This window comes from Erwinia papayae (assembly GCF_058241465.1).
Genome location: NZ_JBZCHT010000009.1, coordinates 1892237 through 1949327, shown reverse-complemented (window position 1 = coordinate 1949327; position 57091 = coordinate 1892237). Strand labels below are relative to the sequence as shown.

General features: G+C 52.6%; 56 protein-coding genes and 1 pseudogene (2 of these 57 cut by a window edge). 32 read left to right on the top strand and 25 right to left on the bottom strand.

Annotated elements, in window-relative coordinates; translation table 11 throughout:
- Nucleotides 1-120, top strand: partial view of a hypothetical protein gene (locus tag AC3RPL_RS14055; RefSeq protein ID WP_490740460.1) — the final stretch only. It extends 300 nt beyond the left edge of the window; only the last 120 of its 420 coding nucleotides appear in the window; its start codon lies beyond the left edge, outside the window; it ends in the stop codon at nt 118-120.
- 35 nt (nt 121-155) lie between these two features.
- Here the strand turns inward: AC3RPL_RS14055 and speG are convergent, their stop codons facing one another.
- From speG to AC3RPL_RS14040, 3 genes are all read right to left on the bottom strand, one after another.
- Nucleotides 156-722 (bottom strand): spermidine N1-acetyltransferase, encoded by a 567-nt coding sequence (gene speG, locus AC3RPL_RS14050; RefSeq protein ID WP_490740459.1) that lies wholly within the window; start codon nt 720-722, stop codon nt 156-158.
- A 147-nt stretch (nt 723-869) separates the two neighbouring features.
- On the bottom strand, nt 870-1736 hold the full coding sequence (locus tag AC3RPL_RS14045; protein ID WP_490740458.1) for a nucleoside-specific channel-forming protein Tsx: 867 nt from the start codon (nt 1734-1736) through the stop codon (nt 870-872).
- A gap of 642 nt (nt 1737-2378) precedes the next feature.
- Nucleotides 2379-2657, bottom strand: a complete 279-nt coding sequence (locus AC3RPL_RS14040; protein WP_490740457.1) for a hypothetical protein — start codon at nt 2655-2657, stop codon at nt 2379-2381.
- Nucleotides 2658-3131: 474 nt separating this feature from the next.
- Between AC3RPL_RS14040 and AC3RPL_RS14035 the strand changes: the two genes are divergently transcribed.
- Entirely contained in the window at nt 3132-3497 is a 366-nt protein-coding gene (locus AC3RPL_RS14035) for a hypothetical protein (RefSeq protein WP_490740456.1), read from the top strand.
- A 115-nt stretch (nt 3498-3612) separates the two neighbouring features.
- On the opposite strand, the gene AC3RPL_RS14030 is transcribed toward AC3RPL_RS14035, so the two are convergent.
- Entirely contained in the window at nt 3613-3711 is a 99-nt protein-coding gene (locus AC3RPL_RS14030) for a YoaK family small membrane protein (RefSeq protein WP_152542878.1), read from the bottom strand.
- 273 nt (nt 3712-3984) lie between these two features.
- Between AC3RPL_RS14030 and AC3RPL_RS14025 the strand changes: the two genes are divergently transcribed.
- The gene (locus tag AC3RPL_RS14025; protein ID WP_490740455.1) at nt 3985-4323 is read left to right on the top strand and encodes a hypothetical protein; all 339 of its coding nucleotides are present in this window, start codon (nt 3985-3987) and stop codon (nt 4321-4323) included.
- A gap of 45 nt (nt 4324-4368) precedes the next feature.
- Here AC3RPL_RS14025 and AC3RPL_RS14020 read toward each other — a convergent pair whose 3' ends face one another.
- Nucleotides 4369-5082, bottom strand: a complete 714-nt coding sequence (locus tag AC3RPL_RS14020; protein ID WP_490740454.1) for a DUF554 domain-containing protein — start codon at nt 5080-5082, stop codon at nt 4369-4371.
- Nucleotides 5083-5337: 255 nt separating this feature from the next.
- On the opposite strand from AC3RPL_RS14020, the gene AC3RPL_RS14015 reads away from it, so the two are divergent.
- Entirely contained in the window at nt 5338-6297 is a 960-nt protein-coding gene (locus AC3RPL_RS14015) for a chemotaxis protein (RefSeq protein WP_490740453.1), read from the top strand.
- A 288-nt stretch (nt 6298-6585) separates the two neighbouring features.
- On the opposite strand, the gene AC3RPL_RS14010 is transcribed toward AC3RPL_RS14015, so the two are convergent.
- Nucleotides 6586-6747, bottom strand: a complete 162-nt coding sequence (locus AC3RPL_RS14010) for a hypothetical protein (protein ID WP_490740452.1) — start codon at nt 6745-6747, stop codon at nt 6586-6588.
- 197 nt (nt 6748-6944) lie between these two features.
- On the opposite strand from AC3RPL_RS14010, the gene AC3RPL_RS14005 reads away from it, so the two are divergent.
- Nucleotides 6945-7439 (top strand): DUF1198 family protein, encoded by a 495-nt coding sequence (locus AC3RPL_RS14005; RefSeq protein ID WP_490740451.1) that lies wholly within the window; start codon nt 6945-6947, stop codon nt 7437-7439.
- Nucleotides 7440-7629: 190 nt separating this feature from the next.
- On the top strand, nt 7630-8076 hold the full coding sequence (locus AC3RPL_RS14000) for an RcnB family protein (protein ID WP_261642749.1): 447 nt from the start codon (nt 7630-7632) through the stop codon (nt 8074-8076).
- Between the two features lie 296 nt (nt 8077-8372).
- Here the strand turns inward: AC3RPL_RS14000 and AC3RPL_RS13995 are convergent, their stop codons facing one another.
- From AC3RPL_RS13995 to AC3RPL_RS13985, 3 genes are all read right to left on the bottom strand, one after another.
- On the bottom strand, nt 8373-8780 hold the full coding sequence (locus AC3RPL_RS13995) for an RcnB family protein (protein ID WP_490740450.1): 408 nt from the start codon (nt 8778-8780) through the stop codon (nt 8373-8375).
- Nucleotides 8781-8969: 189 nt separating this feature from the next.
- Complete coding sequence (locus AC3RPL_RS13990; RefSeq protein ID WP_490740449.1) at nt 8970-10109, bottom strand: iron-containing alcohol dehydrogenase; 1140 nt, start codon at nt 10107-10109, stop codon at nt 8970-8972.
- A gap of 12 nt (nt 10110-10121) precedes the next feature.
- Nucleotides 10122-10493: a hypothetical protein gene (locus AC3RPL_RS13985; RefSeq protein WP_490740448.1), complete on the bottom strand. Its 372-nt coding sequence runs from the start codon at nt 10491-10493 to the stop codon at nt 10122-10124.
- A gap of 760 nt (nt 10494-11253) precedes the next feature.
- Here AC3RPL_RS13985 and pqqU point away from each other — a divergent pair.
- The 17 genes from pqqU (at nt 11254) to fetB (ending at nt 30704) form a co-directional block, all read left to right on the top strand.
- On the top strand, nt 11254-13284 hold the full coding sequence (gene pqqU / locus AC3RPL_RS13980; protein WP_490740447.1) for a TonB-dependent receptor PqqU: 2031 nt from the start codon (nt 11254-11256) through the stop codon (nt 13282-13284).
- Between the two features lie 143 nt (nt 13285-13427).
- Nucleotides 13428-15821 carry a glucose/quinate/shikimate family membrane-bound PQQ-dependent dehydrogenase gene (locus AC3RPL_RS13975; protein ID WP_490740446.1) on the top strand — a complete coding sequence of 798 codons (2394 nt, stop codon included), beginning with the start codon at nt 13428-13430 and terminating at the stop codon, nt 15819-15821.
- Nucleotides 15822-16564: 743 nt separating this feature from the next.
- Nucleotides 16565-17716: a UDP-4-amino-4-deoxy-L-arabinose aminotransferase gene (arnB, locus tag AC3RPL_RS13970; RefSeq protein ID WP_490740445.1), complete on the top strand. Its 1152-nt coding sequence runs from the start codon at nt 16565-16567 to the stop codon at nt 17714-17716.
- Entirely contained in the window at nt 17706-18686 is a 981-nt protein-coding gene (arnC, locus tag AC3RPL_RS13965; RefSeq protein ID WP_490740444.1) for an undecaprenyl-phosphate 4-deoxy-4-formamido-L-arabinose transferase, read from the top strand. The genes arnB and arnC overlap by 11 nt, the downstream gene beginning before the upstream one ends.
- Nucleotides 18686-20668 carry a bifunctional UDP-4-amino-4-deoxy-L-arabinose formyltransferase/UDP-glucuronic acid oxidase ArnA gene (gene arnA, locus AC3RPL_RS13960; protein WP_490740443.1) on the top strand — a complete coding sequence of 661 codons (1983 nt, stop codon included), beginning with the start codon at nt 18686-18688 and terminating at the stop codon, nt 20666-20668. Before arnC ends, arnA begins: the two co-directional genes overlap by 1 nt.
- Nucleotides 20665-21549, top strand: coding sequence for a 4-deoxy-4-formamido-L-arabinose-phosphoundecaprenol deformylase (gene arnD / locus AC3RPL_RS13955; protein WP_034941789.1), 885 nt, complete (start codon nt 20665-20667; stop codon nt 21547-21549). The genes arnA and arnD overlap by 4 nt, the downstream gene beginning before the upstream one ends.
- 15 nt (nt 21550-21564) lie before the next feature.
- Nucleotides 21565-23226 (top strand): lipid IV(A) 4-amino-4-deoxy-L-arabinosyltransferase, encoded by a 1662-nt coding sequence (arnT, locus tag AC3RPL_RS13950; protein ID WP_490740442.1) that lies wholly within the window; start codon nt 21565-21567, stop codon nt 23224-23226.
- Nucleotides 23223-23555 (top strand): 4-amino-4-deoxy-L-arabinose-phosphoundecaprenol flippase subunit ArnE, encoded by a 333-nt coding sequence (gene arnE / locus AC3RPL_RS13945; protein WP_490740441.1) that lies wholly within the window; start codon nt 23223-23225, stop codon nt 23553-23555. The genes arnT and arnE overlap by 4 nt, the downstream gene beginning before the upstream one ends.
- Entirely contained in the window at nt 23555-23941 is a 387-nt protein-coding gene (gene arnF, locus AC3RPL_RS13940) for a 4-amino-4-deoxy-L-arabinose-phosphoundecaprenol flippase subunit ArnF (RefSeq protein WP_490740440.1), read from the top strand. Before arnE ends, arnF begins: the two co-directional genes overlap by 1 nt.
- A 571-nt stretch (nt 23942-24512) precedes the next feature.
- Nucleotides 24513-25280 (top strand): COG4705 family protein, encoded by a 768-nt coding sequence (locus AC3RPL_RS13935; RefSeq protein ID WP_490740439.1) that lies wholly within the window; start codon nt 24513-24515, stop codon nt 25278-25280.
- A gap of 17 nt (nt 25281-25297) precedes the next feature.
- On the top strand, nt 25298-25966 hold the full coding sequence (locus tag AC3RPL_RS13930) for a response regulator (RefSeq protein ID WP_490740438.1): 669 nt from the start codon (nt 25298-25300) through the stop codon (nt 25964-25966).
- On the top strand, nt 25942-26520 hold the full coding sequence (locus AC3RPL_RS13925; protein ID WP_490740437.1) for a hypothetical protein: 579 nt from the start codon (nt 25942-25944) through the stop codon (nt 26518-26520). Before AC3RPL_RS13930 ends, AC3RPL_RS13925 begins: the two co-directional genes overlap by 25 nt.
- A gap of 45 nt (nt 26521-26565) precedes the next feature.
- On the top strand, nt 26566-27300 hold the full coding sequence (locus AC3RPL_RS13920; protein WP_490740436.1) for a sensor histidine kinase: 735 nt from the start codon (nt 26566-26568) through the stop codon (nt 27298-27300).
- A gap of 9 nt (nt 27301-27309) precedes the next feature.
- Entirely contained in the window at nt 27310-27918 is a 609-nt protein-coding gene (locus AC3RPL_RS13915; RefSeq protein ID WP_490740435.1) for an undecaprenyl-diphosphatase, read from the top strand.
- 158 nt (nt 27919-28076) lie between these two features.
- Nucleotides 28077-29189, top strand: coding sequence for an ABC transporter substrate-binding protein (locus AC3RPL_RS13910; protein WP_490740434.1), 1113 nt, complete (start codon nt 28077-28079; stop codon nt 29187-29189).
- 92 nt (nt 29190-29281) lie between these two features.
- Nucleotides 29282-29950 carry an iron efflux ABC transporter ATP-binding subunit FetA gene (gene fetA / locus AC3RPL_RS13905; protein WP_490740433.1) on the top strand — a complete coding sequence of 223 codons (669 nt, stop codon included), beginning with the start codon at nt 29282-29284 and terminating at the stop codon, nt 29948-29950.
- Entirely contained in the window at nt 29937-30704 is a 768-nt protein-coding gene (gene fetB / locus AC3RPL_RS13900; RefSeq protein ID WP_490740432.1) for an iron efflux ABC transporter permease subunit FetB, read from the top strand. The genes fetA and fetB overlap by 14 nt, the downstream gene beginning before the upstream one ends.
- Before the next feature lie 55 nt (nt 30705-30759).
- Here fetB and AC3RPL_RS13895 read toward each other — a convergent pair whose 3' ends face one another.
- From AC3RPL_RS13895 to AC3RPL_RS13855, 9 genes are all read right to left on the bottom strand, one after another.
- Complete coding sequence (locus AC3RPL_RS13895; protein WP_367166604.1) at nt 30760-31029, bottom strand: hypothetical protein; 270 nt, start codon at nt 31027-31029, stop codon at nt 30760-30762.
- A 118-nt stretch (nt 31030-31147) separates the two neighbouring features.
- Nucleotides 31148-32566, bottom strand: coding sequence for a heavy metal sensor histidine kinase (locus tag AC3RPL_RS13890; RefSeq protein WP_490740431.1), 1419 nt, complete (start codon nt 32564-32566; stop codon nt 31148-31150).
- Nucleotides 32550-33251, bottom strand: coding sequence for a heavy metal response regulator transcription factor (locus tag AC3RPL_RS13885; RefSeq protein WP_490740430.1), 702 nt, complete (start codon nt 33249-33251; stop codon nt 32550-32552). Before AC3RPL_RS13885 ends, AC3RPL_RS13890 begins: the two co-directional genes overlap by 17 nt.
- Nucleotides 33248-36328 carry an efflux RND transporter permease subunit gene (locus AC3RPL_RS13880; RefSeq protein ID WP_490740429.1) on the bottom strand — a complete coding sequence of 1027 codons (3081 nt, stop codon included), beginning with the start codon at nt 36326-36328 and terminating at the stop codon, nt 33248-33250. The genes AC3RPL_RS13885 and AC3RPL_RS13880 overlap by 4 nt, the downstream gene beginning before the upstream one ends.
- A complete protein-coding gene (locus AC3RPL_RS13875; protein ID WP_490740428.1) occupies nt 36325-37458 on the bottom strand; it encodes an efflux RND transporter periplasmic adaptor subunit in 1134 nt (377 codons plus the stop codon). Before AC3RPL_RS13875 ends, AC3RPL_RS13880 begins: the two co-directional genes overlap by 4 nt.
- Nucleotides 37459-37659: 201 nt before the next feature.
- Nucleotides 37660-37914: a hypothetical protein gene (locus AC3RPL_RS13870; RefSeq protein ID WP_034941752.1), complete on the bottom strand. Its 255-nt coding sequence runs from the start codon at nt 37912-37914 to the stop codon at nt 37660-37662.
- A gap of 120 nt (nt 37915-38034) precedes the next feature.
- Nucleotides 38035-38193: a DUF2474 domain-containing protein gene (locus tag AC3RPL_RS13865; RefSeq protein WP_071995071.1), complete on the bottom strand. Its 159-nt coding sequence runs from the start codon at nt 38191-38193 to the stop codon at nt 38035-38037.
- A gap of 64 nt (nt 38194-38257) precedes the next feature.
- The gene (gene cydB, locus AC3RPL_RS13860) at nt 38258-39265 is read right to left on the bottom strand and encodes a cytochrome d ubiquinol oxidase subunit II (protein WP_261642726.1); all 1008 of its coding nucleotides are present in this window, start codon (nt 39263-39265) and stop codon (nt 38258-38260) included.
- A 1-nt stretch (nt 39266) separates the two neighbouring features.
- On the bottom strand, nt 39267-40688 hold the full coding sequence (locus tag AC3RPL_RS13855) for a cytochrome ubiquinol oxidase subunit I (protein WP_490740427.1): 1422 nt from the start codon (nt 40686-40688) through the stop codon (nt 39267-39269).
- A 762-nt stretch (nt 40689-41450) separates the two neighbouring features.
- Between AC3RPL_RS13855 and AC3RPL_RS13850 the strand changes: the two genes are divergently transcribed.
- The 9 genes and pseudogenes from AC3RPL_RS13850 to tatE all read left to right on the top strand — a co-directional run bounded on the left by AC3RPL_RS13850 (nt 41451) and on the right by tatE (nt 49378).
- Nucleotides 41451-42374: a DUF7164 domain-containing protein gene (locus tag AC3RPL_RS13850; protein ID WP_490740426.1), complete on the top strand. Its 924-nt coding sequence runs from the start codon at nt 41451-41453 to the stop codon at nt 42372-42374.
- Nucleotides 42375-42595: 221 nt separating this feature from the next.
- The gene (gene gntT, locus AC3RPL_RS13845; protein WP_490740425.1) at nt 42596-43912 is read left to right on the top strand and encodes a gluconate transporter; all 1317 of its coding nucleotides are present in this window, start codon (nt 42596-42598) and stop codon (nt 43910-43912) included.
- 338 nt (nt 43913-44250) lie between these two features.
- Nucleotides 44251-45225 (top strand): hypothetical protein, encoded by a 975-nt coding sequence (locus AC3RPL_RS13840; RefSeq protein WP_490740424.1) that lies wholly within the window; start codon nt 44251-44253, stop codon nt 45223-45225.
- Nucleotides 45226-45475: 250 nt separating this feature from the next.
- Nucleotides 45476-45559 carry a small membrane protein YohP gene (locus AC3RPL_RS13835; RefSeq protein ID WP_490740705.1) on the top strand — a complete coding sequence of 28 codons (84 nt, stop codon included), beginning with the start codon at nt 45476-45478 and terminating at the stop codon, nt 45557-45559.
- 811 nt (nt 45560-46370) lie between these two features.
- Nucleotides 46371-46919 carry a lipid IV(A) palmitoyltransferase PagP gene (pagP, locus tag AC3RPL_RS13830; RefSeq protein WP_490740704.1) on the top strand — a complete coding sequence of 183 codons (549 nt, stop codon included), beginning with the start codon at nt 46371-46373 and terminating at the stop codon, nt 46917-46919.
- A 150-nt stretch (nt 46920-47069) separates the two neighbouring features.
- Nucleotides 47070-47279: a transcription antiterminator/RNA stability regulator CspE gene (gene cspE / locus AC3RPL_RS13825; protein WP_004156612.1), complete on the top strand. Its 210-nt coding sequence runs from the start codon at nt 47070-47072 to the stop codon at nt 47277-47279.
- A gap of 388 nt (nt 47280-47667) precedes the next feature.
- A pseudogene (locus AC3RPL_RS13820) lies at nt 47668-48091 on the top strand (GNAT family N-acetyltransferase).
- Nucleotides 48092-48204: 113 nt separating this feature from the next.
- Nucleotides 48205-48996, top strand: coding sequence for a deaminated glutathione amidase (locus AC3RPL_RS13815; protein WP_490740422.1), 792 nt, complete (start codon nt 48205-48207; stop codon nt 48994-48996).
- A 175-nt stretch (nt 48997-49171) separates the two neighbouring features.
- Nucleotides 49172-49378, top strand: coding sequence for a twin-arginine translocase subunit TatE (tatE, locus tag AC3RPL_RS13810; protein WP_034941733.1), 207 nt, complete (start codon nt 49172-49174; stop codon nt 49376-49378).
- A gap of 90 nt (nt 49379-49468) precedes the next feature.
- On the opposite strand, the gene lipA is transcribed toward tatE, so the two are convergent.
- The 7 genes from lipA to mrdA form a co-directional block, all read right to left on the bottom strand.
- Nucleotides 49469-50434, bottom strand: a complete 966-nt coding sequence (gene lipA, locus AC3RPL_RS13805; protein ID WP_034941731.1) for a lipoyl synthase — start codon at nt 50432-50434, stop codon at nt 49469-49471.
- Nucleotides 50435-50627: 193 nt separating this feature from the next.
- On the bottom strand, nt 50628-51281 hold the full coding sequence (gene lipB / locus AC3RPL_RS13800) for a lipoyl(octanoyl) transferase LipB (RefSeq protein ID WP_490740421.1): 654 nt from the start codon (nt 51279-51281) through the stop codon (nt 50628-50630).
- Between the two features lie 81 nt (nt 51282-51362).
- Nucleotides 51363-51626 carry a DUF493 family protein YbeD gene (ybeD, locus tag AC3RPL_RS13795; protein WP_490740420.1) on the bottom strand — a complete coding sequence of 88 codons (264 nt, stop codon included), beginning with the start codon at nt 51624-51626 and terminating at the stop codon, nt 51363-51365.
- A 109-nt stretch (nt 51627-51735) separates the two neighbouring features.
- Entirely contained in the window at nt 51736-52947 is a 1212-nt protein-coding gene (dacA, locus tag AC3RPL_RS13790; protein ID WP_034941724.1) for a D-alanyl-D-alanine carboxypeptidase DacA, read from the bottom strand.
- Nucleotides 52948-53068: 121 nt separating this feature from the next.
- Nucleotides 53069-54208 (bottom strand): endolytic peptidoglycan transglycosylase RlpA, encoded by a 1140-nt coding sequence (gene rlpA, locus AC3RPL_RS13785; protein WP_490740419.1) that lies wholly within the window; start codon nt 54206-54208, stop codon nt 53069-53071.
- An 11-nt stretch (nt 54209-54219) separates the two neighbouring features.
- Nucleotides 54220-55332, bottom strand: coding sequence for a peptidoglycan glycosyltransferase MrdB (mrdB, locus tag AC3RPL_RS13780; protein WP_034941720.1), 1113 nt, complete (start codon nt 55330-55332; stop codon nt 54220-54222).
- Nucleotides 55333-55334: 2 nt separating this feature from the next.
- Nucleotides 55335-57091 carry the 3' portion of a peptidoglycan DD-transpeptidase MrdA gene (gene mrdA / locus AC3RPL_RS13775; RefSeq protein ID WP_034941717.1) on the bottom strand. 148 nt of this gene lie beyond the right edge of the window, so the window shows 1757 of its 1905 coding nt (coding positions 149-1905); its start codon lies beyond the right edge, outside the window; it ends in the stop codon at nt 55335-55337.

Sequence of the window (57091 nt, the reverse complement as noted above, 5' to 3'; positions counted from 1 at the left end):
AATATTCCCCTCGGTGGTTTTCCGGGGTGGTTGATTGTTGATCCTTTCAATGGCGGGATGTACAACATTGAACCACCTAAAGTGCAAACCGTGATGAATCCGGTGGGCGCACGCAGCTGAATAATGGGGCATTCGTCCTGTATGCCCCTCAGCGTTTATTGTGCCGCCGGTCGCACCATCGCCTGAGGTGGCTTGTACAGCGCCAGATACTGCTGTTGGAAAATACACATGCGGATAGTGTTGCGATATTCGCCGTTAATAAAAAATTCGTGGATTAACTCGCCTTCAACCTCAAATCCCAGTTTGGAATAGATATGGATGGCCTTGTGATTCTCTTTATCCACGCTCAGATAGAGCTTGTAAAGATTCAGAACTGAGAAGCCGTAATCCATCGCCAGCCGTACCGCTTTACCCGCCAGTCCTTTGCCCTGGTGGCTGGGCGCGATGATGATCATAAACTCTGCGCGGCGGTGAATGTGATTGATCTCAACCAGTTCAACCAGGCCGGCCTTTTCACCTTCATACTCCACCACGAAACGGCGTTCGGTCTGGTCGTGGATATGCTTGTCATAAAGATCGGTCAGTTCTACAAAAGCTTCATAAGGTTCTTCAAACCAGTAACGCATCACGCTGGCATTGTTATCAAGCTGATGAACGAATCGCAAATCCTCCCGCTCCAGTGGACGAAGTTTTACCCCCTGGTCGGTATGAATGGCATACATAAATTTTCCTTGTTGCTGACGCATTATTGCGGGGAAAAGTATAAATCTGGCGGGGTGAAATGGCACGGGTGGAGAGCTGAGTGAGATCAAACATTTACACCGCCAGCCGGATAAAGTGGCTGGCGGTTGAGGATTGATTAAGTCAGATCAGAAGTTGTAGCCAACCACCAGGTAGTAACCCCAGCCGGTTGATTTCACCTCAAACGGACCATTGCCAAAGTTCAGTTCCTGACCATCAGCCCACTGGCCGCCATTGTGGAACCAGCGTGCGACAAAAGAGTAATGCCAGTGATCGTAGCCCAGGGAAAGAATATGGCTGGAGGCCACAGAATTACTGGTACGGGAAGCATCAGACTTATCACGTAAATCCGAACCCCAGTCAAAGTTGGTAAAGCCTATATAGGTGAGTTTACCGCCCCACAAACTGGTCAGAGGGACGAAATATTTCACCTTGAAGCGGTAACCATCCCAACTGTTTTCGTTTGCCGCGCCGTAATTTTCCCACTGATATTTGGCATAAACATTTAGTGACAGGCCGACGTCAGAGTGAGTATCGATATCGGTTCCCAGCCCCATATACCAGGTATTCTGGCGGTTGGCACTGTTACGTCCCATATCAAAAATATAGTTATTGGCAAAGTACCACTCTTTAAACGGACCGAAACTCAGGTCGGTATCAGTCAGCTTGTCGATGGAAAAACGCGGTTCAATTTCCATAAACAGCGGTGAGCCTTTATCCCATATTCCCCGGTCATTACCGTTTCCTGCCCCGAAAAATTTAGGCACATCCACGTAGCCATAAAAATCTAACCAGTCTTTTCTGGCAAAGGCTTCGTATTCCAGATAAACATCATTATTCAGCTGAGGCCCGAAACGGGTGTGATAACTTCCGACCACGTTGGCGCTCTGATGCCACCAGTCAGAAACGTATTCAGCGTTGTCAGTTGCAGCAAGCGAAGAGGCACTGTAAGAGAGCGCAGCCAGTGCGCCAGCCATCACAATTTTATATTTCATTATATTACCAATGCTTATGACCCCCTCTTCTGCACAGGCAGAATCGTGGGCACAGATAAATTGTTATCAGGAGAGAAGTGGATTGCTGTTTTAACAACAGAAAACACCCGCGCCGGATGCCATGTTGATCTTGTATCATCCGTGGTTAAGGAAATCGAGATTGCTCACAATTGTCAAAGCTTGTTTCATTTTCATTCAATGAAAATGTGATTTTTATCACAAAAAAGAATTAGGCTGAAAAATCTGATGTCATTAGCTCGCCTGGAAGTATTGAGCGGTGACGTTAAAGCCCGGTGTGGCTGGCAGGTCATACAAACCCTGATAACGGCACGAAGTACAGCTGCAGGCAGGAATTCAGTAATAAGAATAAATGATGTTGAAACGCCACACCGCGCAGGCCCGGATAGCTGAGCTCGCTCCTTATACGCTGCCGGAAAAAAGGCTCTTTTCTGACCGACGGGCAAAAGGGAATGGCTGTGAGCCAGTGGGAAGGAGAAGTGATAAGTCAGGAAGAGAAAAGATATCAGGGGTTTAAACTCAGCACGATATAACCTGAGTCAGTCCGGGTCAGAATAAAATCCATCTGACCCGGATTAGGTGACAGAATATAAGATAATATCTTATTGCTGCTCAGAAAATATCTTATGCTTCAGTAACAGTTTCTTCTGAAGAGCTTGAATCAGTAATGGTGGAGGATAACAGATTAGTAATAAAAGTTAATTTGGTATACAAACCTGTCAGGCTCATGACTTTACGGAACAGTCCGGAAATTTCTCTGCTGTCTGTTGCGCTGGTAAGAGACTCAACAGTACTTGCCAGAGTCGTTGAAATGGTTTCCATAACCGTATTCAGACTGCTGACCACCTCACTGGTTCCGGCACCGCTAACCAGACTTACTTCAATGCAATTTAATTCTCTCATTACAATTCTCCTTAAAAGTAGATAAATATCCTGATTACAGCGCGGTCAATGTTAATCGATGTTAATGAGTTCCAACAGATAAGATTGTATAAGATTATTGTTAATTTTTTATAATGATTCATTTGATTGATATAAGTCATGGTGTTTTTATTTATTACTGGCAATAACTGGTGCTCTTCTTTATTTAAACTATCTTGTTGTTTGGGAATTATTTCTTACGGAGAGTGGAGTTGGCAGGTTTATTATTTTTGAAATAAAATCACCTGATGTTAAATACCTTTAATTGGCACCGTTTGTTGAATAATATTTACATATTGATGTGTTGCTCACGCCTGCGGATTTTCTGAACAAAATTAAAGGGTGTGCCAAACATCATCCTGTTGAGCGAGGTGATTTAATCCTCATCTGAAACACAAAACGGTACATTTTTATTTTATCGGCAGTAAGAAAAAATAGTGCCTTAAGGAGAAAATAATGTTCAGAAAGGTGTTCTTAATTACTACGTTACTGGTGCTGACAGGCTGTGTTGATCTCGGCAAGGTTGGTAGTAATCCAGGGATGGAAGAAGTCGATTTCTCAGCCAGTCTGTTACGGGTTTCTGATTGCCTGAGCGTCTCGGCCTTTCAACATCAATTAATGCTGAGAGAGGATGATCCTCTGCCTGGCGGTATCAGACGCTTTAATCTTTATAATCAACAGTCAACGGTGGTGGCATGGATAGATATGATCGCGTCTGGCGATCAAACCAGCGTCACTTATTACTTTGGTAAGAACGACCAGCCGTCTCAGGCGGCCTTATCAGCAATGATGAATCGTTGCCAGCAGTACTTCAGTTCGTGAACGATTAACGGCAGAATGACGCGGATTTACCCCTTCCTCCTGCGAATCGCTGAAGCTGGATGTGCTTCAACAGTTGCAGGAGGACGCCCGGAGGTAGGGTTTTTGTTTTGCGGGCTCAGGCGCCTGGCATCCAGGCTCCGCTGGCGATAAACCAGATTAATAAGGTGATCCCCGCAATACCGACGGCTGCCGGAAACAAATAACCAATTTTCAAATTTATCTCCTCTAATCAAATCACTAAAAGTTGCTACCAGGGGTAGCGACCATCGGTCATCAAATAGAAAACGACAACCAAAGCCAGAATAACCAGCATTATCGGAATGAACAGATGTTTCAATTTATCCCCCGCCTGTGAAAAGGTCCTTTACTGTCTGCTGAACAGTAAACGATACATCTTACCTTGTGGCTTACAATTTAATTAGTGGAAGTTTATCCAGTATTGCCTAAACTGGCGGTGAAAAAGTCACCTTACTAAGGGCTCCGGACTATGTTTCGATTTGCAGTAGCCTGCTGTCTGCTCTCTTTTACTTCTTATGCCACAGCCATCGTAGAGTGTGGACCTTTTACCATTGATACGCCGCAGCCTGGCGTATTTCTGGTTAATCATGCAAAAGCCACCAGGGTGAAAACAACCTGGACCGGCAAAACGGGCGACACTGACAATGTCAGATATCACTGGATTGTTAAAAATACCCGGGCGCCGGGCAAGCTGGCGATGGAGAACCGTTATCAGCAGGGTGTCGCTACGCTGCATGTTGAAGTGGTGCCGACACCCAGCCAGCCAGTTCGTATTTCTGGCGACTACGATTGCAAAACGATGAATTAATGGCAGTAAAATGGCCCCCCTGGAATTAAGGTGGCCATCTTTTCCTTACTGAATGAATACGCGCCAGAGCCACGAGAGTGGCATAACCAGCACTAACCCCGGCAATAAATTACCTACCGGCAGAGATTTGATGCCACTGATACGAAATCCTGCTGCCAGCATAATAAATCCACCGGCTGCGGTGAAATCAGCCAGCATGGCCGGCGTGGTATGCGGCAGAATAAACACGGCCGCTGAAGCGATTAAAAACTGAATTATCCACTGAGGAATAAAGATTAATGCCACCGAGTATCCCAGTACGGTGGCAAAAATGGCGGCGGTAAAAAGATCCATGATCGCTTTGACATACAGGATTTCAGAATCGTGGCTCATCCCTTCGGTCATGGCACCAATAATGCCTGTACCGCTGGCGCAGAACAGGACCAGAATGGCGACGAATTTTTCGCTAAAGACGCTTTGCTCCATACCCGTATCCGGTGCCAGCTTAGCAGCGATTCCCCTGGCGAGATTGCCCATTCTGGCAATATATTGTTCGAGATAGATCAGTTCGCCGATGGCAGCTCCCAGAATCATCGACAGGATAACCACCGGCATACTGTCGATTTTAACTAACAGCACGATGCCAAGCGCCATAGAGGCAAGGCCAAAAGTCAAAGGCAGTGCTTCACGCAGTCTTTCCGGCATTTTTGTACCAAGAAAGCCACCTGCCAGCCCGCCTGCAATGATGGTAATACTGTTGACTATGGGTCCCGTAAACATCTCATTCTCCTGATGTAATAACCTGATGAATCCGCTTCGCTTTACGCCGTCGATACTGATGTCGCCGCTTAAGCGCCAGTACCATTGACGTTGTATACAATTAATACGCTACTGCACTGTACTTTTTTTTACTGCTGCCGATAAACAGATTGTGTGACTCGATGTGCCACGTCTGCCCGACAGAAAAAGCTCTGTCCCTGCCTGCGTGCACCATTGCGGCTGGCGCATAACCAGAAAAATAACCCAGAGGTAGAGATGGATAATTTTCAAAAAGAGATTGATGAGAGAGCGAATCTCGCCTTATCCAACAAGTTTGAACTTCTGCTGTTTCGTTTAGGCTCGGACAGTAACGAATCGAAACCCGAACTGTTTGGCATCAACGTATTCAAACTGCGTGAAATAGTGCCCATGCCAAACATTACCAAAGCTGCCGGGATGAAGTCGCCGCTGCTTGGTATGGCTAATATCCGGGGACAGTTTATCCCGGTTATTGATCTGCCTGCTGTTGCAGGCTGTACGCCGGAAACCGGTCTGAACCTGCTACTGGTGACAGAGTACGCCCGCAGTACCCAGGCGTTTGCTGTCGAATCGGTTGACGACATTGTGCGCCTTGACTGGAGTCAGATTCATACCGCCGAGTCGGGAGTCAGCAGCCGCAACATTACCAGTATTGCCTGCCTTGACAGCAAAACTAACAGTATGGCGCTGGTGCTTGACGTTGAGCAGATCCTCAACGACGTCATCCCTTCCGTCCGTGAGGTAAAAGAGGGCGATATCAAACTCGATTCCTTCAATATCAAACCCGGCGCAGTTGCCATCGTGGCGGAAGACTCGAAAGTGGCCCGTCAGATGCTGGAGCAGGGATTGAAGGCGATGGGTATTCCTGCACTGATGCACGTCACCGGTCTGGAAGCCTGGGAAAAGATCAAACAAATGGATCAACAGGCGATTGCCGATGGCCAGTCGATTCATGACAAGATAGCAATGGTGCTGACCGATCTGGAAATGCCGGAGATGGATGGTTTTACCCTGACGCGCAATATTAAAACCGATCAGCGCCTGCGTGATATTCCGGTCGTTATCCATTCATCCCTGTCCGGAAGCGCCAATGAGGACCACGTTCGTAAGGTGGGAGCCAACGGTTATGTGGCCAAGTTCGAAATCAATGAACTTTCCTCGGTGATCCACAAGGTGCTGGAGAATGTGCCACGCTGACTGAAACAGTGCGGTTGGTTCAGATTCAACTGCACGGCTTCAGCCGCAATCTGGTAGCAACAATAAGCGGAGTCATCAGCAAACATTCTCCGCTTATTTTGTCAGGCTGGTCTTTTGCCCGTAGTGCGCAATGAAGGCTCAGCATTCAGGCGTTTTCTTTACGGATTACCCTTCCCGCACCGAATACGCGGCAGCTTATTATCGTTCTGTTTTACATTACTGAATAATTAACCAGAGAGCGCAGGACTATCTTAATGGCAGCGCCTGCCGGGCCTGGCATTGAAAACGCTATCCTCCGATGCTCAGCCCAACCAGCCCGTTGACGACAGCGGTCAGCATAAAGCTCAGACCGAGTGAAAGAAAAACACCATTTCTTCGCTTTGCCGCCAGAACCAGCAATACCAGCGAGACAATGAAAAACGGAATAGCAGTAATAATATAAATTGACATGTACACTCCTTGTTTTGCTCATGTGCGCGGCAGTATATCGGCTAAACAGGAAGTTGAGCCGATCTTATCCTGTCATCAGCGTTCGCTGCATGGTGCTACCGGGCGTATCAGGTTGTCTGCACAGATAACGGCTGCTACTCTGTCAACCTTTGTGATTATCTTAATACCGCCGGACGGTATTTTTTAATGGATGTTGAATGATCTGGCTGATGTTGCTGACCCTGGTTGTGGTGTTCATTGTGGGTTTTCGTGTCCTCAACTCGCAGGTGCGTCGCGCTTCCAGAGCATTAACCAGACGTCTGAATATTGATCCGGTCTGGGTCGAATCGCTGATAGCGTTGATGGGGCATCCGGCTGGCGACGAGTTTGTTGCTTACCTTGCCCGAGATAACGAGGCCCATTTAAGTAACGCGGCAACAGTATTAATGATTTATCAGCTGTTTCTGGTTGATGAGTCCGAAGAGAGCCTGACGTTCTGGCGCGGGATATTACGCAAAGCCCGTTTGCCGACCGAAATATCCAGTGAACATCTGCGGCTGGCGCTGGTCTTTTTACGGGAACTGGAGCCGGATGCTCAGGAGATGCACGCTTTTCGTCTGCGCTACAACAGCCGTTTTGCCAACGTTGCGGATACAGGGGCTGGTGAAGCCAGCAACGTTTATTCCATTCATTCCCACACCCGTCTCCACTGACCCGCCGGCTACTCTGTTAGCTGGCCTGAAATCCTTAATTTGCACACAATGTAATGATTTCGATAAACTCTGGTAAAGTACGGTAATACCGGAAGTTTTAGGATATTTAGAGATATTTTAATCTCGCCGGGTAGTCGATAGTGTCTCTCAACGGCGTAACAGAAGCCGTTAGCAAAACGAGGATATAACCATGAAAAAAACGACCCTGGCACTTTTGATGACTGTTTTTACAGCAAGCACGTTGTTCTCTGGTGTTACTCAGGCTGATGGCCCTCCGGGACAGCCGTGGCAGCAACAGGGGGGTCACGACAGACATGGTGATAACGGTCCTGGCCGTGGCCCGGATCGGGGACATGACGACCGGGGTGATTATCACCGCCATGACAGCCGTGGCCCGGATCGTCGTCACTTTGAAGAACGCGATCGTTTTGCCTGGCAGGGCCATGATTTCCGTCGTGGTCGTCCTCTGCCACCGGAATTCAGAGGAGATGGCTACCGCATCAATGACTGGCGCGAACGTGGTCTGCGTCAACCGCCTCGCGGTGAGCACTGGGCCTACATTGATGGCAACTATGTACTTATCGCGGCAGCTACCGGCGTGATAACTGCCATCCTGTTAAACAGCGTCTACAACTAATTCCCACTGTCGGCCTCTGCGGGGGCCGGCTCTTTGTCATCCCCGTCAGACCTCATCTTTCCTTACCTTTTCCGCCGTTCTCATTATTCATCCAGTTGACCACCCGTTTCGAACCGGCTTTGCTGCCTGAATGCCCGACAGACAACCATACTGTTGAATATTTGTGCAGGTACAGGTTCCGGCGTGCGTTTCCGAACAGATAGCCAATTCTGTGGTGGATAAGCGCTGTCGGTTACCGGGGGAATGATACAGGCGGTAAAACGCTGGCCCGCAATGAGCCAGCGTTTAATGCGGGATTACTGGTGGGCAATAACTGAGGTGATGACGCCGGTTGCGACAGCAATCAGCACATAGTTACCGTCAACGTTCTGCCAGCGATGCCCCGGAGGCGGCGCTTTCAGCCCGTGTTTTTGCCAGTCGTTTACCCGGTAACCGTCGCCGCGATATCTGGCTTCCAGAGCATGGCCTTTGCGGAATTGTGGCTGGGGTTGACGATGCTGGGCCTGACGGCGATCGCCTTCATGTTGCGGTTGACCGTTGTGTTGCGGCTGGTCATTGTGCCGATCGTTTTGCTGTTGCCCCTGTGGTGGGCGTTTAATCTGTTGCTGCTGGTCCTGACCGGGCTGTGGGCCTTCAGCAAAAGTGCTGAAGCTGGTTGATGCTAACAGCAGCGCACTGAGCGCAATAATGCCAGATTTTTTCATCTGATTTTTCCTGAAATGAACTCATTGTATTGATTGACGTTGTCAATTCTGGAGGCTGTAAACAGAAGGACAAGTCGACTAAGGCTGATAATGCTGTTTTTAACGAAAAATTTACACTTTCATTGCAAAAGCAGACCGCCGCCTCCACGGTTACTGCCAGATGTGAGGGCGGCGACAGGGGGGCTGCCATCAGCGCACGGAAAAAGCCTGCTCCAGCATGATGCGTTGCTGCTCTCTGCTGTAAGTGACCAGCGAGTTTTTACTGTTTGAGCGCGCCAGGATCCAGTCAACTTCCGCTGCGTCAAGTGTCGGTGCATCCAGCCAGAACGGTGTGACCGCCGTATCCTTCAGCCATTCTGCTAGCATTCTGGCCGGGGGAAGGGTAAAGCCGGGAAACAGTGCCGCAGCCAGATCGGCCATCAGCGCCTGTTGCTGCTGATTCTCTGTTTGATTGAGCAATTGCAGAAACGGCAGCAGCAGGCGGCCACAGACTTCACCGTGATGATAATCTTTAATGGCGCCCAGCTCGCCCGCGATACCATGAATAACGCCCAGCCCTGCCATACTCAGGCTTTGCCCTCCCAGCCAGGATGCCAGCAGCATCTGTTCTCGGGCTTCATCACCCTGCGCATCCTGCCTGTCCAGATACGGCCAGCCACGAAAAAAGGCGCGCATGCCGTTTAATGCCGTCTGGCGGCTCAGCAAATTGCCTTTGCAGGATAGCCAGGCTTCAAAAAGATGGGTAAAGGCGTCAACAGCACAACAGACCAGCACCTGCAAAGGCGCTCCGCGAAGCAAATCAGCATCAAGAATGGCAATCTGTGGCACAAAATTGGGGTGGCGCAGCGAGGCTTTGACTTTATGCCCGGTTTTGTCAGTCACCACGGCGTTTTGCGTCACTTCGCTGCCGGTCCCGGCAGTGGTAGGGATGGCAATCAGTGGCAATGTTTCACCACTCACCGGCGTATCCCCTACTTTTTCCAGATAGCGCAGGGTGCCAGGCGGATGCTGACTCATAGCGGCAAAAGCTTTGGCCGCATCGAGCACGCTGCCACCGCCAACAGCGACCACCCGACTGACCTTGCCTCGCCAGCGTGTCACCCAGGCATCAATTTCTGCAGGGGAGGCTTCGTGGCTGACGATTTCATGACCAACGAATTGCGCTTCAAGTCCGGACTTTTCCGCCTGCCATGCCGGGCCTTGCAGGAAGGAACGACCGCAGAACAGCAGCGTGGGCATGGGGGTATCAGCCAGCAGCGGCTGCAACTGCTTCAGGCTTCCCTGGCCAAAAAAGGTTTGTCGGTTAGCAATCATCTGGCTGGCAATCATATTTAATCCTTATTACAACGTGCGCGACGGACAACTGAAAGTGATCATCATATCTTGGGGTGCATTGATTATACTGAAGCGGGTATCAGAAAGGCGCTGCACCAGCCAGCCCTCTCTGGTCACTGCGGAAGGAATATATTTCTGACGGTCAAAGGATTGCAGCGGACCGCTTTCCAGATGCAAATCGTCGGTTTCCACACTGAATGAGCTGAACAGGTCGACGATTTTTCCGCTTACGGTGCCTTTATTCTGGCCGGAGAGCGTCTGAACCTTGCCCTCGCAGACCATACTCTTTTTCCCGGACGAACAGCCTGCCAGGATCAGCAGGGTGACAAGAGAGAGCACCACAGAGAGTACGGATTTTTTGCCATGCTGCCAGCGCATATAACGTCCTTATCATGATGGAAGTTCAGGGGAGCTGTTCCGTCCGACCCCGGCTTATCAGCAGGAAACAGTGCGGCCTCCGAGATCTGCTGATGTTAACAATGACCGATGGAACAGGGTCTAAGTATAGCCGGATCTTAACAAGTGCCGATTCCTCTCTTAGCTAACCCGCCTGGTCTGCCCGGGTAATCAGATGTCGGGCAAGATGACCGGTTCTCTTTACGGCTGCGGATGTAAACTCACTGTTTTACCGCCGTGCGACCTGGGAAACGGCTGTTAACCGCACATAAATCAGGGCGATATAAGTAATGTAGTGAGAATATGATCAATTCGTGTCTTTCTGGTGAATCAATTCAGCAAATTCCGTAACAACAGTTCGCACAGGAATAATTGGGTGCTACAATCGCCGCCGTTTTTGCTACTTTCCGCTGTTCGATTTATCAAATGCAGTCGATTTTTCGCTGAAAATCACCTTATGCACATTTTTATTATGGTTAAGCGGCAAATCTGGCAACAGTTTATATACTTTGTTCTGCATTGATGCATTCGCGCTTCCCGGCGCGGCGTCCAGGCTGGACAGGTGTTCTTCCGGACGTCAGGTTGAGAAGCTTTCTGGCGGTTAAACTTTATCAATCGAACCGATCCCGTGGACAACAAAACCTCTTTCTTACTGTTAACACCGCTGTTTCTCTTGCAGCCCTCAACGGCCTTTGCCCGTTCAGCCACTGTTGATACTTCTACGCCGCAGGAGGGCTCGCTGATGGTCATCAGAGAGCGTAACGGCTTGTCGGAGCTGGACACGCCTGCCGCTGTCAGCGTGGTCAATGGACAGGCTCTGCGCAGCAGCACACCACAGATTAATTTGTCTGAGTCACTGGCCAGTGTGCCAGGCTTGCAGATTCAGAATCGCCAGAATTATGCGCAGGATCTGCAACTGTCGGTGCGCGGTTTTGGCAGTCGCGCCATGTATGGTGTTCGCGGCGTTCGTGTTTATGTTGATGGTATTCCGGCCACCATGCCAGATGGTCAGGGACAAACCTCAAACATTGATATCAACTCCATAGATCGGGTTGAAGTACTGCGCGGACCTTATTCGGCGCTGTACGGCAACGCTTCCGGTGGTGTAGTTAACATTGAAAGCGAAACCGGCAGCCAGCCTGCCACCCTGACCGCAGGCACCTATTACGGCAGCTATGGCAGCTGGCGTAACAGTGTAAAAGCCAGCGGTGCGACCGGCGACGGCAGCCATGCGGGTGATGTCAGCTACAACATTTCCGCTTCGCGCTTCACAACCCGTGGCTTTCGCGACCAGAGCGGTACGCAGAAAAACCTGGGCAACGGTAATTTCAGGGTGCGTATTGATGACGTCAGCACCCTGACGCTGATGTTTAACTCTGTTTCCGTCGATGCTAACGATCCGGGTGGACTGACCCGCGCCGAATGGCAGGCAAATCCACGTCAGTCGCCGCGAGGTTCGCTGTATAACACCCGCAAAAGTCTCGACCAGACGCAGGTTGGTCTGCGCTATCAGCGTGACCTCAGCGAGCAGGATCAGCTGACCCTGACCAGCTGGCATGGCGAGCGTCATACCACGCAGTACCAGTCCATCCCGCTCAGCACCCAGCGCAATCCGGCTTATCCGGGTGGGGTGATTGTGCTGGAGCGTAAATATTCCGGCGTGGATACGCGCTGGAAACATGATGACCAGCTTGGCTCCGTGCCATTCAGCCTGACCGCTGGCGTGGATTATGAAACCATGACCGAACGCCGCCAGGGTTTTCAGAACTTTGTGACGGTTAACGGCAGTACCGTGCTGGGTGAGAAGGGCGATTTACGGCGCAACGAAAAGAATCTGATGTGGAACCTCGACCCTTATCTGCAAACCAGCTGGAAGCTGACGCCAAAATGGACGCTTGACGCCGGGATGCGGTACAGCACCGTCAGTTTTAATTCGACAGATTATTATGTCACCACGGGCAACGGCGATGACAGCGGTAGCCGCCGCTACCATCAGCTGCTGCCGATGGGATCGCTGAACTACGCGCTGACCGATGCGTCAAATCTCTATTTTTCCGCCGGACACGGTTTTGAAACCCCCACCATTAATGAACTCTCATACCGCTCCATCAGCGGCACCGCAACCGGCCTCAATCTGGGGCTGAAACCGGCGACCAGCGACACTGTTGAACTGGGCAGCAAGACCCGTGTCGGCTACGGGCTGTTTACTGCGGCGCTGTTCCAGACCAGTACGGATAACGAGCTGGTGGTGGCGGAGAGCAGTAATGGCCGTTCAGTGTACAAAAATGCCGGAAAAACCCGCCGCCGTGGGCTGGAACTGTCGTTGGATCAACAGGTTGCTGAAAACTGGCAGATGAAAATGGCCTGGACGCTGCTGGATGCAACCTACCGCAATCAAACCTGTAACGATGATGGCAGCTGTACGCCAGCGGGAAACCGGCTGCCCGGCGTGGCACGCAATATGGGCTATGCCTCGTTGGGCTGGGCTTTGCCCGTTGGCTGGCATGCCGGGGCAGAAATGCGTTACATGAGCAGCATTGCCGCTGATGACGCCAACGACGCGAAAGCACCGTCTTATACCGTCACCAGTCTGAATGGCGGCTATCTTTTTAACTGGAACAAGTGGTCGCTCGATACCTTCGCACGCGTGGACAACCTGTTCGATAAAGAATACGTCGGTTCAGTGATCGTCAACGAAGGGAATGGTCGTTATTACGAGCCGGCACCGGGACGCAATTACGGTGTCGGGGCGACGCTGACTTACACTTTCTGAGTCAGCTGAGCGAAGAACGCCCTGATCGGCGGAGTCGGTCAGGCACAAAATACCGGGATGGATAATCAGTATGAAACCGGTTTTTATTACGATTCAACCTCAGCGCTGAATCGCAGACGTTAATTTTGGGGAAGGTTCAAACTATGCAAAGTAAAGCACCGGTATCACGAATTCTCGTGATCCTGACGGCTGTGTTTGCCGCACTCAGTGGGCTATATCTGCTCGCTGGCGGTGTCTGGCTGGCAAAGCTGGGCGGCTCGTTTTATTACATCATCGCAGGTGTGGCTGAACTGATTGTTGCCTGGCTGCTGTTTCGTCGTCGCTCCTCTGCGCTGCTGCTTTATGCGCTGTTTCTGCTGGCGACGCTGGTCTGGTCACTGTGGGAAGTGGGGCCTGATTTCTGGGCGCTGACGCCACGACTGGACGTTACATTCTTCCTCGGCCTGTGGCTGGTGCTGCCATTTGTCTACCGTGGCCTGTCTCAGGGAGCCTTCGCCCGTGGCGCGCTGAGCCTGGTGCTGGTGGTGACGGTGATTGCGCTGGCTTACTCGGTGTTCAACGATCCGCAGGAAATCAATGGTTCACTCAGCGCGCCGCAGGCAGCTGAGATCGGCAAATCTGCTGATGGCGTGGCGGCCGGGGACTGGCCTGCCTATGGTCGTACTCAGGGGGGGACGCGCTATTCGCCGCTGAGCCAGATTAACGACAAAAACGTCGGTCAGTTGCAGGAAGCCTGGACTTTCCGTACTGGCGACATGAAGCGCCCCAGCGATCCGGGTGAGATGACGGATGAGGTGACGCCGATTAAAATTGGTGATTCTCTTTATCTTTGTACGCCACACCAGATCCTGTTTGCGCTCGATGCTGCTACCGGCAAAGAGAAGTGGAAATTTGATCCTCAGCTGAAAACCGATCCTTCCTTCCAGCATGTTACCTGTCGTGGCGTCTCTTATCATGCCAGCCCTGACGCGGTAGCAACCTCTGCTGGTGGCAAGCCCGCACTCTGTTCACGCCGCGTATTCCTGCCGGTTAACGACGGCAACCTCTACGCGCTGGATGCAGAAACCGGCGCACTCTGCCCGGAGTTTGGTGACAACGGCAAACTGAACCTGCAACAGAACATGCCGAATACGCGTGCCGGTGCTTATGAGCCAACCTCGCCACCGATCGTCACCGATAAGACCATCGTTATCGCGGGTGCGGTCACCGATAACTACTCAACCAAAGAACCCTCCGGGGTGATTCGCGGTTTCGATGTTAACAGCGGTAAGCTGCTGTGGGCATTTGATACCGGGGCTAAAGATCCGAACATCCTGCCGCAGGGTGAGCAGCAGTATACCGCCAACTCCCCGAATTCATGGGCACCGGCGGCTTATGATGCCCGGCTGGATCTGGTATACCTGCCGATTGGGGTAGCGACACCGGATATCTGGGGTGGCAACCGCACGCCAGAAATGGAGCGTTTTGCCAGTGGCCTGCTGGCGCTGAATGCCACCACCGGTAAACTGGCGTGGTTCTACCAGACGGTTCACCACGATCTGTGGGATATGGATGTACCGGCGCAGCCGACGCTGGCTGATATCACGGACCAGAATGGCAATATCGTACCGGTGGTCTATGTCCCGGCGAAAACCGGCAACATTTTTGTGCTGGACAGACGCACGGGTAAAACAGTCGTGCCTGCTCCGGAAACGCCAGTGCCTCAGGGCGCGGCAAAGGGCGATCGTCTCTCTGCAACCCAGCCTTACTCGGAACTGACCTACCGTCCGAAGAAAAACCTCAGCGGCGCGGACATGTGGGGTGCCACGGTTTACGATCAGCTGGTCTGCCGGGTGATGTTCCACCGTCTGCGCTATGAGGGCCCGTTCACACCACCTTCAGAGCAGGGCACCCTGGTGTTCCCGGGAAATCTGGGCATGTTCGAGTGGGGCGGCATCTCTGTGGATACAGATCGTCAGATCGCGGTGACCAATCCTATGGCGCTGCCGTTCGTTTCACGTCTGATCCCACGCGGTCCGAACAATCCGATGTGGCCGGATAAAAATGATAAAGGCGGCAGCGGCACGGAAACGGGTGTTCAGCCACAATATGGTGTGCCTTACGGCGTGACGCTCAACCCGTTCCTCTCTCCGCTGGGTTTACCCTGTAAGCAGCCATCATGGGGCTACATTTCCGCAGTTGATCTGAAAACCAACGATATTGTGTGGAAAAAACGCATCGGTACGGTACGTGACAGCTCACCGCTGCCACTGCCGTTTAAAATGGGGATGCCGATGCTGGGCGGACCGATCTCTACCGCGGGTAATGTGATGTTTATCGCAGCCACGGCAGATAACTACCTGCGTGCGTTCAACGTCACCGACGGCAAAGCCCTGTGGGAAGCCCGCCTGCCTGCGGGCGGTCAGTCAACGCCAATGACCTATGAAGTGAACGGCAAACAGTATGTGCTGATTGCTGCCGGTGGTCATGGCTCATTCGGCACCAAACTGGGCGATTACATTATTGCTTATGCCCTGCCTGACAATGCCGGGAAATAATCAACACCCACGGCACTGAGATGTGCCGATAAAGACAAAAGGGCAACCCTGATTCGGTTGCCCTTTTTTTGTGGAAAAAAACCGCTCAGATTTAATTTGCCGTAACTGAAACCGGCAGCGGTGTCAGCCGGTGTCGCGAGGCTAAACAGGGTAATGGGCGCTGTCGAACGATCCGATTATCGCTGAGTGGGAAACTCCCTCATTCGGTAACTGTTAAAAAGTGAGTTTTTATTTACATTGTGACAAACATTTTTTTGACCGGTTTTCGTTATGTTGCCAGGCCTGAGTGAGGGCGGCTTTTTGCACCACGGAGCCGGGTTTTGCAGGGCAGTAACACTATTTGACAGCCACATGGAGATAAACAAAAAATAGTTTTTTTAAATCCTTGTTGATCAACAAATTAAATCTGCGTGGCCATTTTATGTTGCCATCTGAACGCTTTATGAACGGCACCGCTTAAATTCCGCTGATTTACTTTTATCTGCCTTCTCTTAATTTTCAATTAAGAAATATGCTCTATCGTTCATGAAATGTTGAATCAGCGCAGTTGACAACATGCCACAATGATTCGCGCCTGGCTGAAGCCAGAGATAACAAAAAAGCGGGGCGATAATAACATGAGGTTGTCGTCACGTTGTTAAAGTGATGCTGGTGCTATTTCAAGGGGTTATCTAAATAACCAGATGTGCAAATCGCACATTCTGTTAAAGTTAACTCAGGTGACTGTTTAAGGAAGTTTGATAATGTCCGAATTTCTCCCCTTTTCCCGCCCGGCAATGGGCGAAGCCGAACTGGCTGCGGTCAGTGAAGTACTTCGTTCCGGCTGGATTACCACTGGCCCGAAAAACCAACAGTTGGAAAAAGCATTTTGTGAACTCACTGGCAACCAACATGCGATAGCGGTCAGTTCGGCTACGGCCGGGATGCATGTTACTTTGATGGCGCTGGGCATTGGTGCCGGAGATGAAGTCATCTCTCCCTCACTGACCTGGGTTTCCACGCTGAATATGATTGCATTGCTGGGCGCTGAGCCGGTAATGATCGATGTTGACCCTGATACCTTGATGGTCACTCCGGCGCTAATTGAAGCGGCGATTACTCCCCGGACCAAAGCGATTATTCCCGTGCATTATGCCGGAGCCCCGGCGGATATCGACGCTATTCATGAGCTGGGCAGGCGCTATGGCATCCCGGTCATTGATGACGCGGCCCATGCGGCGGGTACGTATTATCAGGGGCATCATGTCGGCGCGACGGGTACGGCCATCTTCTCCTTCCATGCCATTAAAAATATGACCTGTGCTGAAGGTGGCCTGGTGGTGACCGATGATGAAACACTGGCAAATCGTATTCGTAGCCTGAAGTTTCATGGACTGGGCGTTGACGCCTTTGACCGCCAGACGCACGGACGTGCGCCGCAGGCTGAAGTTATTACCCCGGGTTACAAATACAATCTGGCGGATATCAACGCGGCTATTGCCCTGGTGCAGCTGGATAAATTGTCAGAAATGAATGGCCGCCGCGAAGCGATTGCTCAGCGTTACCTGCGCGAGCTGGCGGACACACCTTTTCTGCCGCTGGCTCAGCCATGCTGGCCGCATCAACATGCCTGGCATCTGTTTATCATCCGCGTTGACCCGCAACGCTGCGGGCTGAGCCGTGATGAACTGATGCAGGAGCTGAAAGCGCGCAATATCGGCACCGGACTGCACTTCCGCGCGGCCCACACCCAGAAATATTATCGCGAGCGTTTTCCTGCGCTGTCGCTACCGGCTACCGAGTGGAACTCGGCGCGTATTTGTTCCATCCCACTATTTCCTACAATGACCGATGAAGATGTCAGTCGCGTAATTGCTGCGCTGCATGATATCGCCGAGAAATTTCATGACTGCTGAACAGCCGATTAACAAAGTCTCCGTGGTAATCCCCGTTTACAACGAACAGGAAAGCCTGCCCGAATTGCTCCGTCGTACTGATGCTGCCTGCGCGCAGCTGCCGATGGATTACGAAATTCTGCTGGTTGATGACGGCAGCAGTGACAACTCTGCGGCGATGTTGACCACCGCCGCAGAAGAAGAGGGCAGCCATATCGTTGCCGTACTGCTCAACCGTAACTATGGTCAGCATTCGGCCATTATGGCGGGCTTCAGCCATGTCAGTGGGGATTTGATCATCACGCTGGACGCCGATTTACAAAATCCTCCGGAAGAGATCCCGCGTCTGGTTGCTACCGCGCAGGAAGGCTATGACGTGGTGGGCACCGTGCGTCAGAACCGGCAGGACAGCTGGTTCCGCAAGAAGGCTTCACGGCTGATCAACCACCTGATCCAGCGCACCACCGGCAAAGCAATGGGTGACTATGGCTGCATGTTACGTGCCTACCGTCGCCACATTATTGATGCCATGTTGCACTGCCACGAACGCAGCACCTTTATTCCCATTCTGGCTAATACCTTTGCCCGCCGGGCGATTGAGATCCCGGTACTGCATGCGGAGCGCGAGTTTGGCGACTCAAAATACAGCCTGATGCGGCTGATAAATCTGATGTATGACCTGGTAACCTGTCTGACCACCACGCCGTTGCGGATGCTCAGCGTGGTGGGCAGCATGATCGCGCTGACCGGGTTTGCGTTTTCTTTGTTGTTGATCGGTTTACGCCTCTTCCTGGGTCCGCAGTGGGCTGCTGATGGCGTATTCATGCTGTTTGCCGTGCTGTTTATCTTTATCGGCGCGCAATTTGTCGGTATGGGACTACTGGGCGAGTACATCGGCCGTATTTACAACGATGTTCGCGCCCGTCCCCGTTACTTTATTCAGCGTGTGATCAATTCTTCCCATCCCGTCTCCACTGAGGACGATAAATAATGAAAGCAGTTGTCTTTGCCTATCACGATATGGGCTGCATTGGTATCAATGCACTGGTTAAGGCTGGCTATCAGATTGAGGCTATCTTCACCCACGCAGATTCTGCTGCGGAAAATCCTTTTTTTGCCTCTGTTGCTCGCACCGCTGCTGAGCTGGGCATCCCGGTTTTTGCGCCGGAAGACGTCAATCATCCATTGTGGATCGATCGCATCAAGGCGATGGCCCCTGAAGCGATCTTCTCCTTTTATTATCGTAACCTGTTGTGTGAAGAGATCCTCAGCTGCGCCTCTTCCGGGGCCTATAACCTGCATGGTTCACTGCTGCCAAAATACCGTGGTCGTGCTCCACTGAACTGGGTGTTGGTCAATGGTGAAAGCGAAACCGGTGTCACCCTTCATCGGATGACCGCGCGCGCTGACGCTGGCGACATCATGGCGCAGGAGCGCGTGTCGATCACCGCCGAAGATAACGCCCTGACGCTGCACCGCAAACTGAACGCCACCGCCGAACAACTGCTGGCTGACAGCCTGCCTGCCCTGAAGGCAGGCCAGCTGAGCGGTAAAGCGCAGGACCACAGTCAGGCGACGGTAGTTGGTCGTCGCAAACCGGAAGATGGCCGTATCGACTGGTCACAGCCTGCTGAGGTGGTCAACAATCTGGTCCGCGCGGTGACTGAGCCGTGGCCGGGCGCTTTCGGCTATGTTGGCTCTGCAAAATTCCTCGTCTGGAAAGGTAAGGTTCGTCACGATCAGCCTGCCGCGAAAGCCGGGACGGTGCTGTCGGTCAGCCCGCTGATCGTCGCCTGTGGTCAGGGCGCGCTGGAGGTGGTGACCGGACAGAGCGAAAACGGCGTCTACATGCAGGGATCGCAACTGGCCCAAACGCTGGGTCTGGTCAGCGGTGCTCTGCTGAGAAATCAGCCGGTGACCGCCGTCAAACGTCGCACCCGCGTACTGATCCTCGGCGTTAATGGTTTTATCGGTAATCATCTGACCGAGCGCCTGCTTAAAGATGACAACTTCGATATTTATGGCCTGGACATCGGTTCTGACGCCATCAGCCGTTTTGTCGGTCATCCCCGTTTCCAGTTCGTGGAAGGCGATATCAGCATTCACTCCGAATGGATTGAGTATCACATTAAAAAATGCGATGTGATCCTGCCGCTGGTGGCGATTGCCACACCAATCGAATATACCCGCAACCCGCTGCGCGTATTTGAACTCGATTTTGAAGAGAATCTGAAGATTATCCGCGACTGCGTGAAATACAAAAAACGCATCATTTTCCCTTCCACCTCTGAAGTGTACGGCATGTGTACCGATCCGAACTTCGATGAGGACAGCTCCAACCTGGTGGTGGGGCCGATCAACAAGCAACGCTGGATCTACTCCGTCTCCAAGCAATTGCTCGACAGGGTTATCTGGGCCTACGGTGACAAAGAGGGGCTGCGCTTCACCCTGTTCCGTCCGTTCAACTGGATGGGACCGCGTCTGGATAACCTCAATGCCGCACGCATTGGCAGTTCACGCGCTATCACCGAACTGATCCTCAACCTGGTCGAAGGCTCACCGATCAAGCTGATCGACGGCGGCAAACAGAAACGTTGCTTTACCGACATCAGCGACGGTGTGGAAGCACTGTTCCGCATTATTGAAAATAAAAACAATAACTGCGACGGACAGATCATCAATATTGGCAACCCGGACAACGAAGCCAGTATTAAAGAGCTGGCTGAACAGCTGCTGGCAAGCTTTGAACGTCACCCGCTGCGCAACCAGTTTCCACCGTTTGCCGGTTTCCGTGATGTCGAGAGCAGCAGCTATTACGGCAAAGGTTATCAGGACGTGGAGCACCGCAAACCGGCTATCCGCAATGCCCGCCGTCTGCTGAACTGGACGCCGGAGGTGACGATGGATAAAACCATCGACGCCACGCTGGACTTCTTCCTGCGTACCGTTGACGGGGTGGAAGAGAGCAAATGAGAAAAGTTGGCCTCCGTATAGATGTTGATACGTGGCGGGGCACCCGTGATGGGGTGCCAAAGCTGCTGGAAATCCTCAGTTTACATCGCACTCAGGCCACTTTTTTCTTCAGCGTCGGGCCGGATAACATGGGACGCCATTTATGGCGTCTGCTGAAGCCGAAATTCCTGTGGAAAATGTTGCGTTCCAATGCCGCCTCGCTGTACGGCTGGGATATCCTGCTGGCCGGTACTGCCTGGCCGGGGCGCAACATTGGCAAAGGGCTGGCAGAAATCATTAATGCCACGGTGGATCATCATGAAGTGGGCCTGCATGCCTGGGATCATTTTGCCTGGCAAACCTGGGCGGGCGTCTGGCCGCCTGAGCAGCTGACGCGCCAGATCCGACTGGGTCGCGATGCGCTGAGTGTCATCTCTGAACAGCCGGTTACCTGTTCTGCCGTCGCTGGCTGGCGGGCCGATCAGCGCACCGTTGATGCCAAAGAAGGTTTTCATTTCCACTACAACAGCGACTGCCGTGGCACGACGCCGTTTCTGCCGTTATTAAGTGATGGCAGCACCGGCACGGTGCAAATTCCGGTGACCCTGCCGACCTGGGATGAAGTGGTCGGATCGACGGTCAGTAAAGAGGATTTTAACGCCTTTATCATCGACCAGATCCAGCAGGATCGCGGTACGCCGGTTTACACCATTCATGCGGAAGTGGAAGGGATTGTGATGAGCGATCTGTTCAGCGATCTGCTGACGCTGGCGGCGCAGGCGGATATACAGTTCTGCCCGCTGAGCGAGCTGTTGCCTGAAGACCTGTCCAGCCTGCCGACAGGAAAAATAGTCCGGGGTAGTCTCCCTGGCCGTGAGGGATGGCTCGGATGCCAGCAATAAGTTGAGTAATTTTGTATGAAAATAATGAGAAATGGCTTTCTCCTTTTGCTGTTGTTTTCTCTTTACTATCTGATCCCATTAGAATTTCGCCATCTGTGGCAACCCGATGAAACCCGCTATGCGGAGATCAGTCGTGAGATGCTGGTCAGTGGAAACTGGGTGGTGCCGCATTTTTTCGACCTGCGCTATTTTGAAAAACCGATAGCGGGTTACTGGATTAACAATCTCAGCCAGCTGATATTTGGCCACAACAACTTTGCGGTGCGTTTTGGCTCGGTGTTTTCCATCACACTGACGGCGCTGATGGTTTACTGGCTGACGCTGCGCATCTGGCGCGACCGGAACACCGCGCTGATGGCCGGGGTGATCTTCCTCACCAGCCTGCTGGTCTATGGCATAGGCAGCTATGCGGTGCTCGATCCGATGATCACCCTGTGGCTGGCGGCGGCGATGTGCGGCTACTGGCTGGCGGTCAATGCGCCGACCACCGGCAAAAAAGTGCTGGCCTGGCTGTTGATGGGCGTCGCCTGCGGCATGGGGTTTATGACCAAAGGTTTTCTGGCACTGGCGGTGCCGGTGGTGGCGATCCTGCCCTGGGCTATCCACCAGAAGCGTTTTAAAGAGCTGCTGATGTTTGGTCCGCTGGCGGTAGTGGGCGCGGTGGCGATCAGTGCGCCCTGGGCGATTGCCATCGCACAGCGGGAGCCGGACTTCTGGCACTATTTCTTCTGGGTCGAGCATATCCAGCGCTTTGCGGAAGATAATGCCCAACACAAAGCGCCTTTCTGGTATTACCTGCCGATTCTGCTGCTGGGCTGCCTGTCCTGGCTGGCGATGCTGCCTGCCGCACTGCGAAACGGCTGGCGCGATCGGGGTGAAAACAGCGGTAGCCTCTATCTGCTTTGTTGGGTGGTGATGCCGCTGCTGTTTTTCAGTATTGCCAAAGGCAAGCTGCCAACCTATATCCTGCCGTGCTTTGCGCCTCTTGCCGCGCTGTTGGCGCGTCAGGCGATGCAGCTGGTGCTGGTTAAAGGCAAAACGTTGCGGGTCAATGGCTGGATCAATCTGGTATTTGGCTTACTTTGCGTGATCACCGTGGTTGTTTTCCTCGCGCCCTGGGGCGTTTCTAAGCATGCGCTTTATGGCTATCACGAAGTACTGAAAGTGGTGCTGGCAGGCGCGGCGTTTCTGGTGTGGGGACTGGGTGGTTTGCTGACGCTGAAAGCGCCGGAACAGCGCTGGAGCTGGGCCGCTTTTTGCCCGCTGGGGCTGGCGCTGGTGCTGGGACAGGTTATTCCGGACAGGGTGGTCGATTCCAAACAGCCGCAGGAGTTTATTCAGGGGATGAAAAGCCAAATCGGCTCAAGTCATTTCCTGCTGGCGAACAATCCGGGAATTGCGTCCGGGCTGGCGTGGGAACTGCAACGAAGCGATATTGTGCTCTATCAACAGCGCGGCGAGGTGCAATGTGGCCTGAGCTATCCTGATGCAAAGGACAAATTTGTCTCTGATACTGATTTCCCGCAGTGGCTGGAACAACATCGTCGCGAAGGTCAGGTGACGCTGGTTCTGCTGCTGTCGCGCGGTGAAGTCGATAGCGGCAACGATCTGCCAAAGGCCGACTTCATTTATCGTCAGGGACGGCTGGTCATGTACCAGTACAACCAGACGCCATGAATATGCTGTTGATTGTGCTGGCCAGCCTGCTCAGCTGTGCCGGGCAGCTGTGCCAGAAACAGGCCGCTCACCACGGCCTGCTGAAGGGTAAAAGGCATCTGCTGTTCTGGCTGGCGATAAGTGTACTGCTGCTGGGCGTTGCCATGCTGGTGTGGCTGCGGGTGTTGCAGCATGTGCCAGTCGGGGTGGCTTACCCGATGCTCAGCCTGAATTTTATTCTGGTGGTCCTCGCGGCCCGCTGGTTGTGGCAGGAGCCGGTCTCCCCACGCCACTGGCTGGGGATTGGCCTGATTGTTGCCGGTGTGGCCGTGATGGGAGCGTACGCCTGATGGGGATGATTCTGGCACTATGCAGCGTGCTGTTGGTCAGTGGCGCGCAGTTGCTGATGCGCTGGTCGATGTTGCACCTGCCCGCCATCAGTGAGCCAGGGCTGTTTTTTCACGCCTTACTGGCGTTGTCACCGGCCGCTCTGGGATTAATCGCCGGACTGGGTGCCTACGCACTTTCGATGCTGTGCTGGTTGCTGGCGCTGCAACGCATCGCGCTGAGCAGAGCCTATCCGTTGCTCAGTCTGAGCTATGTGCTGGTCTGGGTTGCCGCATTGTATCTGCCCGGCCTGGACGAGCCCTTCAGCTGGGGCAAGCTGGCGGGCGTGCTGTTAATCTTCTGCGGCCTGCTGCTGGTCTGCTGGCCTGAGGCGAGCAAAAAACGCTGAGTGGATCCTCGGTGCGGTTTTAGCCTGAATGGAAACGGACGCGCAGTGACGTTAATTTTTGCTCGACGTCACAGCCGCCTGCCCGCGAGAAAGCAGGCAGTCGATCGCATTAAAAGAGAGGGATATCTTGCTAAAGGATTTTTTCCTGGTTCAGCGAATCAAAATATATAAAGAAACTCAATGAAGATCTTATCAGCGCCCGATTGCCCTGGCAGGCCATTCTGGATCCGGGTGAGGCGGACAGTGAAGTAATAAAATAAATAGCGGATGTGATTGTTTGTGCGCCCGGTCTGAAATATCAATTTTTTAAAAATGGCTTTGATGGCGAGAAAATAATTTATCTCTCCACCATGGAATATGCAGCTTCAGACACGCAGCGCGCACTCAAACTTATTCGCGCTTTATCGCGGTGATAACGCCACATCCTGAACCGCATTAAGTTGACTGTCACTATCCTCAACGAGTAGCGACCAACAGTGACCCCATTGCCAGCAAAAAAATCCCCGCTTTAATGTCTTGCTAAGTTTTCCCCGGCAGACTGACGCTATCTGAGTCTGACAGGAAAATCCACATGCCAGCCACGTCATCGGTTCACAGTGAACTGAGTAAAGTTCCGCAGGTCACGCTGTTTTTCTGGCTGATCAAAATGATGTCCACCACGGTGGGGGAAACGGCCGCCGACTATCTTAATTTTAACCTTGGCTTTGGTCTGGGCTACACCTCGCTGGTGGCCGGGATACTGCTGGCGGTGGTGCTGGGGATGCAGATGCGCGCGCGTCACTATATCCCGGCCCTCTACTGGCTGACCGTGGTGCTGGTCAGCATCTTCGGCACACTGGTCACCGATAATTTTACCGACTCACTGGGGATTCCGTTGGGCTACTCCACGCTGATGTTTGGTTCTGCCCTGATCCTGACCTTTATGCTCTGGCACCGCAGCGAAGGCACCCTGTCGATCAATTCCATCACCACACCCCTGCGCGAGGCCTTTTACTGGGCGGCGATCCTCTTCACCTTCGCGCTGGGCACCGCCGCGGGTGACTGGCTGTCAGAGGGGCTGAATCTGGGCTATCCGCTTTCGGCAATGGTGTTTGCCGTGGCGATAGCGCTGGTGGCGCTGGCCTGGTGGGGCTGCAAATGTAACGCGGTCGCCTGTTTCTGGCTGGCTTACATCCTGACCCGTCCGCTGGGCGCTGCAACCGGCGACCTGCTGGCCCAGCCGGTGGAGCAGGGAGGACTGGGCATCGGGATTGTCGAAATTAACGCCCTGTTTCTGCTGGCGATCGCCGGACTGGTGGCGTATCTCTCGCTGGCGGAGCGCAGCCGCCATTCCGTGTAACAGGGCAGGAGAACAGGATGCGGGTACTGTTAACTGAAGATGACACCATGATCGGTGAAGCCGTGCGCGAAGCACTCAGAGCACAAAGCTATGCCGTTGACTGGGTAAAAAACGGCGATGAGGCGAATGCATCGCTGGCGGTGCAGCGCTATGACCTGGTGCTGCTGGATTTAGGCCTGCCCGGCCAGGATGGTTTCAGCGTGCTGGCAACCCTGCGCAACGGTGGTAATGAAGTTCCGCTGGTGATTATCACCGCCAGAGATGCGCTGGAAGACCGACTTCGCGGGCTGGATTCCGGCGCGGATGACTATGTGGTTAAGCCATTTGAAATGCGTGAGCTGCTGGCACGTATTCGTGCGGTGCTGCGTCGTAAAGGCGGCATGTCCGGTCCGGTATTGAGTAACGGCATCATCAGTCTCGACCCTGCCAGCCATCAGGCGTTTACGGTGGATAAGGAGGAGATATTTCGCCTCTCCAGGCGCGAATTCGCCCTGTTGCAGGCGTTACTGATTCGACCGGGAAAGCTGCTCTCGCGCAGTGAACTGGAAGAAAAAATCTATGGCTGGGGCGAAGAGATAGAAAGCAACGCGGTGGAGTTTTTCATCCATTCATTGCGCAAAAAGTTGGGTACAGAGGCAATCAAAAATGTCCGGGGCGTGGGATGGATGGTATCGGCAAACGCCTGAGAGAGTCGGTCCAGGCCCGACTGTCGTTCGGTTTGTGCAGCGCCATTATGCTGGTGGCGTTTTTGACCGGCGGCATTGCTTTTTACTCTGCGCTGGATGAAGCGCATGAGTTACAGGACTCCTCGCTCAGTCAGATAGCCGAGCTGGCGAAAAATGGCGTACTGGCGGTGCGAGGCAGCAATCTTATTGGTCCCCCGATCCATGATGAGCGTGAGTCGCGGATCATCGTTCACTTTATGTTTGCGACCGGGCAACAGGGGCAAAAGGCGGAAGAAGGCTTTGTCCTGCCCTTTGCTCTGGCGGAAGGTTTCCATACGCTCCAAACCCATCATCATCTTTATCGGGTGCTGGTGCGTCAGCTGGATGCCGTCACCAAAGTTGCAGTGGCGCAGCGGGCTTCCGTACAGGATGAGGTGGCGATGTCGGGTGCGCTGCGCACCCTGCTGCCTTTTTTTGTTCTGGTACCGGTACTGCTGGTGGTGGTGGCGGATTTGGTGAGAAAAATTTTTCGGCCGATCCAGCAACTGGCGGTGGCGGTCCATCATCGCAGCTAGCTGGATACCACGCCGCTGACCACTGTCGGGATGCCGAAGGAGATTGTGCCTTTTACCCACGCCATTAACCGTTTGCTTGAGCGCGTTTCCCTCTCTGTGGAGGCGCAACGACGCTTCGTTGCGGATGCGGCGCATGAACTGCGATCGCCACTGACCGCGCTGTCATTACAGGCAGAAAACCTGTCGGCAACCGCGCTGCCAGCGGAGAGCCAACGGCGGGTGATGCGTCTGCGTGAGGGCATTACCCGTGCCAAAAATCTGCTGGAACAGTTGCTGTCACTGGCCAGAGCACAATCCCGTGAGACGCAGGCCGTCGCGCAGCGGCAGGTCGCGATTGATCGGCTGATAAGAGAAGTGATTGCCGATTTGCTGCCGCTGGCGGAAAAGAAAAACCTCGATCTGGGCATGTTGGAGAACAGTGAGATAGCGGTGGTGTGTCAACCGCTGGCGCTGGCTGGCGTGCTTAAAAATTTACTGGACAACGCCATTCGCTATACCCCTGAAAACGGACGTATAGACCTGCAGGTCCTCAGGGTTGACGGCCGGGTGGTGATAGAAATTGAGGATACCGGTCCGGGCATCCCTGCTGAAAAACGCCTGCGGGTATTTGATCCCTTCTACCGCATTGAGGGAAATGAAGCGACCGGATCCGGGTTGGGATTATCCATTGTACGCACGCTGCTGGACCGTATGCAGGGCGAAATTTTATTAGGTCCGGCAAAACGTGCACCCACCGGCCTGAATGTCAGAGTCACTCTCTGGCTGATGGCATCATCGTAAGGAGTGACCATGCTATTACCACAAGCGGCCTGGGAAAAGGCCAATCTGCTGCTTTTCTCGCTGATTAATGCCCCGGCCAGTCCCGGAGTGACCATGCTGGCACTGGGTAATTTCTTTGCCAATCAGGTGATTTTTCTCTTTCCTCTGTGGGTGCTGGCACAGTGGTTTTTTGGCGCTGAGAAGGGTAAACGCCTGGCGTTGAATGCCTCAGTCAGCGTGGCAGTAGCGCTGCTGTTCAATCTGGCAATCGGCCTGCTGTGGCAACATCCACGGCCTTTTATGGTCCCTGTCGGACACCATTTTCTGGCTCACAGTGCGGATTCTTCCTTTCCCAGCGACCATCTGTCGGTGGCTTTTGCCGTCAGCTTCAGCCTGCTGGCAGGCAGCCGCTGGCTTCAGGGTGGCACGGCACTGGTTTTAAGCCTGGGAATTGCCTGGGCTCGAATTTATCTGGGGGTGCATTTCCCGCTTGATATTCTGGGTTCAGCGGTGGTGGCCCTGATGGCGGTTTATCTCTGTCGACGAAATACCCGCCTGACCGACAGGGTTTATTTTTGCCTGATGACGATTTATCAGTGGCTGTTTTTACCGGCGATTAAAAAAGGCATATTCAGGTAACCCTTAAATTCATTTTGTTACCATTTAATTCAGTCTGGCCCGGTTGAATTTATTCAGCCGGGTGATGTTACTCTTCTCCGGCTAAAAAAGATGAAATAGCCTGGTGTTGTCGGTATATTTGCCCGCGATCCCTGCGTTCGTTTTTATGGAGAAATAACATGACCACGCGTTACTGGCTGTTGTCAGCGCTGCTTGCCGTTTCGACGAGCTGCGCCGCAACCACCTGGCCCCTCGAAATTACCGATATGGATAATCAGAAGATTACCCTCAGCCACGAGCCTCAGCATATTATCCTGCAGGACGGGCGGGATATTCTCGCTCTGGCGCTGCACGATCGGGAAAATCCATTTAAAAGGCTGGTGGCATGGAATAACCTGCCCAAAAAACAGGACCCTCAGACCTGGGAAGTATTAAAAAAAACCTGGCCCGCCGCCGGTAAAATTATCGATATGGGCTTTAATGACCAGGGGCAGGTTAACCTGGAAAGCGTGATTGCCGAAAAGCCGGATTTGATGATTGCCCAGCTGCGCGCGAAGCCCGCGTTGCAACAAACCGGCGTGCTGACCACCCTGCAAAAGCTTAATATTCCGGTAGTTTTTATTGACTATGAACTGCACCCGGCGCAAAACACCGCCAACAGCATCACCTTACTGGGCGAGATCCTGAACCAGCAGGCACGGGCTAAAGCCTATACGGATTTCTATCATCAGCAGTGGGATGCGCTGCAACAACAGATAGCTCAGGTTAAGCAGAAGCCCACGGTATTTATTGAGCCGATTGCGGGCAACAGTGATAACTGCTGCTTTACGCACGGACATAACGGCTGGGGTGGGCTGGTTGAAGCGGTTGGCGGTAAAAACATTGGCTCCAGCCTGTTGCCTGGCGCATCAGGTTTTGTGGCGCTGGAAAAAATTATCGCCATGAAGCCGGATGTTTATATTATGTCCGGCTCGGCGCGTCCGAATAAAAACGTGCTGCCGTTTGGTTATAATACTTCGCGTGACGCCGTGGCGGTGACCTTTAATAAACTGGTTGCCCGTAATGGTCTGCAACAAATTACGCCGGTGAAAAAGGGCAGGGTATATGGCGTTTACCACCATTTTTACAACCACCCTTATAATATTATTGGCATGGAAATTCTGGCGAAGGATCTTTATCCGGCACAGTTCAACCATCTTAATCCCACCGCAGATTTTCACCAGATTATTTCAAGATTTACTCATCTGCCCGACGATAAGGTCATACTGAGTTATTCTGCACAGCAGAAATAACGGGCAGTGATTTTCCTGTTTAAAAGGCGACGGTTTGTCGCCTTATTGCGTTATTATTCACTGAATAATATTTCCTTCTGGCTGGATAAATCATGTCGCCTGTTTCGCCCCTGCTCGACGTGCAGGATATTTATTTTATGCAGGACGGTACAATCTTGTTGCAGCCGGTTTCACTGACCCTGAATGCCGGTGAATCTCTGCTGGTGACCGGTCCGTCAGGCAGTGGAAAAAGCACGTTGCTGACAATCCTCGCCTCGCTGCTTGAACCCTCAGGCGGGCAGATCCTGTTTAAAGGTCAGCCGTCCGGCAGTATCAGGCCGGAGCATTATCGTCAGCGGGTTTCTTACTGTTTTCAGACGCCGGTGCTGTTTGGCGAAACGGTGTATGACAATCTGGCGTTGCCGTGGCAAATCCGCAAGAAAACGGTGGACAGCGCCAGAATTCGCGATGGCCTGCGGCAGATGGACCTGCCGGAAACCATTCTGGCAAAAAAACCAGAACAGCTTTCCGGTGGTGAAAAACAGCGGGTGGGATTATTACGCAATCTGCAATTTTTACCTGATGTGCTGCTACTGGATGAAATCACCAGCGCGCTGGATGAAGAGAACCGGCAACGAATTAATCAACTGATTGCCAGCCTGACGGCGGAGCAGGGCGTGGCAACGGTCAGTATCAGTCATGATGTGGCGGAAATCCGCCAGGCAAAACGTTTGCTCACCCTACCTCAGCCCGGCGGGAGTCGCATTGATGAATCAGCATAATATTACTGACAGCTCATTGCTGCTGTCGCTGCTGCTGCTGGTGGTGGCACTGCTGGTCAGCGGTAAAGAAAAACTGGGACTGGAAAAAGACATCGTCTGGAGCGTGGCGCGGGCCGTGGTCCAGCTGGTGGTGGTTGGCTATGTGCTGAAAACCATTTTTGATTTGAACAATGCGTTACTGACGGTGCTGATGGTGCTGTTTATCTGTGTTAACGCGGCCATTAATGCCCGTAAGCGCAGCCGTAATATTGACCATGCTTTTATTCTGTCCTTTGTCGCTGTCACCCTCAGTACCACGCTGACGCTGACCATTCTGTTGGTAAGCGGCGCGATTGAATTTGTGCCAATGCAGGTGATCCCTGTCTCTGGCATGATAGCCGGAAATGCGATGGTGGCGGTGGGGCTCTGTTACAGCAATCTGAATCAGCGCTTTGCTGATAACCGGCAGAAAATTATGGAAATGCTCAGTCTCGGGGCCTCGGTTAGGGTGGCATCCGGCACGCTGGTGCGTGACAGCATTCGTGCGGCGATGATCCCAACCGTGGATGCCGCCAAAACTGTCGGGCTGGTCAGTCTGCCGGGAATGATGTCCGGATTGATTTTTGCCGGAATCGATCCTGTGAAGGCGATTAAATATCAGATCATGGTCACCTTTATGCTGCTCGGCACCGCCAGTTTCTCGACCATTATTGCCGGTTATCTGGCCTCGCGGCGTTTCTTTACCGCACGAGCGCAGCTGAAACAGCAGCGTTGAGCAGGCCGACACCGCCTGCCGTGGGTTCAGCGGCGGTGTCGGTCAGCAGGCGACGTCAGGATTGATGGTACTCTGCTTTGGCCTGACTGTTGGCATCACCGTCTTTACTGACCTTGTCGTGCGGCTGCTGATGCAGTTCATTTTGTGCCCCTTCTCCCAGGTCCCACGGATAATTCTCGTGCAGTTTATTGGGATTCGGATGCCAGCTGGCGGGCGTCAGCAGCCAGACGCTGGCGTTTTTTTCCACGCCAGCCACGGCGGCTCCCTGGCTTAAAGCAAACAGAGAACAAGCGCCGAACAGAATCGAGAGGAGTGTACGTTTCATCATGGTCACCTTTTCATGTGTGTGTGTTGTTTTGACCTGATGATTATCCCGCACGGGCAGTGACCCGACCGGGTCATCTGCATGACAATTCTGACAGGTAGCGCCACCCGAACGGGCTTCAGCGGGGCTGGCGGGAGGGAGGCGGCAGGTTCGGCAGTCGTAGCGTGAACTGGCTACCCCGGCCCGGCTGGCTGCTGACCACCACTTTGCCGCCATGCAGTTCGGCAATGGTTTTAACGATAGCCAGTCCCAGCCCGGTGTTTTCGGCATTGCTTCTGGCGGCATCAACCCGGTAAAAACGGTCCAGAATGTGCGGCAGATGCTCTGCTGCCATCCCTTCACCATCATCCGTTACGCTCAGACAGGTGGTGTCTGCTTCACGTCGCGCACTGAGCATAATATGGCCGCCGGGCGGAGTGTGTCGGATAGCATTTGACAGCAGGTTAGCCAGCGCGCGTTGCAGATGGAGCGGGTCGGCGTGAAAGATCACCTCGCCTTCGCAGCGCAGGGTGATCTGCTTATCTTCGGCCAGGATCTCGTAATAACCGATCAGCCGTGCAAATTCGTCAGCACTGTTAAGCTGCTCAGGGCTGAGCGGTTCACTACTGTTATCGGCCCTCGCCAGAAACAGCATCGAAGAGATCATCCGTGACAGCCGTTCACCTTCCTCCACGATGGCTGCCAGGGTGTCGCGATACTCCCTGATGCTGCGATCCTTACTCTGCGTCACGCTGGCTGCGGAGATCAGATTGTTGATTGGCCCGCGTAATTCATGGGCGATATCAGATGAAAAGCGGTTCAACTGCGTAAACGACGCTTCCAGTCGGGTCATCATGCCGTCAAAAGAGGCGGAGAGGGCATTCAGTTCAGAAGGCCAGCGCTGTGTGGCCAGCCGGGTATGCAGATCGTCCGCGTGGATGTTTTCCATTTCACGGCTGATGGTACGCAGCGGTGAAAGGCCCCGGCGAGCCAGCCAGTAGCCCAACGCGGCAAAACAGGCGATCGCCAGCGCGGCGGCGAGCTGCATCTGCGCCCAGTAATTTTCAATAATGGCATTATTGCGTGAGACGTTCAGCGCGGCCTGCACCAGCCAGGGCTGATGGTTTTTCAGAATAAAATTGGTGGAGGTAATCAGATATTTTTCATGGACTTCACCCTGATGATAGCGCCAGGTGTCATAGCGAAAATCCGTGGTGGGTGGGGGGAAGTCCTGCTGCGGCACAAGCATATTCTTAGACTGCGACCAGACCCGGCCATCCGGGCTGATGATCCGCAGCGACAGCCGTTCCTGCTGCACAATAAATTCAAACAGTTCCTTTTGCCACTGCTCCTGCGGACCCTGACGCTCACTGATGGTGGTGGCGATTTCCTGCTGAAAACGCAGCGTACTGCGCAGTTCGTTTTCATCTTTCTGCCCAAGCTGACTGCGCATTGTGTGGTAAAGCAGGCCGGAAACGCTGTAGAGCACCAGCGCCATCGCGACGGAAAAAAACAGCGTCAGCCGCAGAGTGATCGGCACGCTACGGGGTATCAGCATCGTCTCTCTCTTCCAGCACATAGCCGGCACCGCGAATGGTATGCAGCAGTTTCGGTGCATAGCCATCGTCTATTTTGTTACGTAAACGACGAATGGCGACGTCAATCACATTGGTTTCCGGGTCAAAATTCATGTCCCATACCTGCTCGGCCAGCACCGTGCGCGACAGCACCTCACCGGTGCGGCGCATCAGCAGACTTAGCAGCAGAAACTCTTTCTGCGTCAGCTCAATGCGGTTACCGGCACGGGCAACGCGATGACGCAGAAAATCGAGCGTCAGATCGGCAATCTGCAACATCGACTCTTCTGCCGCTGGGGTGATGGCCGCCTGACGGCGTAAAATCACCCGCGCCCGCGCCAGCAGCTCACTGAATGAGAAAGGCTTAATCAGGTAATCTTCTGCGCCCAGCTCCAGTCCACGCACGCGGTCTTCCACTTCATCACGGGCGGTGAGAAACATCACCGGCGTGTTTCTGCCCGCCTGACGGGCCATTTCAAGGATCTTCCAGCCATCGAGGCCTGGCAGCATTATATCAAGAATGGCCAGGTCGTAATCGTGGGTAAGCAGATAGTGCAGGCCATCAATACCGTTACCGGCCACATCCACCACAAAATCATTTTCTTTCAGACCTTTGGCAATGTAGCCAGCTGCCATCGCCTGGTCTTCTACTAACAGTAATCTCATGGTTCCTCCACCGAATGGGAGACCTCCGTCAGCCGCTGATTAGCACGGTCAAACAGCAGGTAAAGCACCGGGGTAATAAACAGGGTGATTAGCTGGGAAAACAGCAGTCCACCGACAATTGCCACGCCCATCGGCTGGCGCAGCTCGGCACCGGCTCCCCAGCCGAATGCGATGGGCAATGCCCCCATGATGGCGCACAGCGTGGTCATCATAATCGGGCGAAAGCGTTGCAGGCTGGCCTGCATAATGGCGTCGTGCGCGCTCAGTGCCTGTTCCCGTTGGGCGGCAAGGGCGAAGTCGATCATCATGATGGCATTCTTTTTCACGATGCCAGTCAACAGCAGGATGCCGATCATGGCGATAAATGTCAGATCAAGTCCCAGCAACCTCAGCGCCAGCAGCGCGCCCACGGCGGCAGAGGGCAGTCCCAGTAAAATGGTCACCGGATGGATCCAGCTTTCATAGAGCACGCCAAGAATAACGTAGATTACCGCCAGCGCCAGTACGATCAGCCAGGTCTGGCTGCTTTGCGACTGCTGATACAGCGCCGCCTGACCTGCATATGTGCCAAACACCGAAGCGGGTAGCTGAATGTTTTGCTGCGCGTTGCTGATTGCCTGGGTGGCATCAGAAAGGGATTTGCCCGGTGCCAGGTCAAACGACAGCGTGATCGCCGGTAACTGTCCCTGATGATTGACCGCCGTGACCCCCTGAGTGCGGCTGATGTGGGTGAAGGTGGTGACGGGCAGCAGCGTACTGGCCGACGAGCGTACGTAAATCTTCGACAGATCGCTCTCGTTTTGTCGAAACGGACTTTGCACTTCCATGATCACCTGATAGCTGTCTTCGGGGGCATAGATGGTTGAGACCTGTAATGTACCGAAGGCCGCATAGAGGTTGTTCCTGATTTGCGCGATATCCACCCCCATCAGCGAGGCTTTATTGCGGTCAATCACCAGATCGGCCTGCAAACCGTTCAGTTGCGCATCGCTGTTAAGCCCGACAAACACGCCGCTTTTTTGCATTTCCGCCATCAGCTTATTACTCCAGTCGTTCAGTGAGGTGCCCCCACTGCTGTTGACCGATTGTAGCGTGTACTGGTAGCTACTTTTGGCGCTGCGTCCCCCGACTTTCAGGTTCTGCACCGGGCTGTAAAACACCTTTATTCCCGGCAGGTAGGCAGTATCAGCGCGCATTTTTTGCAATACCTGCGCCAGCGGCGGGCGCTGGCTTTGATCCTTTAGCGTCAGATTTAATTGCGTAGTGTCATGATCGACTTTGGTGACGATATCGCTCACCGCCGGGTCCTGTTGCAGAGTGGCTCCCAGCTGTTGTGCCACTTTCAGCCGCCCTTCCCAGGACATGTCCTGCGGCGTATCAATATTGGCGGTGACCTGGCCGATATCCTCCTGCGGGAAAAAGCCTTTCGGCGCGGTCTGGTAGAGCCAGCCGGTGAGCAGTACCGTGGCCAGCGCGGTCAACAGCATGACCGTGCGATGATCGACCGCCCATGCCAGCGCTCTGCCATAGCCCTGCCGCGTGGCTTCAAAGTAACGTTCAAAGCTGCGGCTCCATGCCGGTTCAGGACGGTTCGACTGCTGATGTCTGAAAAGCAGCGGCACCAGCAGAGGAATGAGGGTGAGCGAGGCGGCGGCGGAGACCAGAATAGCCAGCGATACCACCCAGGCAAACTCATGGAACAGCAGGCCGAGGGTTCCCGGCATAAAAAAGATCGGAATAAAAACGGCAACCAGCGACAGGGAGATGGATACCACGGTGAAACCCACCTCTTTTACGCCGCGCAAGGCAGCCTGACGTGGCGGCAACCCTTCTTTCAGATAGCGCATGATATTTTCCAGCACCACGATGGCGTCGTCCACCACCAGGCCGACCGCAATGGTCAGGCCCATCAGCGAGATGTTGTCGAGGCTCAGCCCGCACAGCGACATCAGCGCAAAGGCCCCCAGTAGCGAAACGGGTACGCTCAGCGCCGGGATCACCGTGGCGCGCGCGTGGCGTAGGAACAGCAGGATCACCATGACCACCAGCGCAATAGTCAGCAGCAGGGTGATATTGACATCGTGAATGGCGTTGCGAATGGAGACGGAGCGGTCATTGAGCAGCTGCATATGCACCGAGGCAGGCATCTGTGCCTGTAATCGCGGGAGCAACTGATGAATGGCGTCCAGCGTGGCGACAATGTTGGCACCCGGCTGGCGATTCACATTGAGTACGATTGCGGTGTGGCCGTTAACCGAGCTGTAGCTTAGCGTATTTTCAATACTGTCCTGCACCGAGGCGACATCCGACAGTCTTACCGGCTGGCCGTTGCGCGTGGCAATCACCACCTTGCTGAAATCGGCGGCATTCATCAGGTCGCCATGCGTTTGCAGCATCACCATCTGGCGTTTGCCATCCAGTTCGCCGATGGGAGAATTATCGTTGGCCGCCTTCAGTGCAGTTTGCACCTCCTCCAGCGTCATATTGGTGGCCGCCAGTTTGTCAGGGTCAATCTCTGCGCGTACCGCATAGCGTTTCTGCCCGATCACATCCACCCCGGCTACGCCTTTCAGCGTTGAGAGTGCCGGTGATATCAGGTCGTCTGAAAAGCGATTGAGATCGGAAAGCGTCATTGAGGGTGAATCAATACCAATCTGTGCAATGGGAGCATCCGCCGGATTGACCTTTTTGAATGACGGCGGCGTGGTCATCTGCGCAGGCAGTTTTTTCATCGTCTGGTAGAGCGCGGACTGCACATCCACTGCGGCCGAATCGATATTTACCGAGGGATCGAACTCCAGCACGATAGTTGTTGCGCCCTGGAGGCTGGTGGAGGTCAGCATCGACAGGCCGGGCAGGGTGGAAAGATTTTTCTCCAGCGGCGTGGCGACGGAAGAGGCCATGGTTTGTGGGCTGGCCCCCGACAGCGAGGCGTTGACCTTGATGGTTGGCGTATCGAAAGTCGGCAGCGCGGCAACCGGCAGGTTTATCCAGCAGACAATACCGGTAATGATCACCGCCAGCCACAACAGCATGACGGCGACCGGTCGTTGCAAACAGCATTCAGATAATTTCATCGCTGCTGCCCCGCTGCCGGTCTGTCCTGAGCCACGACAACAGCCATACCGGGCCGTAAATTATTTGCCCCTTCCAGTACCACCTTTGCCCCCTGTGGAACCGCGTCAACCACCGCCATCTGCTGCTGAATACGCAGCAGTCTGACCGGCAGGGTGTCGGCGCGTCCCTGCTGATTAACCACAAAGACAAAGTGGCCATCAGTCCCGTTCTGGATGGCCTGAGGCGGTAGCACCACGGCCCGCGGCGTGATGCCTGCGTCCACGGTCACCACCTGAAATACCCCCGGCCATAGCAGGTGTTGGGCGTTGCTAAAACGTGCTTTCAGATTGATGGTGCCGCTGTCGGTGCTGACGCCATTGTCGATAAAATCCAGCGTGCCGGTCACCGGCTTACCCTGCGCGTTTTTTACCGATACCTGCACCGGGCCGCTGGCCTGGGCAGCCAGAACCTTATTAAGATCCTGTTCCGGCAGGGTAAAAGCAACGCCTATGGGATCGAACTGGTTGACCGCAACCAACGGCAGCGTGCTGCCCGGCTGCACCAGGCTACCGGGATGGACGTTCAGCGCACCGGTTTTACCACTGACCGGCGCGCTGATACGGGTGTATCCCAGCTGCACCTGCGCACTTCGTACGTCCTCCTGTGCTGCCGTGTATTGCGCGCTGTACTGCTGGAGCGTGCTTTGCAATATGTCCCAGTCTGAAGCGGAGAGATAGTTCTTTGCCCGCAACGCCCGACTGCGATCCACATCACGTTGGGCTTTGTTCAGTAGCGCTTTTGCTTCTCCCTGCGCGGCGATCGCATGGCGCAGCGTTGCCTGCTGGCTGCTGTCTTCCAGCGTAAACAGCAGCTGCCCCTGCCTGACAAAATCCCCCTCGTTGAAGGCAACGGATTTCACCGTACCGGTGAGTTGCGCCTGCACATCCACCTGATTAAGCGAAACGACATGCCCCTGAGTGACAAGCCTGAGCGGCAAAGGTTTAACCTGCGCGGTGACCAGACTGACCCGCGTCGGCGGAGGCGCTGAGGCCGGGGCGGCGGCGGCAGGTGCCTGCGGCCAGAAATGGAAAAGTGCGGCACTCAGCGCTGAGGCGGCCAGCAATAAATAAACTTTCGAGGCGTTGGTCATGGCAATAACTGTCCCAAAACAGAGTTATGCCACTATAGCGGGGAGAACCCTACAGCCAGCCTGAGGAGAAAATGACAATTTTGTCATCTGCCGGCAACGGTTGAGGGTGGAGGCGGGTGATTGCCGCAGCGGCGGCCAGAGGATAAAACGGCAACAAAAAAGGCCGGAAATCCGGCCTGGTTTTAAGACAGGGCGTTGCGGTTAACGACGGCCTAAAATCTTCGCAGCGAGGAAGCCAACGCCAGCGGCAATCGCCAGTGAGACGAACGGCGAATCCTGGGTTTTACTCTTCACGCAGTCCAGTGCGTCATCCACCGCGTAGGATGCACGGGCGGCTTTCTGGCGCACACGGCCTTTGAACTCATGCTCCGGAGATTCAACGGCTTTTCCAAACTCTTCCTGACCGATACCCAGGGCTTCTTCGGCTTTGTCTTTCGCTTTATCTGACAGACTCATACTGACTCCTTCTGATGGCATGATTTCCTGATAAATGAACTTAAAGCGTAGACGATTACGACCAGCTTACCGCTGCGGTTGTGTATAAAAGTATGACTGGCCTTTACGCTGGCGGCCCTTTCAGTGCGACTTCATGCCTGCGGCGGTCATCATCATCCGAAACAGGGTGGCCACCACCCCCAGCGCCATAACGCTGGCGATGTAAATTGCCACCATCCACAGAATACGTTGCCACGCCGGGGATTTACCGTCCTGCTGAGTCTGATTTTGTACTCTCATCCTCTTCTCCTGCCGATCTGTTTGTGCACTTAGTATCAGTTAACGGGCCTGTCGGCCCGTTCCGTCAGTGATAGCCTTCATCCGGTTTGATTTTTCCGCGGAAAACGTAGTAGCTCCAGAAGGTGTAGACCAGGATCACCGGAATAATCAGCAAACCACCCACCAGCATAAAGCCCTGACTCTGAGGGGGCGAGGCGGCCTGCCAGATGGTGATATTGGGCGGAATGATATTCGGCCAGACGCTGATGCCAAGACCGGTAAAACCAAGGAATACCAGTGCCAGCGTCAGCAAAAATGGCGAGTAGTGCGCATGACGTCGTAGCGCACGCAGCAATCCCCATGCTGACAGCAGTACCAGAATCGGCACCGGTAAAAACCAGAACAGGTTTGGCAGAGTAAACCAGCGGTGCATGATGTCGGTATGCGTCAGCGGAGTCCAGATACTGACCACCGCGATGATCACCAGCAGCGTCAGCAGTAGAGGTTTCGTCAGGGCGGTCATTTTACGGTGCAGCGCATGTTCGGTTTTCATAATCAGCCAGCTACTGCCCAGCAGAGCATATGCCACCACTAAACCAAAACCACAGAACAGCGAGAAAGGCGTCAGCCAGCCCAGGGCCGGACCACTCCAGGTGCGGTTGGTGACCTCGAAACCGTTGATGAACGCGCCCAGCACCACGCCCTGACTGAAGGTTGCCATCCAGGAGCCAACGATGAACGACTTATCCCAGAATGGCCGGTGCTGCTCGGTGGCTTTAAAACGAAACTCAAAGGCCACGCCACGAAAAATCAGACCTATCAGCATAATGGTCAGCGGCACGGCCAGTGCATCAGTAATCACCGCATAGGCCAGCGGAAAAGCGCCGTACAGTGCCGCGCCGCCCAGTACCAGCCAGGTTTCGTTACCGTCCCAGACCGGCGCGACGGTGTTTACCATCATATCGCGCTCGGTGGCATCCTTATTGAACGGAAACAGAATGCCAATACCCAGGTCGAATCCGTCCATCACGATGTACATCAACGTCGAAAAAACGATGATGGTGAACCAGATAATTGAGAGATCGATACCCATGTTATTTATCCTCCCCAGCGTTCAGTTTTTCCTGTACGGCAGACAGGGGACGTGAAGGGGTGTGCGAGGTGCCGGGACCGCCATCACCAGTATGATCGCCTTCGCCGGAGCGTGGGCCTTTTTTAATCAGATTAAACAGATAGGTATAGCCCACGCCGAAGACCGACATATAGACCACGATAAAGGCGATCAGGCTGATACTCATATGCATCTCACCATGTGCAGAGACCGCATCTTTTGTACGCAGCAGACCGTAGACCACCCAGGGCTGACGACCAATTTCTGTGGTGAACCAGCCTGCAAGGATGGCAATCAACCCCGAGGGGCCCATCAACAGGGTGAACCACAAAAATGGCCGGGAGCTGTACATCCGTTTGCGCAGGCGCAGCCACAGGCTGATCACCCCCAGTAGCACCATCAGCATGCCAAGGCCCGCCATGATGCGGAAAGACCAGAAAATGATGGTGGAATCCGGGCGATCCTCTTTCGGGAATGTCTTCAGCGCCGGAACCTGTTTATCCAGACTGTGAGTCAGGATCAGGCTACCCAGCATCGGGATCTCCAGCGCATATCGGGTTTTCTCTGCTGCCATATCGGGGAGGCCAAACAGGATCAGCGGCGTGGGTTCACCCGGCGGGTTCTCCCAGTGCCCCTCGATGGCCGCGATTTTTGCCGGCTGGTGTTCCAGGGTGTTCAGACCGTGAGCATCGCCGAGCATTGCCTGAATGGGGGAAACAATCAGCGCCATCCACAGCGCCATTGACAACATTTTGCGAATTGCTGGGGTATCATTTTTGCGCAGCAGATGCCATGCGGCAGAGGCACCCACAAAGAAAGCGCTGGCCAGAAAGGCTGCGGTGGACATATGTAATAAGCGGAACGGGAAAGAGGGATTGAAGACAATCTTCAGCCAGTCGACCGGAACAACGATACCGTTCTCAATAGCATAGCCCTGCGGGGTCTGCATCCAGCTGTTGGACGCCAGGATCCAGAAGGTCGAAATAATGGTGCCCAGCGCCACCATACAGGTGGCGAAGAAGTGCAGACCGGGGCCTACGCGGTTCCAGCCAAACAGCATCACGCCGAGGAAACCCGCCTCGAGAAAAAATGCGGTCAGCACCTCATAGGTCAACAGTGGCCCGGTAATGCTGCCTGCAAACTGTGAAAAACCGCTCCAGTTGGTGCCAAACTGATAAGCCATCACCAGACCGGAAACCACGCCCATACCGAAGTTGACGGCAAAAATTTTTGACCAGAAATGGTAAAGGTCGTGATAGTCCTCATTTCTGGTTTTCAGCCACAAACCTTCCAGCACGGCCAGAAAGCTGGCCAGGCCAATGGTGATGGCCGGGAAAATAATGTGGAAGGAGACGGTAAACGCGAACTGTATCCTTGCCAGGTGGAACGCATCTAATCCAAACATTGCTTACCTCTGTCAGACATACATTGCTTTTTATTATTGACCGATAGCCAGTAACAGGCGGCACAAGCAGCCCGTAGCAAATCGGTATTCCATTAAAGGCGTGATCCTGACACCAGTTCAGGAGAAGGAGTAGTAACAGTAATGTTGAACTGACCTGTAACAGCATCAATATTTGCGATGAATTGTTTCATCGTGTGGTTAATCAGTTGGTTGATACTGTTAATTCTTTTGTGGTTAATGATGCTTACATGTGAAAGTTATGTTTATTTTAGCCGGAAAGGCATTGAAATGTGGCGATACCAGTCAATGTTCATTGGCTTTGAGATCATAGTGATATGGTTAAATTTTATATGCTCAATATTTTATATAACATTTTTTCATTGCAGCAGGATGAATTGAAAATAAATTCGAACGAGTGGTTATCTTTGTCGTAACAATGTTTTTGTTTGGTTTTATTTTTTATAAATTGCTGTGGTTTTTGTTATTGGAGGGTAGGTGGTTTCATTAGTAAATAATTTACTGTTTGAACTTTTTTCAATGTTAAAACAGCCAGGCATATTTCGACGCTTACTGAATTCATTTGTTACATTTTGAATTGTTTTTATCGCTTTTTGTTGTCGGAGATCATGGTTAAACCCCTTTAGTTGTGAGGACTCTTTCAGTTCGCTATCACGGCGTGGTGATATAGCACTGGCTGATTGCCAGGGACAGGACCGCAGGCAGTCATTGCCGTCGAACAAAATGGACCGAGAGGAAAATGATATGGATGTCAGAAATTCTCGTCATAACAGCGCTAAAACACTGGCTGTGATGGTTTACGTTGATTTTTCTTCAGCAATGCTGGAGGAGTTCAGCTGGTTGTATAAAAGCTGGATTTACAGTGGTTGTTACCGGCAAAGTGATTTACTGGTCGTACACCATCCACACTGTGAGAAGTATCTGCCCAAAGATCCCGGCATTATTCTGGTGCCGCGTATGCCCACCGTAGTGGCAGGTTCACCCTTTGAAAATTATCGCTATTTTAATTCAATAGGCTGTCTTTCTGGCGAGCCTGTTGATGCTGTTGCCAGACAGTATGATTTCCTGTTGCGTACGGACGCCGATGTTTTTCTTACCCGGCATCTTGCCGATTTCCGTCCCAGTTTTCCGGTTTTTGGCCGCGGGCTTTATCATTATTACGAGGATTTTCGACAAAAGATGCTGCGCTTCTGTCAGCGGCACGGCGTTGAGCATCATTATCGTTTTGGATGCGGTCACTCTTTGCTGGCCCCGACAGAGATTATGCTGCCTTTTTTGCGCCGTCAGATTTACTGGTGTCAGACATTGTTGGAGGAGTTTGGCCAGGACCGCGCAAACTGGGGTAAATGGCCGGGCTGGTATCGAGGAGTGAGTACCATGTATGCCGCTGAAATTGCCGCCAATGAAAATTACTGGCAAATGCTGCATCACGGTCGTGAACGCATTCTCGATGTTGAATGTGACCTCGACCAGGCTCTGGATGCAATGACTTATCATATTCATGCTGTACATACGTACAACTATTTTTCAAAGTTCCGCCTGCGTGAGGGGAGCTATCAGGCCATCGATCCTCAGTCACTCGATCGCAGCCGCATTCCGCAATATTGTCACTGGCTGGCAGTCACGCCAGTTGAGCAGGTAAAACGTGAGGTTGGCTATCCCTGGTAGCGAGGATGTTGCGGTTGTTTCAGAATTTTGATCCTCATCTCAAAATGTAAATTCCCCAGCTCCAGACCATTTCCGGTTTCCAGTGTTACCGTTAACATGTTCCCGGTAACACTGAATAAAAAATCACCTGTGCCCAATTGCCCGCGTTACCAAACCTGTTGGGTGAAAAATGATACCGTTCTCAGTCTGGGTCAGACTGTGCCTTCACCGGAGAAGATGATATGCCATTAGTCATTGTTGCGATTGGTGTAGTGCTGCTACTGCTACTGATGATCCGTTTTAAACTTAACGGCTTTATTGCTCTTATTCTTGTGGCGCTGGCAGTGGGCGTGATGCAGGGAATGCCAGTGAATAAAGTCATCGGCTCAATTAAGGCTGGAGTGGGGGGGACGCTGGGAAGCCTTGCTCTGATCATGGGCTTTGGTGCCATGTTGGGAAAGCTACTGGCAGATTGTGGCGGTGCACAACGCATTGCGGTCACCTTAATCGCGAAGTTTGGTAAACAATACATTCAGTGGGCGGTGGTGCTGACAGGTTTTACCGTCGGCTTTGCGCTGTTCTATGAGGTCGGCTTCGTATTGATGCTGCCGCTAGTTCTGAGCATTGCGGCGGCGGCGCGTGTGCCACTGCTGTTTGTTGGCGTACCGATGGCCGCGGCGCTGTCTGTGACGCATGGATTTTTACCACCTCATCCCGGTCCGACAGCAATCGCTACGCTGTTCCATGCGGATATGGGAAAAACACTGTTATTTGGCACCATACTCGCCGTCCCAACGGTGATCCTGGCCGGACCCGTTTATGCCCGGTTCCTGAAAGGCATTGACAAACCTGTGCCTGAAGGACTCTACAACCCGAAAAAATTCAGCGACGCCGAGATGCCCAGTTTTGCTGTCAGCGTCTGGACTTCACTGGTTCCCGTGATCCTGATGGCTGTGCGGGCAATCGCCGAAATGGTTCTGCCGACGGGGCATGCACTGCTGCCCTATCCCGAATTTTTTGGCGATCCGATTATGGCCACATTGATTGCGGTATTGATTGCACTTTTCACTTTTGGTCTGAATCGTGGTCGCACGATGGATGAGGTGATGGCTACCCTGACCGACTCTATTAAAATCATCGCGATGATGTTGTTGATTATCGGTGGTGGGGGGGCGTTCAAACAGGTGCTGGTTGATGGTGGCGTGGATAAATATATTGCCGGGTTGATGGAAGGCAGCGCGGTGTCACCCATTCTGATGGCCTGGTCGATTGCTGCTGCATTAAGAATTGCTCTGGGTTCTGCCACCGTGGCGGCTATCACAGCAGGTGGGATCGTTGCGCCGATCATCGCGACTACCGGTGTAAGCCCTGAGCTGATGGTGATTGCCGTAGGCTCGGGCAGCGTTATTTTCTCTCATGTTAATGACCCTGGCTTCTGGTTGTTTAAAGAGTATTTCAATCTGACCATTGGTGAAACGCTGCGCTCCTGGTCCGTGCTTGAGACCATCATTGCCGTTAGTGGGCTGTTGGGTTGTCTCGCATTACAGGCCATGTTGTAAATACTGCCTGATGACTGTCGGGACAGGATGATTTGTTCCGGCAGGCTATTACCGTTTCATTCTATAAAAATCCCCCTATCACCGGTTTCGCTTTGATCTTCAGATAAGCAGTAGTAGTTGCTTAAAAATATGTTCTGCAATTATACTATTGCATTGATATATTTTAATTTTTTTTACTAAAGCCAAATTTTTTTCGCCATTAAAAATAAAGCCTCTGCCTCGGCAAATTTGCTACATTTTGGGTGTGGACAGGACGACTTTCTGCCCTCATTAAACGCTCTGTGCGTTAAGCGGTTTAATTCATAAGGTTTTATTGAACTGTTTGAGGAATTTGCAGTATGGAAAGTGAACAAACTGAGGCTGTCCCGGACGTACCTGAACTGTCGCTGAAGGATATTCCTCAGGCGATCCTGCGTCTGGGTGAACGTCTGGCAGAGACCAAATATCAGATTGATATTCTGGGTAAAACTGGCTGGGGTGAATTAACCGCGAACCTTCATGGCCTTGAAGCCAGCGGTGAATGGGATGGCCCGGATGATGCACTGACCTTTTTCAGTAAAATTTTTCCCTTTGCTTTGTTGCCAACAGAAACGGAGCCGCTGGGTATATTTCGTGTTCCTACAGGTCAGGTGATTGGTCGCAGCTGGCGCTGGTGGCCTGAACATCTCAATGCCAACAGTGAAACGCGTCTGATTGAGCATCTTAACGGCCCTTTTGCCGCAGAAAATACCTCTTTCTATTTCGTGGCCTCACTGGGCGTACTGCTGGCCGCTCAGGGGCAAAGCCGCGTCAACTATTGCCGTCAGCGCGATATCCCTTTCATCACCGCGCGGGTGAGCTATCTCAACTATCCTCCTGCCGACAGGTTCCGGCTCTATCACGTCAACAAAGGGGCAATACGGCAGAGTTGGGTAGTATTCAACGATCGCTATTTGCAGGTGGTACAGTGGCCGCGTATTACTCTGCCAGCACTCAGCACTTATGGTGTGCACAGTGCGACCTGGCCAATGACTTTCCCGCCTATCAGTCGGGTTTTTGACGAGCTGTACCATTCCCAGCCTGTGGAGGATTTTATTCTGCCCTGTGTTGACCTGGAAATGGTGAAGATGACGATCAGGGCAGAGCAGGAAGCGGAGAGGCGTGCCGTAAAACCAGTGAAAATGGCGCTCAGCGATATGGATATCACGAATATTCTGCCTGTCAGCCTGACGCTGTTCTTCTTTTTTATTCTGTCGCTGGTTGTGGCGGGCCTGACAGTAGGGGCGGGGGGTAGCGGGTATGGCCAGCATGTTGGTGTGTGGCGTATCGGGTAGCCTGCTTTTATTTCTGGCAATGCCCGTTTTTCTGGTCAGCCGCCGTCATCAGCGTGATAGCCAGTCTGAACCTGATACGCACCCTTTGCCTGCTGATGAACATTCTTCTGCCTGAAAAGCCTTGTCGAAAATTCCTGTAATGTACAATCATCATCGACTGACGACAGCAGAATGAAAATTTTCTCCTATACTTACATTCCTTTAGTCATCTGATAAATGTGAAGTATTACTTATAGTTCAGGAAAATAGAATGAAAATTATTTTTTGGATTATCGCCATCATCTTCATTGTCGGTCTGTTAACAATCACGGGCGTTTTTAAAATTTTGTTCTGAGTGATCAGGCGGCGTAACTAACTCTCATCATTACGATGGGAAAGTAATGCCGCCATAATTGAGTTGTGAATTGTGGCATCCTGAATAGAGGTAAACGCGTTATTTTCCTTTCTGCCTTTGTTCTGGTCAGCAGTAAAGAGGCAATCTTTTAATGTGATCGGCTTGTTGCAACTGGCACATACAGCCCCGTGATGATCACCAAATCTGTCACCCTGTGTGGTAAAAATTATCCTTGTGTGCCCGCATCGCCAGCAACGTATTCTCACGCCGATACTCCTTCCTTTATCGCTCCTGATTTAGAGTAATCTTACCAAAAATCAACCGATGATCGATAAATATTTTTAATCATTCATTTCCGGCCAGGGTTTCGGATAACGGCATGATTAAGAAAGATTAATCAACATCTGTCATCACGGTTGGTATTGATTGACGATAAAAATTGTTTTCTTTTTTTAATTTATTTCATTTCTAAAAACGAAATGTATCAGATGTTATAAAAATGTGATTGATGTCATTTTTATCATTTATCTTCAACGGGTTGAAAAGATAAAAATTGATTTTTCAGAGTTAAATGCTGCGATTTATTGATTTGAAAAATGTTTTTTTAAAGATGTACAGGTCAGATTAACTTCCGGGGCAAAAAAAACAGGTTTTTTTTCATAACCTTTTCTTTATTCATGAATTGTTTAAAGTAAATGACTATAATACACGCGCTTTAACATTATATTTTAAACATTTCATTGCGGCTGATGCGCATTTTGAAACAACACCTGGTGTATTTATTGTGAAGCTAATCAGATTCTCTTTACTTATGGCGGCACTGTCCGTCGGAATATCGACAACTGAGGTGGCACAGGCTCAGACGCTGGGTTCGGCTCTTACTTCGACCTGGCAGTCATTCAGCGATAAAGTCAGCACGACCTGGAACGAGCCACAGGGCTACGACCTGTATGTGCCTGCCATTACCTGGCATAACCGCTGGACCTACGACAGAGAAAAAACCGATCGTTATAATGAGCGTCCCTGGGGGGCTGGGGTTGGCCTGTCGCGCTTTGATGAAAACGGCAACTGGAACGGATTGTATGCGATGGTCTTCAAGGATTCTTTCAATAAGTGGGAACCGTTCACCGGTTTTGGCTGGGAGAAAATCTGGCGTCCATTGAATGATCAGAACTTCCGTCTGGGGCTGGGCTACACAGCAGGTGTTACTGCTCGTGATAACTGGAAGTATATTCCTGTACCTGCGGTGTTGCCCCTTGCATCAATCGGTTACAGTAAGGCTACTTTCCAGATGACCTATATTCCAGGTACGTACAATAACGGAAATGTCTATTTCGCCTGGTTCCGCTGGCAGTTTTAGCGGCAATAAAAGGCACAATTTTGATGTCAGCTAACGAAAAAGCGATATTTATCACTTTTTCATTGCTGGCTACTGGACAAAAGCCTCGGCAATTGCTGTACTAGCTAACGACACAGTTTAGTGTCCATTTTTCATGTAAAGGTAATATAGATGTCTAAGATTAAAGGTAGCGTTAAGTGGTTTAATGAGTCCAAAGGATTCGGTTTCATTACTCCTGAAGATGGTAGCAAAGACGTGTTCGTACACTTCTCTGCCATCCAGAGCAACGGTTTCAAAACTCTGGCTGAAGGTCAGCGCGTAGAGTTCGAAATCACCAACGGTGCCAAAGGCCCATCTGCTGCTAACGTTGCCGCTATTTAAGTTATCAGACAGAATTCTAAAAACCCGCCAAATGGCGGGTTTTTTTGCCCCTGATTCTGCTTTCTCATGCACCGTGCTGCTAATCAGCGTGAGAAAAATTGGTCAAGCCAGAGTACCACTGCCAGAATAGTGATCGAAGTGGCGATCACTTCATAAGGAGATTTGGGAAAGATATTCATTTTTCTTCTCTCTGAGACGTTGACTCAGGGAGTCTGGACTGACTTTATTAAGGTAACATTAAACCTGAAAAGAATGATGTCAGAACCGTGGCTTAAAAGCCTTTAAGAGGAAAACTGCCCTGGGGTGGTAACAATAACCTGTTAAAGATGCCTTGCTGGCCCTGTTAACTGATTGTGCCCCAGGGTTGCCTGAAACGCGGAGGAAAATGATGAATATTCGGCTGGCGCATATCCGGGACAGTTTTGCCCTGAGTGCATTGTTGACTGAGCTGGGCTACGAAAACACCGAAAGTTTTATTGAGCAGCGCCTTGCGCAATTGATCCATGACCAGACTGAACAGCTACTGGTAGCGGAGCAGGGGGGCACCGTGCTGGGCTTTCTGTCGCTACACTTCATTCCGCAGCTGGCACTTGCCGGTGATTTTGCGCGCATCAGCTACTTTTGTATTGCCGAGGGGGAAAGGTGCCGGGCAGCAGCTGTTGCAATATGCTGAAGCGTTGGCGCGAGAGCGAGGATGTGACCGGATGGAAGTACATTGTCACGAACGGCGTATCAAAGCTAATCTGTTTTATGCCCGTGAAGGTTACAGTGAATCACCGCGCTACCTTATTAAAAACCTCAGCCAGTCTTAATCAGCCGACTGGCAATTTCAATGCCGCAGTAGTGCCTGAGCTCGATGCATGGGAAATGCCACCGTTCTACGCAAATGAAAGAATGTTCTGCAATAAATGAAAGGAGCCTTCAGATGAAAGTTGCAGCAGGGCAGTTTGCTGTCAGTCGCGAGTGGCTGGATAACGCCGAGACGATCATGTCGTTAATGGCAAAGGCTCTGGCTGGTGATGCCGATTTACTGGTGCTGCCCGAGGCCGTGCTGGCTCGTGATATTGCCGATGTGGACTGGGCAGTGAAGGCGGCTCAGCCGCTTGATGGTCCTTTCATGACTAAAATCTGCGCGGCCAGCAGGGGAAATAACCTGACCACAATCATGACCGTGCATGTACCGGCCAGCAACGGCAAGACGCTGAATGTGCTGGTTGCGATCTGCAACGGAGAGATTGTCGGTCGCTACGATAAGCTGCATCTTTACGATGCTTTCGCCATGCAGGAGTCCCGAAATGTTATAGCAGGTAACGTTGTTCCGCCGATACTGGTGGTTGCCGGGATGAAAATCGGGCTGATGACCTGCTATGACGTGCGTTTCCCTGAGCTGGCTCGTCGTCTGGTAATGGATGGTGCCGATGTGCTGGTATTACCTGCGGCCTGGGTGAAAGGGCCTCTGAAAGAGATGCACTGGGAACTGTTGGTTACGGCTCGTGCGCTGGAGAATACCTGCTATCTGGTGGGCGTTGGCGAATGTGGGCCGCGTAATATCGGTAACAGTCTCATCGTTGATCCATTAGGGGTGGCTATTGCTAAAGCGGCTGAAGGCCCTGCGCTGATCTTCGCTGATTTGGCTCCTTCACGTATTGCTGATGCACGCAGACAGCTGCCCGTCCTGGATAACCTGCGTTTTTCCCGTCCGGAACTGGACAAATAATATTGGTGGTGCGATTCCACGCTTTCCAGCGGCGTTTTATCTGCTATCATTCAGCACTGCTTTGTGCAGATATTACTCTGTTACAGATTACGGTTGTATTGACCGGTGATCTACGCGTTAATACGGATTACTGTTATTGGCCTTGTCATTGGTCAGATGAAAAAAGAAGGTGCGTATGGAAGGTATCAGTATTGCCAAGCTGCTGATCATCGGTGCTCTGATTGTCCTGCTGTTCGGAACCAATAAGTTGCGTTCTCTCGGTGGCGATTTGGGCTCAGCGATCAAAGGCTTTAAGAAAGCCATGAGTGATGACGACACTTCCGCCAAAAAAACGCCAGCTAATGAAGATAAGCCCGCAGAGCAGGTTGCTCACAAAGAATAATCTTTTTGCTGTGCAAAAAAACGGATGACTGCGTCATCCGTTTTTTGTGTCTGTAAAAAGTGTAACCGTCCCGGATTTTAAGCCAGTCAGTTATTTCACTTCCAGACCTTTGGCCTGCATATCTGCATGGTAAGAAGAACGGACAAACGGCCCACAGGCGGCATGAGTAAAGCCCATTTCCATTGCCGCTGCTTTCATCTCATCAAATTCAGCGGGGCTGACATAGCGTTGCACCGGCAGGTGATGGCGGCTCGGCTGTAAATACTGTCCCAGGGTCAGCATGGTTACGCCATGACGCCGCAGGTCGCGCATCACTTCAATAATTTCAGCATTGGTTTCACCCAGCCCGACCATTAAACCAGATTTGGTTGGGATCTCCGGGTGGGCTTCTTTAAAGCGCTCAAGCAGTTTCAGCGACCATTCATAGTTCGCCCCGGGGCGTACCTGACGATAAACGCGTGGCACGTTTTCAAGATTATGATTGAATACGTCAGGCGGGGTTGCATTCAGGATATCAAGCGCACGATCCATCCTTCCACGGAAATCCGGAACCAGTGTCTCAATTTTGATGGTTGGATTTTTCTCGCGAATAGCGCTGATACAGTCAGCAAAGTGCTGCGCACCCCCATCACGTAAATCATCGCGGTCCACGGAGGTGATCACCACATAACGCAGACGCATATCGGAGATAGTCTGCGCTAGTTTTTCCGGTTCACCGGCATCAGGAGCCACAGGACGACCATGTGCCACATCGCAAAACGGGCAGCGTCGGGTACAAATGGCTCCCAAAATCATAAAGGTGGCGGTGCCGTGATTAAAACACTCTGCAAGGTTGGGACAGGATGCCTCTTCACAGACGGAGTGCAGGCCATTCTTACGCATGGCAGCTTTAATGCCCTGTATGCGGCTGGAGTCGGCCGGGAGCTTGATTTTCATCCACTCCGGCTTACGCAAAATCTCCGTGCGTTCAGTCACCACGGTTTTCACCGGGATCAGGGCCATTTTATCTGCATCACGGTATTTTACGCCGCGTTCCATCTGAATGGGTTTACTCATAATCTTGCAGGTTCCAGGTTGGCATGCGCTGTGACAGTCGCAAAAAATGCAAAGAGTTTTTTAACCGTATAAGGCACTGGCCTTAAACTTTTTTGATAAAAACGCAAAAATTATATCATTGCAGCGAGCGACTTGCAGCCAGCCGACGAGATAAAATGTGACGCAATTGTAAATCCGCACGGGCAGACCATCTTCAAGGCAGCAATGATTGTTGTAGCCAGCTGACCGCTGTGATTTGCAGCTGTCGGGCAAAATTTTCCACCAACAGTGGCTGCACATCAGCTGTCTGCACGCCGGGGGAAAATACACTGAGTTGCGTCATTGTCATACCGGCATAACCACAGGGATTTATCCGCTGAAAGGGGGCCAGATCCATATCAATATTCAGCGCCAGTCCGTGAAATGAGCATCCCTGGCGAATTCTCAGGCCGAGCGAACAGATTTTTTTATCACTGACGTATACCCCCGGCGCATCTGGCCTCGCCATAGCAATCACCCCAAAGTGAGCGAGTGTATCAACAACCGTTTGTTCAATGGCGGTTACCAGCTGCCTGACACCGATTTTTCGTCGCCGGATATCGATCATCACATACATCACCTGCTGGCCTGGTCCGTGATAGGTCACCTGACCGCCACGATCGCTCTGCATAACCGGGATATCTCCGGTCATCAGCAGGTGCTCTGCCTTTCCGGCCTGGCCCTGAGTAAATACCGGCGGATGCTCCACCAGCCAGATTTCATCAGGCGTGGACTGGCAACGCGTGTCAGTAAAGCTATGCATAGCCTGAGAGACATCAGCCCAGGGCTGTGTGCCCAGCTGACGGATCAATAACGTTTCCTCGTTCAAAACCCGCAGTCCGCTGAAAAGAGAGAAGGGAATAACACACTGACTACGGGCGACAACCTGTCGCTCCGGTCAGTCGGACATTTACAGAACCATCCGCACGATTTCAATATTACCCAACTCTTCATACAGGATTTCAACCTGTTCAATATGGGTGGCTGTGATGGTGATTGAAACTGAGTGGTAGTTGCCTTTACTGCTGGGCTTGACCTCCGGATAGTAGTCACCCGGTGCGTGACGTTGAACAACTTCAACCACCTGATCAACCAGCTCTGGCTGTGCCAGCCCCATGACTTTATATGTGAATGGCGTGGGGAATTCGAGCAGTTCTTTAAGATTGGTTTTCATACATTCTCCGGTAACGCTAAAACAAGGACTCCCGCCGCAGCGGGAGCCTGGATATCAGTTCAATATGGGGCGCATTCAGAGCGAAATCAAGCGCGACAGGGCGGTGGGATTATCCAAACCAGTGGTGGAACATCAGTTTGATGTAATCAATGATACGGCCAACAAAACCGCCTTCCTGTACTTCATTGAGCACGACCAGTGGGTGCTGCTCAATCGTTTTACCGTCCAGCTGGAAGTTGATCGAACCCACAACCTGATTTTTAGCCAACGGCGCATGCAGTTCGGTATTGGTCAGGGTATAGCTGGCTTTCAGATCTTTCATCCGTCCACGCGGAATTGTCAGGTAGAGATCTTTTTCCACGCCCAGCTGTACGCGATCGCTGTTGCCAAACCAGACGGGTTCAGAGGCAAACTCTTTACCCGCTTTAAGTGGTGCGACGGTTTCAAAGAAACGGAAACCCCAGGTCAGCAGCTTTTTGCTTTCGGTTTCGCGGCCTTTGTAAGTATGTCCGCCCATCACTGCCGAAATCAGGCGCATCTGGCCTTCAGTTGCGGAGGCAACCAGATTATAGCCGGCGGCGTCGGTGTGACCGGTTTTGATACCATCCACCTGCAAACTGGTATCCCACAGCAGGCCATTACGGTTCAGCTGACGAATATTGTTGAAGGTAAACTCTTTCTCTTTATAAACTGCATATTCATCAGGCACATCGCGGATCAGCGCCTGACCAATCAGCGCCATATCGCGTGCTGAACTGTACTGACCATCAGCATCCAGACCATGAACGGTCTGGAAATGGGTGTTTTGCAAACCAATAGCTTTGACATAGTTGTTCATCAGACCGACGAACGCATCCTGGCTGCCGGCTACGTAATCGGCCATGGCCACACAGGCATCGTTACCTGATTGCAGTACGATCCCCCTGGTCAGCTGCGATACCGGAACACGATCGCCAGGCTTCAGGAACATCAGCGAAGAGCCCTTGAATACCGGATTACCCGTAGCCCAGGCGTCTTTCCCAACGGTGACCATATCTTCCTGATGGATTTTTCCTGCTTTTACAGCCTGACCAATAACATAGCTGGTCATCATTTTGGTCAGACTGGCCGGATCACGGCGGGCATCGGCATTTTTCTCTGCCAGCACTTTGCCTGAGTTATAGTCGATCAGCACATAGGCTTCAGCATCAATGTCAGGCACGCCGGGGATCATTGTTTTAATGTTCACGTCGTCGGCGTAAGCAAAGGTGGTCAGGCTGAGGGCAATCAGTGAAGCTGCCGTCAGACGTTTGAGCAGTTGGGGGGAGGTCAGAGTGTTCATGTTCAGGACGACAACATCCGTGGTTAGTTAAAAAAAGTGACTCACTATAGCAAAAGCAGTCCTGTCCGGCATCCGTCTTTATCGGCCCAGCCTGAAGGGCACGGAAGGATGCCGGGCAGTATTACATTTTGTCAGAAGCAACCGTAATAAATGATGACTGGTTCGCCTCGCTGGACAGACGCTGTTGCAGTGCGCTGGCCTGCTGACGTGAACGGAAATGCCCAAGCTGAACGCGCCAGACATTGTTGTGATTTTCCACCGTACCCGGCACACCAAATTTTTTGCTCAGTGTGTTAAGTAGCTGATGGGCGCGAGCGGGATCGCTGACGGCACCAACCTGTACCGTCCAACTGGTCGCTGCGCCCGAGGTGGAAGGAGCAGAAGCGGCAGCCGGGGCTGTCGCCGCAGGCGTAGCAACCGCAGCGGCGGCAGGCGTGCTCACGGGCGCAGGCTCACTGCCTTCCAGTACACCATTGCGCAGCGGCTGTGGCGCACCGAGGAAACCGTTGCTGTTAACCGGCGCGCCGATGCCGCCGTCGCTGCTCAGGCTGCGATTATCGACAGGGTGTGATTCTGCCTCCTCCTGTGGCTGGCTGGTGACAGGCGGCACGGTTTGACTCTGTGCGGATGCGGTGGCTGCTCCTGCGCCCATTACCACCATGCCCCCGCCGATATCCGGGCGCGGCGGCAACGCGTAGCTTTGTTTGGCAACCCGGGTGCCAACAGTACCCGGACCAGACAGCGAACCATCTGGTGCCACACTGATATAGTCCACTTTAACCCGGGTATTGTTGGAAATATTCAGGCGATCGCCCGCTGCTTTTGACAGATCGATAATATGCCCTGGGGTGTAGGGGCCACGATCGTTGATCCGCACCACCAGCTGGCGACCATTAGCCAGGTTCGTGACGCGAACATAGCCAGGAATGGGCAATGTAGGGTGAGCAGCGGTCAGGGCTTCCGGATCAAATTGTTCACCTGTAGCGGTGCGATTACCTTTGGCCTCATCACCATACCAGGTTGCCAGACCTGTTTCGCTGAAGTTGGAAGGGTCTTTGACAATGCGGTACTTTTTGCCGTTAACGCTGTAATCCTGATTTGCTCCCGCCGCCAGCGGTTCATAACGCGGCTCGGCACCGCCAATCTCCACTACCGGGCCATTATATGCTGGCTGCTGTGGAGCCGGTGCCTGTTGTTCAGTGGTGCTACAGGCTGCCAGCAGAGCTGTAGCCAGGCCAATCCAGAGCCAGTCCTTACGCATGTTCAAGCCTCTTAAACGCTTTTTGATAACAGTTTTCGATGAGTGTGAATTGACATGATTATGCCAAAACCGGCCATCAGTACAATCAGCGCAGAACCGCCATAGCTGACCAGCGGTAGCGGAACGCCCACCACCGGCAGAATACCGCTTACCATGCCAATATTGACAAAAACATAGACAAAGAAGATTAGCATTAATCCACCGGCCATGACCCGGCCAAAGGTGGTTTGTGCTCTGGCTGCCATCATCAGGCCACGCATAATTAACAGCACATAGAGAGCCAGCAAAATCAGCACGCCGACTAACCCCAGCTCTTCGGCCAACACGGCAAAGATGAAGTCAGTATGGCGTTCTGGCAGGAATTCAAGCTGCGACTGCGTTCCGTGCAGCCAGCCTTTGCCACGAAGACCGCCAGAGCCGATGGCGATTTTCGACTGAATAATATGGTAACCCGCACCTAAGGGATCGGTTTCCGGATCGAGTAGCATCATCACCCGGTTGCGTTGGTAATCATGCATCAGGAAGAACCAGAGTATCGGAATAAAAGCCCCGACCAGTAAAATGGCTATCAAAATCAGTCGCCAGCTCATGCCTGACAGGAACAGCACGAACAGTCCGCTGGCGGCGATCAGAATCGCCGTTCCCAAATCGGGTTGGGCTGCCACCAGCAGGGTGGGCATAAATATCAGTACCAGGGCAATGGCGGTATTCTTCAGCGTGGGCGGACAGACATCGCGGTTGATAAAACGGGCAACCATCAGCGGCACGGCAATTTTTGCAATCTCCGAAGGCTGAAAACGTACCACGCCCAGATCCAGCCAGCGCTGTGCACCTTTACTGATATGGCCAAACGCATCGACCGCAATCAGTAACACGACACAAAAAATATACAGAAAGGGCGCCCAGCCTTCGTAAACTCTTGGGGGGATCTGCGCCATAACCAGCATCACCACCGTGCCCATGGCAATTTGTCCCAGTTTGCGCTCCATCATGCCGGGGTCCTGGCCACTGGCGCTCCATATAACCAGCGAGCTGTAGACCAGCAGGGCGGCAATCAGAATAAAAAACGTTGGATCGACATGAATTCGGGTCCAGATGGTGCGTTTCTGATGACGGTCATTCATGGTTATTCACCTTCATAGCCGGATGGCACCGGTGCCGCATCCGGCAAGTTGGTATTGTTATCCCCAAGCATAATATGGTCGAGGATTTGTCGCGTGATGGTGCCGACAGCGGGACCGGCGCCACCGTTCTCAAGGATAATGCTGACCGCCACGCGGGGATTATCAAAAGGAGCAAACGCGGTCATTAGCTTGTGGTCGCGCAGTAGCTCTGCCACTTTATGGGCGTTGTAAGTTTCATTAGCTTTAAGGCCAAAAACCTGGGCCGTACCGGATTTCGCCGCAATCTTGTAGGGTGCATCCGCAAAGCTTTTACGGGCAGTGCCGTTTGGTCGGTTGGCAACGCCATACATACCGTCTTTGGCAATCTCCCAGTAGCCAGAGTGAATATCGGCCACCGGTTTCAGTTCCTGCTGGCGCCAGGGCACCTGAACATTATTGACTCTGGTTGAAGCCATCAGATGAGGGGTTTTGATGATGCCGTCGTTAATCAGGATCATCATTGCTTTGTTCATTTGTAATGGTGTGGCTGTCCAGTAGCCCTGACCGATGCCAACCGGGATGGTATCCCCCTGATACCACGGCTTTTTGAAACGTTTCATTTTCCATTCACGGGTAGGCATATTACCCGGTGTCTCTTCGGTCAGGTCGATACCGGAGAGGTGGCCGTAGCCAAATTTGCTCATCCATTCCGCCAGGCGATCGATCCCCATGTCATAGGCGACCTGATAGAAAAAAGTATCCGCCGATTCTTCCAGCGATTTAGTGACATTCAGGCGTCCATGTCCCCAGTGCTTCCAGTCGCGAAAGCGCTTCTCCGTACCGGGTAACTGCCACCAACCCGGATCAAACAGGCTGGTATTTTTGTTAATCACGCCCGCAGAGAGCGCCGAGACGGCAATGTAGGGTTTGACGGTAGAGGCCGGAGGATAAGCGCCCTGGGTGGCGCGGTTGATCAGCGGTCGATTAGGATCGTTAAGCAGCGAGTTATAGTCCTTGCTACTGATACCGTCGATAAACAGGTTTGGATCGTAGCTTGGCATGGAAACCATGGCGAGAACATCGCCGTTGCGTGGGTCGGTGACCACAACCGCAGCACGGCTGCCTGCCAGCAGCGTTTCAATATACTGCTGTAATTTGAGATCGATAGTCAGCCAGATATCCTGGCCGGCCTGAGGCGGTTGCTCATGCAGCTGGCGGATCACCCGGCCACGATTATTCACCTCTACCTCTTCATAGCCAGGCTTACCGTGCAGGATATCCTCGTAATAACGTTCAATTCCCAGCTTGCCAATGTCGTGCGTGGCAGCGTAGTCCGGCAGCCTGCCTTCTTTATTCAGACGTTCAACATCGCGGTCATTGATCTTCGAAACATAACCCAGCACGTGAGTCAGAGCAGAATTATAGGGATAGTAGCGACGTTGATAACCTTTAACCTCTACGCCAGGAAAGGCGTACTGATTAACGGCGAATCGGGCAACCTGTTCTTCGTTCAGTCCGGTTTTGACCGGAATGGAGGTGAAACGACGTGAGCGCTTGCGTTCCTTTTCGAAAGCAATCAAATCTTCGTCGCTGAGATTAACAATCGGACGCAGTGCCAGCAGCGTTTTTTCGAGGTTTTCTACCTTATCTGGCACCAGTTCAATCTGCCAGATGGTGCGGTTCAGCGCGAGAGGGATACCGTTGCGGTCATAAATAATACCGCGGCTTGGCGCAACCGGAACCAGCTTGATGCGGTTGACATTCGAACGGGTGGTATAGT

What these genes read in the sequence shown, in the direction of transcription:
- AC3RPL_RS13875 (WP_490740428.1), bottom strand. Translation starts at nt 37,458, where the DNA reads ATGACCAACGCCTCGAAAGTTTATTTATTGCTGGCCGCCTCAGCGCTG.
- AC3RPL_RS13995 (WP_490740450.1), bottom strand. Translation starts at nt 8,780, where the DNA reads ATGAAAAAATCTGGCATTATTGCGCTCAGTGCGCTGCTGTTAGCATCA.
- AC3RPL_RS13815 (WP_490740422.1), top strand. Translation starts at nt 48,205, where the DNA reads ATGAAAGTTGCAGCAGGGCAGTTTGCTGTCAGTCGCGAGTGGCTGGAT.
- AC3RPL_RS13840 (WP_490740424.1), top strand. Translation starts at nt 44,251, where the DNA reads ATGGAAAGTGAACAAACTGAGGCTGTCCCGGACGTACCTGAACTGTCG.
- tatE (WP_034941733.1), top strand. Translation starts at nt 49,172, where the DNA reads ATGGAAGGTATCAGTATTGCCAAGCTGCTGATCATCGGTGCTCTGATT.
- AC3RPL_RS13865 (WP_071995071.1), bottom strand. Translation starts at nt 38,193, where the DNA reads ATGAGAGTACAAAATCAGACTCAGCAGGACGGTAAATCCCCGGCGTGG.
- arnF (WP_490740440.1), top strand. Translation starts at nt 23,555, where the DNA reads ATGGGGATGATTCTGGCACTATGCAGCGTGCTGTTGGTCAGTGGCGCG.
- AC3RPL_RS14045 (WP_490740458.1), bottom strand. Translation starts at nt 1,736, where the DNA reads ATGAAATATAAAATTGTGATGGCTGGCGCACTGGCTGCGCTCTCTTAC.
- arnC (WP_490740444.1), top strand. Translation starts at nt 17,706, where the DNA reads ATGACTGCTGAACAGCCGATTAACAAAGTCTCCGTGGTAATCCCCGTT.
- AC3RPL_RS14020 (WP_490740454.1), bottom strand. Translation starts at nt 5,082, where the DNA reads ATGTTTACGGGACCCATAGTCAACAGTATTACCATCATTGCAGGCGGG.
- AC3RPL_RS13890 (WP_490740431.1), bottom strand. Translation starts at nt 32,566, where the DNA reads ATGCTGATACCCCGTAGCGTGCCGATCACTCTGCGGCTGACGCTGTTT.
- AC3RPL_RS13930 (WP_490740438.1), top strand. Translation starts at nt 25,298, where the DNA reads ATGCGGGTACTGTTAACTGAAGATGACACCATGATCGGTGAAGCCGTG.
- AC3RPL_RS13985 (WP_490740448.1), bottom strand. Translation starts at nt 10,493, where the DNA reads ATGCGCTGGCAGCATGGCAAAAAATCCGTACTCTCTGTGGTGCTCTCT.
- AC3RPL_RS13880 (WP_490740429.1), bottom strand. Translation starts at nt 36,328, where the DNA reads ATGAAATTATCTGAATGCTGTTTGCAACGACCGGTCGCCGTCATGCTG.
- fetA (WP_490740433.1), top strand. Translation starts at nt 29,282, where the DNA reads ATGTCGCCTGTTTCGCCCCTGCTCGACGTGCAGGATATTTATTTTATG.
- lipA (WP_034941731.1), bottom strand. Translation starts at nt 50,434, where the DNA reads ATGAGTAAACCCATTCAGATGGAACGCGGCGTAAAATACCGTGATGCA.
- AC3RPL_RS13870 (WP_034941752.1), bottom strand. Translation starts at nt 37,914, where the DNA reads ATGAGTCTGTCAGATAAAGCGAAAGACAAAGCCGAAGAAGCCCTGGGT.
- AC3RPL_RS13850 (WP_490740426.1), top strand. Translation starts at nt 41,451, where the DNA reads ATGGATGTCAGAAATTCTCGTCATAACAGCGCTAAAACACTGGCTGTG.
- AC3RPL_RS13975 (WP_490740446.1), top strand. Translation starts at nt 13,428, where the DNA reads ATGCAAAGTAAAGCACCGGTATCACGAATTCTCGTGATCCTGACGGCT.
- pagP (WP_490740704.1), top strand. Translation starts at nt 46,371, where the DNA reads ATGGCGGCACTGTCCGTCGGAATATCGACAACTGAGGTGGCACAGGCT.
- AC3RPL_RS13885 (WP_490740430.1), bottom strand. Translation starts at nt 33,251, where the DNA reads ATGAGATTACTGTTAGTAGAAGACCAGGCGATGGCAGCTGGCTACATT.
- AC3RPL_RS14035 (WP_490740456.1), top strand. Translation starts at nt 3,132, where the DNA reads ATGTTCAGAAAGGTGTTCTTAATTACTACGTTACTGGTGCTGACAGGC.
- rlpA (WP_490740419.1), bottom strand. Translation starts at nt 54,208, where the DNA reads ATGCGTAAGGACTGGCTCTGGATTGGCCTGGCTACAGCTCTGCTGGCA.
- pqqU (WP_490740447.1), top strand. Translation starts at nt 11,254, where the DNA reads ATGGTCATCAGAGAGCGTAACGGCTTGTCGGAGCTGGACACGCCTGCC.
- cspE (WP_004156612.1), top strand. Translation starts at nt 47,070, where the DNA reads ATGTCTAAGATTAAAGGTAGCGTTAAGTGGTTTAATGAGTCCAAAGGA.
- gntT (WP_490740425.1), top strand. Translation starts at nt 42,596, where the DNA reads ATGCCATTAGTCATTGTTGCGATTGGTGTAGTGCTGCTACTGCTACTG.
- AC3RPL_RS14005 (WP_490740451.1), top strand. Translation starts at nt 6,945, where the DNA reads ATGATCTGGCTGATGTTGCTGACCCTGGTTGTGGTGTTCATTGTGGGT.
- dacA (WP_034941724.1), bottom strand. Translation starts at nt 52,947, where the DNA reads ATGAACACTCTGACCTCCCCCCAACTGCTCAAACGTCTGACGGCAGCT.
- AC3RPL_RS13915 (WP_490740435.1), top strand. Translation starts at nt 27,310, where the DNA reads ATGCTATTACCACAAGCGGCCTGGGAAAAGGCCAATCTGCTGCTTTTC.
- AC3RPL_RS14000 (WP_261642749.1), top strand. Translation starts at nt 7,630, where the DNA reads ATGAAAAAAACGACCCTGGCACTTTTGATGACTGTTTTTACAGCAAGC.
- cydB (WP_261642726.1), bottom strand. Translation starts at nt 39,265, where the DNA reads ATGGGTATCGATCTCTCAATTATCTGGTTCACCATCATCGTTTTTTCG.
- arnB (WP_490740445.1), top strand. Translation starts at nt 16,565, where the DNA reads ATGTCCGAATTTCTCCCCTTTTCCCGCCCGGCAATGGGCGAAGCCGAA.
- AC3RPL_RS13855 (WP_490740427.1), bottom strand. Translation starts at nt 40,688, where the DNA reads ATGTTTGGATTAGATGCGTTCCACCTGGCAAGGATACAGTTCGCGTTT.
- arnT (WP_490740442.1), top strand. Translation starts at nt 21,565, where the DNA reads ATGAAAATAATGAGAAATGGCTTTCTCCTTTTGCTGTTGTTTTCTCTT.
- ybeD (WP_490740420.1), bottom strand. Translation starts at nt 51,626, where the DNA reads ATGAAAACCAATCTTAAAGAACTGCTCGAATTCCCCACGCCATTCACA.
- AC3RPL_RS13990 (WP_490740449.1), bottom strand. Translation starts at nt 10,109, where the DNA reads ATGATTGCCAGCCAGATGATTGCTAACCGACAAACCTTTTTTGGCCAG.
- arnA (WP_490740443.1), top strand. Translation starts at nt 18,686, where the DNA reads ATGAAAGCAGTTGTCTTTGCCTATCACGATATGGGCTGCATTGGTATC.
- AC3RPL_RS13835 (WP_490740705.1), top strand. Translation starts at nt 45,476, where the DNA reads ATGAAAATTATTTTTTGGATTATCGCCATCATCTTCATTGTCGGTCTG.
- mrdB (WP_034941720.1), bottom strand. Translation starts at nt 55,332, where the DNA reads ATGAATGACCGTCATCAGAAACGCACCATCTGGACCCGAATTCATGTC.
- AC3RPL_RS14015 (WP_490740453.1), top strand. Translation starts at nt 5,338, where the DNA reads ATGGATAATTTTCAAAAAGAGATTGATGAGAGAGCGAATCTCGCCTTA.
- AC3RPL_RS14025 (WP_490740455.1), top strand. Translation starts at nt 3,985, where the DNA reads ATGTTTCGATTTGCAGTAGCCTGCTGTCTGCTCTCTTTTACTTCTTAT.
- AC3RPL_RS13925 (WP_490740437.1), top strand. Translation starts at nt 25,942, where the DNA reads ATGGATGGTATCGGCAAACGCCTGAGAGAGTCGGTCCAGGCCCGACTG.
- arnD (WP_034941789.1), top strand. Translation starts at nt 20,665, where the DNA reads ATGAGAAAAGTTGGCCTCCGTATAGATGTTGATACGTGGCGGGGCACC.
- AC3RPL_RS13910 (WP_490740434.1), top strand. Translation starts at nt 28,077, where the DNA reads ATGACCACGCGTTACTGGCTGTTGTCAGCGCTGCTTGCCGTTTCGACG.
- AC3RPL_RS14010 (WP_490740452.1), bottom strand. Translation starts at nt 6,747, where the DNA reads ATGTCAATTTATATTATTACTGCTATTCCGTTTTTCATTGTCTCGCTG.
- fetB (WP_490740432.1), top strand. Translation starts at nt 29,937, where the DNA reads ATGAATCAGCATAATATTACTGACAGCTCATTGCTGCTGTCGCTGCTG.
- AC3RPL_RS13935 (WP_490740439.1), top strand. Translation starts at nt 24,513, where the DNA reads ATGCCAGCCACGTCATCGGTTCACAGTGAACTGAGTAAAGTTCCGCAG.
- AC3RPL_RS14040 (WP_490740457.1), bottom strand. Translation starts at nt 2,657, where the DNA reads ATGAGAGAATTAAATTGCATTGAAGTAAGTCTGGTTAGCGGTGCCGGA.
- speG (WP_490740459.1), bottom strand. Translation starts at nt 722, where the DNA reads ATGTATGCCATTCATACCGACCAGGGGGTAAAACTTCGTCCACTGGAG.
- AC3RPL_RS13895 (WP_367166604.1), bottom strand. Translation starts at nt 31,029, where the DNA reads ATGAAACGTACACTCCTCTCGATTCTGTTCGGCGCTTGTTCTCTGTTT.
- arnE (WP_490740441.1), top strand. Translation starts at nt 23,223, where the DNA reads ATGAATATGCTGTTGATTGTGCTGGCCAGCCTGCTCAGCTGTGCCGGG.